The organism is Mesorhizobium sp. M1D.F.Ca.ET.043.01.1.1 (assembly GCF_003952385.1).
GTDB lineage: Bacteria > Pseudomonadota > Alphaproteobacteria > Rhizobiales > Rhizobiaceae > Mesorhizobium.
The window spans coordinates 3393876-3447011 of record NZ_CP034444.1; the positions used below are offsets into that span (position 1 = coordinate 3393876).

At 65.6% G+C, this 53136-nt stretch carries 59 protein-coding genes, 1 tRNA gene and 1 pseudogene (2 of these 61 running past the window's edge); 35 read left to right on the plus strand and 26 right to left on the minus strand.

Annotated elements, in window-relative coordinates:
* The 3 genes from ligD to EJ067_RS16505 form a co-directional block, all read right to left on the minus strand.
* Positions 1–521, minus strand: the 5' end (the start) of a protein-coding gene (gene ligD, locus EJ067_RS16495) for a DNA ligase D (RefSeq protein WP_126086684.1). 1996 nt of this gene lie to the left of the window's left edge; the window shows 521 of its 2517 coding nt (coding positions 1–521); it begins with the start codon at positions 519–521; its stop codon lies beyond the left edge, outside the window.
* A 12-nt stretch (positions 522–533) separates the two neighbouring features.
* Positions 534–1415, minus strand: coding sequence for a Ku protein (locus EJ067_RS16500; protein ID WP_126086685.1), 882 nt, complete (start codon positions 1413–1415; stop codon positions 534–536).
* Positions 1416–1517: 102 nt separating this feature from the next.
* The gene (locus EJ067_RS16505) at positions 1518–2021 is read right to left on the minus strand and encodes a ferritin-like domain-containing protein (RefSeq protein ID WP_126086686.1); all 504 of its coding nucleotides are present in this window, start codon (positions 2019–2021) and stop codon (positions 1518–1520) included.
* 390 nt (positions 2022–2411) lie between these two features.
* On the opposite strand from EJ067_RS16505, the gene EJ067_RS16510 reads away from it, so the two are divergent.
* Together EJ067_RS16510 and EJ067_RS16515 are read left to right on the plus strand one after the other, a co-directional pair.
* On the plus strand, positions 2412–2558 hold the full coding sequence (locus EJ067_RS16510) for a hypothetical protein (RefSeq protein WP_126086687.1): 147 nt from the start codon (positions 2412–2414) through the stop codon (positions 2556–2558).
* Between the two features lie 179 nt (positions 2559–2737).
* On the plus strand, positions 2738–3190 hold the full coding sequence (locus tag EJ067_RS16515; protein ID WP_126086688.1) for a DCC1-like thiol-disulfide oxidoreductase family protein: 453 nt from the start codon (positions 2738–2740) through the stop codon (positions 3188–3190).
* A gap of 118 nt (positions 3191–3308) precedes the next feature.
* Here the strand turns inward: EJ067_RS16515 and EJ067_RS16520 are convergent, their stop codons facing one another.
* The 3 genes from EJ067_RS16520 to EJ067_RS16530 all read right to left on the minus strand — a co-directional run bounded on the left by EJ067_RS16520 (position 3309) and on the right by EJ067_RS16530 (position 6979).
* Positions 3309–3686 carry a DUF1850 domain-containing protein gene (locus EJ067_RS16520; protein ID WP_126086689.1) on the minus strand — a complete coding sequence of 126 codons (378 nt, stop codon included), beginning with the start codon at positions 3684–3686 and terminating at the stop codon, positions 3309–3311.
* 82 nt (positions 3687–3768) lie between these two features.
* On the minus strand, positions 3769–5859 hold the full coding sequence (locus EJ067_RS16525; RefSeq protein ID WP_126086690.1) for a TRAP transporter permease: 2091 nt from the start codon (positions 5857–5859) through the stop codon (positions 3769–3771).
* Positions 5860–6019: 160 nt separating this feature from the next.
* On the minus strand, positions 6020–6979 hold the full coding sequence (locus tag EJ067_RS16530; RefSeq protein WP_126086691.1) for a TAXI family TRAP transporter solute-binding subunit: 960 nt from the start codon (positions 6977–6979) through the stop codon (positions 6020–6022).
* A gap of 258 nt (positions 6980–7237) precedes the next feature.
* On the opposite strand from EJ067_RS16530, the gene EJ067_RS16535 reads away from it, so the two are divergent.
* Positions 7238–7603 carry a YciI family protein gene (locus EJ067_RS16535; protein WP_126086692.1) on the plus strand — a complete coding sequence of 122 codons (366 nt, stop codon included), beginning with the start codon at positions 7238–7240 and terminating at the stop codon, positions 7601–7603.
* Positions 7604–7613: 10 nt separating this feature from the next.
* Entirely contained in the window at positions 7614–8861 is a 1248-nt protein-coding gene (locus tag EJ067_RS16540; protein WP_126086693.1) for a DUF6596 domain-containing protein, read from the plus strand.
* Positions 8862–8974: 113 nt separating this feature from the next.
* On the opposite strand, the gene cysK is transcribed toward EJ067_RS16540, so the two are convergent.
* The 5 genes from cysK to hrcA form a co-directional block, all read right to left on the minus strand.
* Positions 8975–9955, minus strand: coding sequence for a cysteine synthase A (gene cysK, locus EJ067_RS16545; protein WP_126086694.1), 981 nt, complete (start codon positions 9953–9955; stop codon positions 8975–8977).
* Positions 9956–10122: 167 nt separating this feature from the next.
* A complete protein-coding gene (locus EJ067_RS16550) occupies positions 10123–10740 on the minus strand; it encodes a LysE family translocator (protein ID WP_126086695.1) in 618 nt (205 codons plus the stop codon).
* A gap of 121 nt (positions 10741–10861) precedes the next feature.
* On the minus strand, positions 10862–12211 hold the full coding sequence (locus EJ067_RS16555) for a sorbosone dehydrogenase family protein (RefSeq protein ID WP_126086696.1): 1350 nt from the start codon (positions 12209–12211) through the stop codon (positions 10862–10864).
* Between the two features lie 131 nt (positions 12212–12342).
* On the minus strand, positions 12343–12540 hold the full coding sequence (locus tag EJ067_RS16560; protein ID WP_126086697.1) for a hypothetical protein: 198 nt from the start codon (positions 12538–12540) through the stop codon (positions 12343–12345).
* Positions 12541–12577: 37 nt separating this feature from the next.
* Positions 12578–13654 (minus strand): heat-inducible transcriptional repressor HrcA, encoded by a 1077-nt coding sequence (gene hrcA, locus EJ067_RS16565; RefSeq protein ID WP_126086698.1) that lies wholly within the window; start codon positions 13652–13654, stop codon positions 12578–12580.
* 176 nt (positions 13655–13830) lie between these two features.
* Here hrcA and rph point away from each other — a divergent pair, with 176 nt between their 5' ends.
* Genes rph through hemW form a run of 4 tightly spaced genes read left to right on the plus strand, consistent with a single transcriptional unit; the run spans position 13831 to position 16816 of the window.
* Entirely contained in the window at positions 13831–14547 is a 717-nt protein-coding gene (gene rph / locus EJ067_RS16570) for a ribonuclease PH (RefSeq protein WP_126086699.1), read from the plus strand.
* A gap of 6 nt (positions 14548–14553) precedes the next feature.
* Positions 14554–14964: a VOC family protein gene (locus EJ067_RS16575; protein WP_126086700.1), complete on the plus strand. Its 411-nt coding sequence runs from the start codon at positions 14554–14556 to the stop codon at positions 14962–14964.
* Positions 14964–15641, plus strand: coding sequence for an RdgB/HAM1 family non-canonical purine NTP pyrophosphatase (gene rdgB / locus EJ067_RS16580; RefSeq protein ID WP_126086701.1), 678 nt, complete (start codon positions 14964–14966; stop codon positions 15639–15641). Before EJ067_RS16575 ends, rdgB begins: the two co-directional genes overlap by 1 nt.
* Complete coding sequence (gene hemW, locus EJ067_RS16585; RefSeq protein WP_126086702.1) at positions 15638–16816, plus strand: radical SAM family heme chaperone HemW; 1179 nt, start codon at positions 15638–15640, stop codon at positions 16814–16816. The genes rdgB and hemW overlap by 4 nt, the downstream gene beginning before the upstream one ends.
* Positions 16817–16829: 13 nt before the next feature.
* Here the strand turns inward: hemW and EJ067_RS16590 are convergent, their stop codons facing one another.
* Positions 16830–17270, minus strand: a complete 441-nt coding sequence (locus tag EJ067_RS16590) for a hypothetical protein (protein ID WP_126086703.1) — start codon at positions 17268–17270, stop codon at positions 16830–16832.
* A 145-nt stretch (positions 17271–17415) separates the two neighbouring features.
* On the opposite strand from EJ067_RS16590, the gene EJ067_RS16595 reads away from it, so the two are divergent.
* Complete coding sequence (locus EJ067_RS16595) at positions 17416–17736, plus strand: low molecular weight protein tyrosine phosphatase family protein (protein WP_126086704.1); 321 nt, start codon at positions 17416–17418, stop codon at positions 17734–17736.
* A 211-nt stretch (positions 17737–17947) separates the two neighbouring features.
* Here the strand turns inward: EJ067_RS16595 and EJ067_RS16600 are convergent, their stop codons facing one another.
* Entirely contained in the window at positions 17948–18136 is a 189-nt protein-coding gene (locus EJ067_RS16600) for a hypothetical protein (protein WP_126086705.1), read from the minus strand.
* A gap of 212 nt (positions 18137–18348) precedes the next feature.
* On the opposite strand from EJ067_RS16600, the gene rsmI reads away from it, so the two are divergent.
* Both rsmI and EJ067_RS16610 read left to right on the plus strand, forming a co-directional pair.
* The gene (gene rsmI / locus EJ067_RS16605) at positions 18349–19239 is read left to right on the plus strand and encodes a 16S rRNA (cytidine(1402)-2'-O)-methyltransferase (RefSeq protein ID WP_189510650.1); all 891 of its coding nucleotides are present in this window, start codon (positions 18349–18351) and stop codon (positions 19237–19239) included.
* Between the two features lie 102 nt (positions 19240–19341).
* Entirely contained in the window at positions 19342–19719 is a 378-nt protein-coding gene (locus EJ067_RS16610; protein WP_126086707.1) for a YraN family protein, read from the plus strand.
* Between the two features lie 140 nt (positions 19720–19859).
* On the opposite strand, the gene EJ067_RS16615 is transcribed toward EJ067_RS16610, so the two are convergent.
* Positions 19860–20666, minus strand: a complete 807-nt coding sequence (locus tag EJ067_RS16615) for an undecaprenyl-diphosphate phosphatase (RefSeq protein WP_126086708.1) — start codon at positions 20664–20666, stop codon at positions 19860–19862.
* A 161-nt stretch (positions 20667–20827) separates the two neighbouring features.
* Between EJ067_RS16615 and EJ067_RS16620 the strand changes: the two genes are divergently transcribed.
* The 12 genes from EJ067_RS16620 (at position 20828) to EJ067_RS16675 (ending at position 32826) form a co-directional block, all read left to right on the plus strand.
* Complete coding sequence (locus EJ067_RS16620; RefSeq protein ID WP_126086709.1) at positions 20828–21520, plus strand: glutathione S-transferase family protein; 693 nt, start codon at positions 20828–20830, stop codon at positions 21518–21520.
* Positions 21501–22658 (plus strand): tRNA epoxyqueuosine(34) reductase QueG, encoded by a 1158-nt coding sequence (queG, locus tag EJ067_RS16625; RefSeq protein ID WP_126086710.1) that lies wholly within the window; start codon positions 21501–21503, stop codon positions 22656–22658. Before EJ067_RS16620 ends, queG begins: the two co-directional genes overlap by 20 nt.
* A gap of 12 nt (positions 22659–22670) precedes the next feature.
* The gene (locus EJ067_RS16630; protein ID WP_126086711.1) at positions 22671–23576 is read left to right on the plus strand and encodes an SDR family oxidoreductase; all 906 of its coding nucleotides are present in this window, start codon (positions 22671–22673) and stop codon (positions 23574–23576) included.
* An 88-nt stretch (positions 23577–23664) separates the two neighbouring features.
* Complete coding sequence (mepA, locus tag EJ067_RS16635) at positions 23665–24741, plus strand: penicillin-insensitive murein endopeptidase (RefSeq protein WP_126086712.1); 1077 nt, start codon at positions 23665–23667, stop codon at positions 24739–24741.
* 370 nt (positions 24742–25111) lie between these two features.
* Entirely contained in the window at positions 25112–26131 is a 1020-nt protein-coding gene (locus tag EJ067_RS16640) for a glucokinase (protein ID WP_126086713.1), read from the plus strand.
* A gap of 150 nt (positions 26132–26281) precedes the next feature.
* The gene (locus EJ067_RS16645; RefSeq protein ID WP_126086714.1) at positions 26282–28153 is read left to right on the plus strand and encodes an ABC transporter ATP-binding protein; all 1872 of its coding nucleotides are present in this window, start codon (positions 26282–26284) and stop codon (positions 28151–28153) included.
* Positions 28150–28971: a 4-hydroxy-tetrahydrodipicolinate reductase gene (gene dapB / locus EJ067_RS16650; RefSeq protein ID WP_126086715.1), complete on the plus strand. Its 822-nt coding sequence runs from the start codon at positions 28150–28152 to the stop codon at positions 28969–28971. The genes EJ067_RS16645 and dapB overlap by 4 nt, the downstream gene beginning before the upstream one ends.
* 85 nt (positions 28972–29056) lie before the next feature.
* Positions 29057–29677: a 2,3-bisphosphoglycerate-dependent phosphoglycerate mutase gene (locus EJ067_RS16655; RefSeq protein ID WP_126086716.1), complete on the plus strand. Its 621-nt coding sequence runs from the start codon at positions 29057–29059 to the stop codon at positions 29675–29677.
* Positions 29678–29808: 131 nt separating this feature from the next.
* A tRNA-Leu gene (locus EJ067_RS16660) sits at positions 29809–29893 on the plus strand.
* A 123-nt stretch (positions 29894–30016) separates the two neighbouring features.
* Complete coding sequence (locus tag EJ067_RS16665; protein ID WP_126086717.1) at positions 30017–30736, plus strand: hypothetical protein; 720 nt, start codon at positions 30017–30019, stop codon at positions 30734–30736.
* 86 nt (positions 30737–30822) lie between these two features.
* The gene (locus EJ067_RS16670) at positions 30823–32484 is read left to right on the plus strand and encodes an FAD-dependent oxidoreductase (protein WP_126086718.1); all 1662 of its coding nucleotides are present in this window, start codon (positions 30823–30825) and stop codon (positions 32482–32484) included.
* A gap of 36 nt (positions 32485–32520) precedes the next feature.
* Positions 32521–32826 (plus strand): UBP-type zinc finger domain-containing protein, encoded by a 306-nt coding sequence (locus EJ067_RS16675; RefSeq protein ID WP_126086719.1) that lies wholly within the window; start codon positions 32521–32523, stop codon positions 32824–32826.
* A 52-nt stretch (positions 32827–32878) separates the two neighbouring features.
* Here EJ067_RS16675 and EJ067_RS16680 read toward each other — a convergent pair whose 3' ends face one another.
* From EJ067_RS16680 to EJ067_RS16690, 3 genes are all read right to left on the minus strand, one after another.
* Entirely contained in the window at positions 32879–33061 is a 183-nt protein-coding gene (locus tag EJ067_RS16680) for a hypothetical protein (protein ID WP_189510882.1), read from the minus strand.
* Between the two features lie 62 nt (positions 33062–33123).
* On the minus strand, positions 33124–33942 hold the full coding sequence (locus EJ067_RS16685; protein ID WP_126086720.1) for an aspartate/glutamate racemase family protein: 819 nt from the start codon (positions 33940–33942) through the stop codon (positions 33124–33126).
* 53 nt (positions 33943–33995) lie between these two features.
* Entirely contained in the window at positions 33996–35237 is a 1242-nt protein-coding gene (locus tag EJ067_RS16690) for a D-amino acid dehydrogenase (protein ID WP_126086721.1), read from the minus strand.
* A 256-nt stretch (positions 35238–35493) separates the two neighbouring features.
* Between EJ067_RS16690 and EJ067_RS16695 the strand changes: the two genes are divergently transcribed.
* A complete protein-coding gene (locus tag EJ067_RS16695) occupies positions 35494–35781 on the plus strand; it encodes a GIY-YIG nuclease family protein (protein WP_126086722.1) in 288 nt (95 codons plus the stop codon).
* A 152-nt stretch (positions 35782–35933) separates the two neighbouring features.
* Here the strand turns inward: EJ067_RS16695 and EJ067_RS16700 are convergent, their stop codons facing one another.
* Complete coding sequence (locus EJ067_RS16700; RefSeq protein WP_126086723.1) at positions 35934–37103, minus strand: cystathionine gamma-synthase; 1170 nt, start codon at positions 37101–37103, stop codon at positions 35934–35936.
* Entirely contained in the window at positions 37100–38536 is a 1437-nt protein-coding gene (locus tag EJ067_RS16705; protein WP_126086724.1) for a pyridoxal-phosphate dependent enzyme, read from the minus strand. The genes EJ067_RS16700 and EJ067_RS16705 overlap by 4 nt, the downstream gene beginning before the upstream one ends.
* Positions 38537–38873: 337 nt before the next feature.
* Here EJ067_RS16705 and EJ067_RS16710 point away from each other — a divergent pair, with 337 nt between their 5' ends.
* A complete protein-coding gene (locus EJ067_RS16710; RefSeq protein ID WP_126086725.1) occupies positions 38874–39203 on the plus strand; it encodes a hypothetical protein in 330 nt (109 codons plus the stop codon).
* Positions 39200–39847: a cysteine hydrolase gene (locus EJ067_RS16715; RefSeq protein WP_126086726.1), complete on the plus strand. Its 648-nt coding sequence runs from the start codon at positions 39200–39202 to the stop codon at positions 39845–39847. The genes EJ067_RS16710 and EJ067_RS16715 overlap by 4 nt, the downstream gene beginning before the upstream one ends.
* Position 39848: 1 nt before the next feature.
* On the opposite strand, the gene EJ067_RS16720 is transcribed toward EJ067_RS16715, so the two are convergent.
* Positions 39849–40202, minus strand: coding sequence for a helix-turn-helix domain-containing protein (locus EJ067_RS16720; RefSeq protein WP_126086727.1), 354 nt, complete (start codon positions 40200–40202; stop codon positions 39849–39851).
* A gap of 112 nt (positions 40203–40314) precedes the next feature.
* Here EJ067_RS16720 and EJ067_RS16725 point away from each other — a divergent pair, with 112 nt between their 5' ends.
* The gene (locus EJ067_RS16725) at positions 40315–41085 is read left to right on the plus strand and encodes a type 1 glutamine amidotransferase domain-containing protein (protein ID WP_126086728.1); all 771 of its coding nucleotides are present in this window, start codon (positions 40315–40317) and stop codon (positions 41083–41085) included.
* A gap of 102 nt (positions 41086–41187) precedes the next feature.
* On the opposite strand, the gene EJ067_RS16730 is transcribed toward EJ067_RS16725, so the two are convergent.
* Positions 41188–42522, minus strand: coding sequence for an FAD/NAD(P)-binding protein (locus EJ067_RS16730; RefSeq protein ID WP_126086729.1), 1335 nt, complete (start codon positions 42520–42522; stop codon positions 41188–41190).
* A gap of 654 nt (positions 42523–43176) precedes the next feature.
* On the opposite strand from EJ067_RS16730, the gene tauA reads away from it, so the two are divergent.
* The 5 genes and pseudogenes from tauA (at position 43177) to EJ067_RS16755 (ending at position 47177) form a co-directional block, all read left to right on the plus strand.
* Complete coding sequence (gene tauA / locus EJ067_RS16735; protein WP_126086730.1) at positions 43177–44190, plus strand: taurine ABC transporter substrate-binding protein; 1014 nt, start codon at positions 43177–43179, stop codon at positions 44188–44190.
* Positions 44191–44348: 158 nt separating this feature from the next.
* Positions 44349–45121 (plus strand): annotated as a pseudogene (locus EJ067_RS16740) (taurine ABC transporter ATP-binding protein).
* Positions 45118–45978 (plus strand): ABC transporter permease subunit, encoded by an 861-nt coding sequence (locus tag EJ067_RS16745; RefSeq protein ID WP_126086731.1) that lies wholly within the window; start codon positions 45118–45120, stop codon positions 45976–45978. Before EJ067_RS16740 ends, EJ067_RS16745 begins: the two are co-directional and overlap by 4 nt.
* Before the next feature lie 37 nt (positions 45979–46015).
* Entirely contained in the window at positions 46016–46195 is a 180-nt protein-coding gene (locus tag EJ067_RS16750; protein ID WP_126086732.1) for a hypothetical protein, read from the plus strand.
* Between the two features lie 52 nt (positions 46196–46247).
* Positions 46248–47177, plus strand: coding sequence for a TauD/TfdA family dioxygenase (locus EJ067_RS16755; RefSeq protein ID WP_126086733.1), 930 nt, complete (start codon positions 46248–46250; stop codon positions 47175–47177).
* A 66-nt stretch (positions 47178–47243) separates the two neighbouring features.
* Here the strand turns inward: EJ067_RS16755 and EJ067_RS16760 are convergent, their stop codons facing one another.
* Positions 47244–47429, minus strand: coding sequence for a hypothetical protein (locus EJ067_RS16760; protein ID WP_126086734.1), 186 nt, complete (start codon positions 47427–47429; stop codon positions 47244–47246).
* A gap of 307 nt (positions 47430–47736) precedes the next feature.
* Here EJ067_RS16760 and EJ067_RS16765 point away from each other — a divergent pair, with 307 nt between their 5' ends.
* The 3 genes from EJ067_RS16765 to EJ067_RS16775 all read left to right on the plus strand — a co-directional run bounded on the left by EJ067_RS16765 (position 47737) and on the right by EJ067_RS16775 (position 50492).
* A complete protein-coding gene (locus EJ067_RS16765) occupies positions 47737–48099 on the plus strand; it encodes a septal ring lytic transglycosylase RlpA family protein (RefSeq protein ID WP_126086735.1) in 363 nt (120 codons plus the stop codon).
* 235 nt (positions 48100–48334) lie between these two features.
* Positions 48335–49612 carry a polyhydroxyalkanoate depolymerase gene (locus EJ067_RS16770; RefSeq protein WP_126086736.1) on the plus strand — a complete coding sequence of 426 codons (1278 nt, stop codon included), beginning with the start codon at positions 48335–48337 and terminating at the stop codon, positions 49610–49612.
* Between the two features lie 262 nt (positions 49613–49874).
* Entirely contained in the window at positions 49875–50492 is a 618-nt protein-coding gene (locus EJ067_RS16775) for a transglutaminase-like cysteine peptidase (RefSeq protein ID WP_126086737.1), read from the plus strand.
* A gap of 241 nt (positions 50493–50733) precedes the next feature.
* On the opposite strand, the gene EJ067_RS16780 is transcribed toward EJ067_RS16775, so the two are convergent.
* The 4 genes in view from EJ067_RS16780 to EJ067_RS16795 are tightly spaced (at most 21 nt apart) and all read right to left on the minus strand, a layout consistent with a single transcriptional unit that may run on beyond the window.
* Positions 50734–51096, minus strand: coding sequence for a helix-turn-helix transcriptional regulator (locus tag EJ067_RS16780; RefSeq protein ID WP_126086738.1), 363 nt, complete (start codon positions 51094–51096; stop codon positions 50734–50736).
* A gap of 10 nt (positions 51097–51106) precedes the next feature.
* Positions 51107–51631 (minus strand): Smr/MutS family protein, encoded by a 525-nt coding sequence (locus EJ067_RS16785; RefSeq protein ID WP_126086739.1) that lies wholly within the window; start codon positions 51629–51631, stop codon positions 51107–51109.
* Positions 51628–52731 carry a murein transglycosylase A gene (locus tag EJ067_RS16790; RefSeq protein WP_126086740.1) on the minus strand — a complete coding sequence of 368 codons (1104 nt, stop codon included), beginning with the start codon at positions 52729–52731 and terminating at the stop codon, positions 51628–51630. The genes EJ067_RS16785 and EJ067_RS16790 overlap by 4 nt, the downstream gene beginning before the upstream one ends.
* Before the next feature lie 21 nt (positions 52732–52752).
* Positions 52753–53136, minus strand: partial view of a Tim44/TimA family putative adaptor protein gene (locus tag EJ067_RS16795; protein WP_126086741.1) — the 3' portion only. The gene runs 324 nt beyond the window's last position; the window shows 384 of its 708 coding nt (coding positions 325–708); its start codon lies off the right edge, out of view — the gene reads right to left on this strand; the stop codon is at positions 52753–52755.

Below are 53136 nucleotides of genomic sequence, written 5' to 3' on the forward strand. Positions count from 1 at the left end.
TCCTTCAGGATGTCCTCGCCGGGACGGGCGGCCGCGTCGTCGGACTTGATCAGCAGCCAGTTGTCGCGCTTTTCGCCGCGGCGCGGTTTCAGCCTGACCAGATGCCAGCGCCCGTGCAGCTTGTAGCCTTCAAGCTCGAAGCTGATATGGCCCTTCTTCATCCCTTGCGCCGGATCGCCTTCCGGGATCCATCTGCCGTCGTCCCAGACGATGACCGAGCCGCCGCCATACTCGCCCTTCGGAATGGTGCCCTCGAAGGACGCGTAGTCGATCGGGTGGTCCTCGACATGCACGGCCAGCCGCTTCTCGTGCGGATCGAGGCTCGGGCCGCGCGTCACCGCCCAGCTCCACAGCACGCCGTCATGCTCGAGCCGGAAATCGTAGTGGAGGCGCGTGGCGGCGTGCTTCTGGATGACGTAGATGCCGCCGGCCTCGCCTGGTCTGTGCCGCGGCACCTTGCCGGCCGGCTCGGCGGTTTTGCGGAAGTCGCGCTTGGCTTGATACTGCTCGAGGCCGGCCATGGCATCCTGCTCCTATGCGGATTTGCGCCTTTTATGCTTGTTATGACCGGCCGCGGCGGCCTTGGCCTTCGTCCGCGCCGACGCTTTCGATGAAGATTTGCCGGCCTTGCCGCCGCCTTCCGCGTTGAGACTCTTCTTCAGAGCGTCGAACAGGTTGACGACATTGGACGGCTTCGGCGGCGCCTTGGCCTTGGGAGCCTTCTTGCCGGCCTTCTTGGCGCGGATCAATTCGAGCAGCGCGTCCTCATAGCGGTCTTCGAACTTCGAAGCGTCGAACTTCGTCTTCTTGCTGTCGATGATGTGCCGCGCGAGATCGATCATCTCGTCATCGGTCCTGGTTGCCTTGATGTCGTCGAAGACCGTCTCGGGCTGGCGCACGGTGTCGTCGTAGCGCAGCGTCGTCAGCACCATGCCCTTGCCGAGCGGTTCCAAGACGACCGGGCGCTCGCGTTGATAGAGCACGATGCGCGCGAGGCCGGCCATCTTCTTCGCCGCCATGGCGTCGCGGATGACGGCGAACGCCTCTTCCGACACCTCGTCCGCCGGCGAGACATAGTAGGGCGTGTCGAGATAAATCTGCTCGATCGAGGATTTCTCGACGAAGCCGTCGAGGCTCATCGTATGCGAGGACTCGATCTGCACCGCCTCGATCTCGTCCTCCTCGATATGGACGAAGTCGCCGTCGCTGACCTCATAGCCCTTGATCTCGTCGCCTTCCTCCAGCGGCTTGCCGGTTTCGGCATCGACATAGATGCGTTTGACGGTGTTGCCGGTCTTGCGGTTGAGAATGCGGAACGAAACCTTCTCGGCATGGGTGACGACGTTGGTCAGCTCGATGGCGCAAGTGACCAGCGACAGTTTCAGATAACCCTTCCAGGCGGGGCGCGGTGCCATTGCGAGCTCCTGCTGCGAACTCCTGCGCGGTGCGATCTCAATCGCAACGGATGGGGCTCGCTTGGGTTCCGGGGCCCGCGCCTGTCGTTGCGGCATCGCCCATCAGGCCGCCAGCAGGTTGATCCTGTTTTGCGCTATCTCGGTGAGCTTGCGGTCGGTCGCCTGCTCTTCCTTGAGGTTCTTGGCCAGCACGTTGGCGCAGTCGCTGCGGCCGAGCTGCTTGGCCCAGGCGATCAGTGTGCCGTAGCGCGTCATCTCGTAATGCTCGACCGCCTGCGCGGACGCGATCAGCGCGGCGTCGAGAACCTCCTTGTCGTCGATATCGCCGCTCACCTCATCGGCCTCCTCGAGGATGCCGTCGATGGCGGGGCAGCTGACCGCCTTGGCCTTGACGCCGTGCAGCTCGAACACCTGCTCGACCCGGTCGACATGGCCCCTGGTCTGCTCGAGGTGTTTTTCGAAGCCGGCCTTCAGCTGCGGATCGGTCGCCGCGCCGATCATCTTCGGCAGGGCCCGCTCGATCTGCTTCTCGGCATAGTAGATGTCGCGCAGCATATGGATGAAGAGATCGTCCAGCGTCTTGATGTCTTTCGAAAAGAAACCCATGGCTTTGCCTTCCATAGCTTGGTCCGGATCGGGAAATTCAATCGGCGGCGCGGCCGCCCTCGCCGCGCGGGCTCGAAGGAATCAACGTGTCCCTTCCTGGCCGGTTCCTGAACCTTTCTGGATGCGCAAGGAAATTTCCGGGCGGCGGCCGGACGTGAAACAGAACCGCGTCCAAGCGACATCGAGACGAAACATATGTGATGCAAAAGTCACACAAGCCGGAATCACGACAAAAGGCGTGGAAAGACCGCGAATCAGCCGCATTCCAGCCACGAAGCAACGTGTTTCGGACCAGAAATTAACATCGCGTTCACCGACTATTCACGCCTCGACGCTATGTTCTCGGACAATTCGGAAGGGACATCCGAAAACGGGACAGGGACAGGTAAAATGACCTTCTGGAACCACATCGCCGGCTATGCCGCCGCCATCCGCGAATTCGTCGCGCCGACCTATCGGCCCGAGCGCTACTACATGCGCGGTCCCGGTCCGGCCTGCGCGCGGCGCGGCAACTCGCTCGGCATCGGCACGAACTGATCGTCATGCTCGACAGCCGCCACAACAGCCGGATCTGCAAGCCGGCCGCCGACACCCGCGCCACGACCTATCGTGACGAGCGCCCCGCCGTCGCCGACGGCAGACGTGCGACAACGCCGCGACTTTGACGCCGCCGCCGGCTGGCTTAGTGTCTGAAGGCACAAGCAGCCGGGGCCGACATGACCGACCTGCCCGAACCGAAGCGTCCCCTTATCCCAGGCCAGGCCTATGCCGCTGACCAGCCGTTGATCGTCTTCGACGGCGTCTGCGTGTTCTGCTCGGGCTTCGTCCAGACGATCGTCAAGCTCGACCGCGACAAGCGCTTCCGCTTCGCCACGGCGCAATCGCCGTTCGGCGAGGCGCTGTTTCGCAAATACGGCCTGCCGACCGACAATTACGAAACCAATCTCGCCGTCATCGACGGCGAAGCCTTCACGAAGCTCGACAGTTTCGTCGCCGTCATGGCCGCGCTTGGCTGGCCGTGGCGCGCCGCAAGGCTGCTGCTCGTCCTGCCGCGGCCGCTGCGCGACTGGCTTTACGACCGCGTCGCCAAGAACCGCTACGCGCTGTTCGGCAGGAAGGACAGTTGCGACATTCCTTCGGCCGAGTTGCGGGAGCGGTTGATCGGCTAGGGCAATTCCGGGAAAACGCGAAACGGTTTTCCGTCCGGAAGTGCGTAAAAGCAAATACTTAGAGAGCGGTTCGGCGATTCTCTGAATCGCTGAAACGCTCCGGACCGGTTGCCGTACGCTATCGCGGCTGGCTCGCGCCGTTGCAAGGTTCGAGCACCGTCGTCTCTCCCGCTGCCTTGCCCAGCTCGCGACAGCCCTCGGCCGTGCACAGCGTCCAGCCTGCCCCGGTGGCGCCGGACGCTGCGAGCACCAGGCGCGGCTGGGATCCGATCCGCGGCGAATAGATCCACCAGCCGTCGCGCAGCACCGAGCCCTCGGGCGGTTCCATGCCGGCGCCGGAGCCCTTGACCCGCGCCTCGACGAGCCGAAGCCCGGCAGGCGTGACTTTCCAGTCCTCCTGCCAGCGCGTCCGCTCCACCGAATGCGTCCAGGACAAAGTGAAGGCGGCGACGGCGAGCGTCACCGTCTTGCCGGCGGCGAGGATGCACAGGCTCATGCGAAACTATTCATTGCTTGAGCATGATCTTTTTTCGAAAATCGGACGCCTCTTTTTGCGTTCGCTGACCTTCGGTTCGGGGTCATGCTCTGGCGGACGCCTGGCGCGCGCGCCAGCAGTGCCAGCCGATCCAGAGAAGCGCCAGCGCCCAGCCGGCTTCGTCGGTGAGCGGCAGCGCCGCGACCAGGAGCACGCCGGCGGCGAAGGCTGCGAGGCGCTCCCACCAGGCCATGCGCCGGGCGAGGAAGCCGACCGCGGCCGCCCCCCACAGCACAATGCCCATGCAGGCCTTGACGACGATGTAGGCGACCTCGACCGGGTAGCCGAACTGGGCAGCGATCGGGCCGGCATCCTGCAGCATCAGCGCCGGCGTGTAGACGGCCATGAACGGCACGACGAAGCCGGCGATGGCGAGCTTGGTGGCCTGGATGCCGATCTTGAGGCCGCTTTCCCGGGCCATGGGCGCGGCGGCGAAGGCGGCGAGCGCCACCGGCGGGGTGAGGTCGGCCATGATGCCGAAATAGAAGACGAACATGTGGCTGACGATGAGCGGCACGCCGAGCGACAGAAGCGCCGGGCCGGCGAGCGAGGAGGTGATGATGTAATTGGGGATTGTCGGGATGCCCATGCCGAGCACCAGGCAGGTGAGCATGGTCAGCACCAGAGACAGGAACAGGTTGTTCTCGCCGATGGAGATGATCCAGCCGATGAAGGTCGAGGCGATGCCGGTCAGCGTCAGCGTGCCGATGACGATGCCGACGATGGCGCAGGCGATGCCGACCGGCAGCGCGTTCTTGGCCCCTTCGGCAAGCGAATCGACGCAGATGCGCAGCGTCTCGCGGCCGCCCTTGAAGGTGACGCAGGCGACGATGAGCGCCGCGATGACGAGGCTCAGGACGTTGACGCCGAAGCGCATGAAGGAGGCGGCGGCAAGCCCGAGCGCCAGCCAGAAGACGACGCGGAAGGCGAACGGCCCGATCAAGGCCGCCAGCGGCGTGCCGAGGATCAGCACGATTGTCAGCGCCAGGCCCATGGTGCCGGCGAAGATTGGCGTGTAGCCGGCAAAGAGCAGGTAGACCAGCACGGCGAGCGGCAGCACCAGCGGCCAGTGTTTTCGCACCGCCTCCCAGGGATTGGGGAGCTCCGCCTTGGCCATGCCGTGCAGGCCGGCCTTGCCGGCTTCCAGATGCACCTGCCAGAAACAGGCGCCGAAATAGAGCATCGCCGGGATGATCGCCGCCTTCACGACCTCGGCGTAAGGGATGTTCAGCGTCTCGGCCATGATGAAGGCCACCGCGCCCATCACCGGCGGCATGATTTGGCCGCCCATCGATGAGGTCGCCTCGACGGCTCCGGCAAAGGCCGAGCGGAAGCCGAAGCGTTTCATCAGCGGGATGGTGAACTGGCCGCTCGCCACGACATTGGCGACGCCCGAACCGGAGATGGTGCCCATCAGCGCCGAGGAGAGCACGCAGACCTGCGCCGGGCCGCCGCGCCAGGAGCCGACCAGGCCGAGCGCGAAATCGTTGAACAGCGCGATCATGCCGGCGCGTTCGAGAAAGGCGGCGAAGACGACGAAGATGAAGATATAGGCCGCCGAGACATAGACCGGCGTGCCGTATATGCCCTCGGTGCCAAAGGCGAAGGTGTCGACGAGCTGCGCGAAATCATAGCCGCGATGGATGAAGGGCGGCGGCAGGTGATTGCCGACGAAGCAATAGGCGAGAAAGAGGAAGGCGATGACCGCGAGCGGCAGCCCCATCAGCCGCCGAGCCGCCTCGAAGACCAGCACCACGAGCAGGGCGCCGACGATCAGGTCCGGCGTGGTGAGGAAGCCGGAGCGGCGGATGAGGTCGGCGTAGAATATCCAGTTGTAGAGGCCGGTGGCGAAGCCCAGCGCGCCAAGCGTCCAGAACAAGGCCTTCGCCGGCATGCCGGCGGCGCGCAGATTGGCGATCAGGCCGAAGCCGAGCAGCAGCAGGAAGCCGACATGCATGGCGCGCACCACCTGGCTGGGCAGGCTGCCATAGGCGGCGATGTAGATCTGGAAGACGGAAAAGGCGACGGCGATCAGGAAGGCCGCCTTGCCGGCGATGCCTTCGCCGAAGCCCGGCGGAAGGCCTTCAAGAGGCTCTTCGACAGTCGGAGAAAGAACGGTCGGGGTTTCGGTCATTTGACGAGTTCCTGACGTCCCTCTCCCTGGAGGGCCCCTGGAGGGAGGGTACCGAGCGGAGCGAGGCGGAGGGTCGCCGCAACCGCCGCGACCTTCGCCTCAGACGATGGAGCGTGTCGCCGAGGACCCTTCCCGGCCTGGGGCCACCTCAGGGGGAGGGTTACTTGATGAGCCCTTTTTCCTTGTAATATTTCTCCGCGCCGGGGTGCAGCGGCACCGGCATGCCGTTGAGCGCCTTGGCCGGATCGATCGCCTTGGCGGCGGCGTGGGCGGCGGCGAGCTGGTCGAGATGCTCGAACATCAGCTTGGTCATCTGATAGGCGGTCTCGTCGGAGACATCGGCCCTGGTGACGAGGAAATTGCCGACCGCGGCGGTCGCGACATCCTCCGCCTGGCCCTCATAGGTCCCCTTGGGAATGACGACCGAAAGATAGGGCGAGCCGATCTTGGCGACGTCCTCGGCCGGCACGGCGACGACGTTGATCGGCACCGAGGTGGCAAGGTCCCGGATCGAGGCGACGCCGAGACCCGCCGATTGCAGCGTGGCGTCGAGCTGGCGGTTCTTGATCAGCTCGACCGATTCGGCGAAGGGCAGATATTCGACGCGTCCGAGATCCTCGTATCTCAGCCCGGCGGCGGCGAAGATGGCGCGGGCGTTGAGCTCGGTGCCGGAAGCGGGCGCGCCGACCGACAGGCTCTTGCCCTTGAGATCGGCGAGCGTCTTGATGCCGGACTCCTTGCTGGCGACGATCTGGATGTAGTTGGGATAGATGGCGGCGATGCCGCGCAATTTGTCGAGCTTGCCGGGAAAGCCGGCCTCGGTGTTGCCTTCGGCGGCAAGCTTCACGGAATCGCCGAGCGCGAAGGCGATCTCGCCCTTGCCCTGCTGCAGCAGGTTGAGGTTCTCGACCGATGCCTTGGTTGCCTGCACCTGGGTGCGGGCGCCTTCGATGCCCTTGCCGTAGATCTCGGACAGCGCGACGCCGAGCGGATAGTAGACGCCCGACGTGCCGCCGGTCAGCACGTTGATGAATTCCTGCGCCCCGGCCGACATGGCGCCGAGGCCAAGCGACAGCGCCAGAGCGCCGACGGCAACGAATTTCGTCCTGAAATCGCGCATATGGTTTCCTCCTCCTGAAACAGTCGCGCCGCACCGCCTCCCAGCACGAAGCTTGGAGTTTAGACAGGAGGCGCCAAATTCCAACCCGCAATTGCAAGCGTTAGACCAATGGTTGAGAGTGCGCGAGGCGAGCCGCAGGTCCCAGCCGTGCGGCAGCGCCCGCGAAAAGATTTTTGTGGCTGCTGTCGAAATCGGCCGCGCCCACGCGACATAGGTCGGCTGCGACGATGCGGCCTTCAACGAAACGGGAGTAGACCCATGCGTTACATGCTTTTGATCTACAATGACGAAGCCGCGATGGCGAAAGCGCCGAAGGAGCAGACCCAGCAGGTGCTTGCCGCCTATGGCGCCTATACGGAAGCGTTGCACAAATCGGGTGCGTGGCTGGCCGGCGAGCGGCTGCGGCCGACCCAGGCGGCCACGCAGGTGCGGCTGGCCAGCGGCAAGACCAATGTGCTCGACGGGCCCTACGCCGATACCAAGGAGCAACTGGCCGGCTTCTACATGATCGAGGCGGCCGACATCGATACCGCCATCGAATGGGCGGCGCGCTGCCCCGCCGCCAGCACCGGAACGGTCGAGGTACGGCCGATCTGGGAGATGGCCGAATACATAGCCGCGTAATGGTCCGGTGATGGACGATCGCTCGGAGATCGCGCGGGCGGCGGCCGAAGCGGCCGCCCGGCAAAGCTACGGCAAGCTGGTCGCATGGCTGGCGGCCCGCACGCGCGACGTCGCCGGCGCCGAGGACGCGTTGGCCGACGCCTTCGCCGCCGCGCTCGAACGCTGGCCGCGAACCGGCGTGCCGGCGCAGCCGGAAGCGTGGCTGCTGGCGGTGGCGCGCCGGCGCGACGTGGACGCCGTGCGACGTCGGCTGACCGGCGAGGCTGCCCGCGATCATCTGAAGCTGATCGCCGAGGAAATGGAGGCGCGCATGAACGGCGAGGAGCTGCCGGACGAAAGGTTGCGGCTGATGTTTGCCTGCGCCCATCCGGCGATCGAATCGAGCGTACGCGCGCCGCTGATCCTGCAGACGGTCCTCGGTTTCGACGCCGCGACAATCGCCTCGGCCTTCCTGGTTTCGCCGGCGACGATGGGCCAGCGTCTGGTGCGGGCCAAGGCGCGCATCCGCGAGACCGGGATTCCGTTTCGGGTGCCGGAGCAGGCGGAGCTGAGCGACCGGCTGGATGCCGTGCTCGAAGCGATCTACGCCACTTTCGCCGAGGGCTGGTCGGATCCGACCGGTACCGACAGCCGGCGGCGCAACCTGGCCAGCGAAGGCATCTGGCTCGGCCGGCTGGTCGCCTCGCTGATCCCGGACGAACCGGAAGCGCTCGGGCTGCTGGCGCTGATGCTTTTCGCCGAGGCGCGCCGCTCGGCGAGGCGCGGCCCGCAAGGCGGTTTCGTGCCGCTGGCAGAGCAGGACATCGCGCTTTGGGACGACATGCTGATCGACGAGGCGGAAGCCCTGCTCAGGCGGGCCGCGCAAAGGGCAATCATCGGCCGCTACCAGCTGGAGGCCGCCGTGCAGTCCGCCCATACGGCACGCCGGCGCGGCCACGGCACCGACTGGGCGGCGATCCGCCAGCTTTATGACGCGCTGCTCTCCATCGCCGGCTCGCCGGTGGTGGCGATCAACCGCGCGGTTGCGATCGCCGAAACCGAGGGCGCCGCGGCCGGACTGGCGGCGCTTTACGTGCTGGGCGACGACAACCGGCTGCAGGACTACCAGCCCTATTGGGCCGCGCGCGCCGGACTCCTGGCCAGGCTCGGCAACACGAAGCACGCGGCCCAGTCCTACGACCGGGCGATCGGCCTCGAGCGCGACCCGGCGCTGCGGCGTTTCCTGCAGGCCGAACGGGGAAAGCTCGTTCAGCACTGAGGGCGAAGCTCGCCTCAAGGGTCCTCGCGGGAAATCAGACCACAGCGGTTCCAACTATTTGTTTTTACGCAATTCCGGACGGAAAACCGTTACACACTTTTCCTGGAATTGCTCTAAGCGCCCAGCCCGTCGAACAGGATCGTCGAGAGATAGCGTTCGGCGAAGGACGGGATCACCACGACGAGGTTCTTGCCCTTGTTTTCCGGCCGCGAGCCGACGACGATCGCCGCCTGCAGCGCGGCGCCCGACGAGATGCCGACCGGCACGCCTTCGAGGCGGGCGACGAGGCGGGCATTGGCGACCGAATCCTCGTTCGAGACCCTGACGATCTCGTCGTAAATCGAGGTGTCGAGGATCTTGGGCGCGAAGCCGGCGCCGATTCCTTGAATCTTGTGCGGACCGGGCTGGCCGCCGGAAAGCACCGGCGAGGCTTCCGGCTCGACCGCCACGACATGCAGCGAGGGCTTGCGCTTCTTCAGCACCTGGCCGACGCCGGTGATTGTGCCGCCGGTGCCGATGCCGGCGACGAAGATGTCGACCTCGCCATTGGTGTCGTTCCAGATCTCCTCCGCCGTGGTGCGGCGGTGGATCTCCGGATTGGCCGGGTTCTCGAACTGCTGCGGGATGATGGCGTTGGGAAGCGTGGCGGCAAGCTCGTCGGCCTTGGCGATGGCGCCCTTCATGCCCTTCGGCCCTTCGGTCAGCACCAATTCGGCGCCGAGCAGCGCCAGCATCTTGCGGCGCTCGACCGACATGGTCTCCGGCATGGTGAGGATCAGCTTGTAGCCCTTGGCGGCGGCGGCGAAGGCCAGCGCGATGCCGGTGTTGCCCGAGGTCGGCTCGATCAGCGTGGTCTTGCCGGGCGCGATCTTGCCGGCTTCTTCCAGCGCCTCGATCATGGCGACGCCGATGCGGTCCTTGACCGAGGCGATCGGATTGAAGAATTCGAGCTTGGCCAGCACATTGGCGACGATGCCCTTCTCCCTGGCGAACTTGTCCAGCCGCACCAGCGGCGTGTCTCCGATCGTCTCGGTGATCGAGTTGAAGATGCGGCCGCGGCCGGGGACGCGCGCGGAGGTGACGGGCTTGTTCATTGGTTTCGCTCCCAAGGCAGTGGCATAGGCAAGACAGAATAGGACTTTCAGCCGCGCAAGATAGGCTGCCAGCCGACAATATCCGAGTGGGGCGGTTGCTGAAAACCACCCCACGATGGAAAACTCTCACCGGGTCCCGAAGGTCGCGATATAGCCGAAGCCTCGGCTTACTGACGAGCAGCGATCGCCGCCGCGGCCCCCATCATGAAGCCGGCGGCGGTGCGGTTGAGAATCTTCAGCGCGCGCGGCGATTTCAGGAACCAGCGCGCCTTGGCGGCCAGCGCCAGATAGGGCACCAGCACGACGAACAGAACGACGACGGTAAGCGCCACCAGGATGCCGTAGTCGGCCGGGGTGATCGTCTTCAGGTCGACAATGGTCGGCGTGATGGCAAGATAGAAGATCATCGTCTTCGGGTTGCCGAGCGTCACCGTCAGCCCGGCGATGAAGCTGGACACCAGACCACCCTTGCCCTTGCGGGCCTCGACCGTTTCGGGCGAGATGCCGCTGGTCCAGAAGCGCCAGGCGAGGAATGCAAGATAGGCGACGCCCGCCCATTTGATCGCAAGGAACACCATGCCGAAGGTCTGCGCGACGAAGGCGAGCCCGAGCACCACGGCGGTGAGGTAGGTGATGTCGCCGAGCATGAGGCCGAACGACATCGCCAGCGACGAACGGAAGCCGGAGCCGAGCGCGCGGGCGACAAGCGCCGTCACGCCGGGGCCCGGAATGGCAGCGGCGACGCCGAGGGCGGCGCTGTAAGCGAGAAATCCAGTCAGCGTCATGTTTCGAGACCTAGCGCGCGATCCCTCCGCCGGGATCGATCCTGAAGCGGCGGCTCAATATCACAAACCTCGCGCCCGGTTAATTCCCTTGCGGCAGGATTCGATTACACCAGCGGGCCGATCAGGACCGGCCGTCGCCGTATGTCACGCGCCAGATGGTGCCGTTGCCGTCCTCGGTCAGGATCAGCGCGCCGTCCTTAGCCACGGCCACGCCAACCGGCCGGCCCCAGACGGCGTCGTCCGCGATGACGAAGCCGGTGGCGAAATCCTCATATTCGCCGGTCGGCCTGCCGTCCTTGAACTTCAGCCGCACCACCTTGTAGCCGGTGCGGATATTGCGGTTCCAGGAGCCGTGCAAGGTGACGAAGGCATCGCCCTTGTAGTCGGCCGGCAAGCTGTCGCCTTCGTAGAAGGCGATGTTGAGCGGCGCCGAATGGGCCTGGATCAGCACGTCCGGAACCGTGACCTTGCCGGCGAGATCGGGCCGCGCGCCCTTGTGGCGCGGATCCTCGTTGCCGCCGATATAGTACCAGGGCCAGCCGTAGAAGGCGCCGTCCTTGACGGTGGTCGCATATTCGAACGGCACGTCGTCGCCGAGCTCGTCGCGCTCGTTGACGACGCACCAGAGCGCGCCCGTCGCCGGCTGCACGGTCATGCCCGAGCAGTTGCGCAGGCCGGTGGCGACCATCCTGCGGTTCTTGCCGTCGGGATCGAAGGCGAGCACGTCGGCGCGGCCTTCCTCCGCGCCCCAGGCGGCGCCGAGCGGCTGCGCTTTCGCCCAGTCCTCGAGGCCGCCCTTCGGCCTGGCGCCCATATCCTCGGCGATGTTGGAGCCGGAGCCGACCGACAGATAGAGCGTCTTGCCGTCGGGCGAGAACGCGATGTCGCGCGTCCAGTGGTGGCTCGACGGGATATTGGAGACGATCGTTTCGGGCCGGCCGGAAGCCTCGAGGTCGCCGTCGCGATAGGCAAAGCGAACGACGCTGTTGCTGTTGGCGACATAGACCCATTGCGGCTTGTCGCCCGGCGGATAGAAGGCGATGCCGTAGGGCCGCGTCAGACCCTTGGCGAAGACCGATTTCTCGGCTGGCTTCGCGCTGCCCTCTGCCAGGCGGAAGACGCGGATCTGGTTCGCCCTGCTGTCGGCGACGAAGAGATCGCCGTTCGGCGCCACGCGCACGACACGCGGACTGTCGAGGCCGGACGCGACGAGCCCGGCCGTAAAGCCGGGCGGGAGAGCCGGCTTCGCGCCCTCGGGGCGATCGGTGACACCGCCGCCGTTCGAGGCGGATTCGGCGACATTCGGCTGCTGGAGATCGTCCGGCCTGATGAGACGCCGGACGCCTGGCCGGTCGGCCTTCCAATCGCCGAAGGCCTTTTCGCCGGTGAGCAAGGGCTGGCCGGCCTGCTGCGCCAAGGCGCCGGGGGCCAGGAGCAGGGCAAGGGCGGCGAGGCCGGCGATCCGTATCATGCTGTTCTCCGTCAACGGCCGACGCGCCCAGTCGTGATCAGCTCACGATCGGCGCAACCAGACAGCAGATATCGGGCAGGCGTCCCAAAAGAGAAGCGCAGGCACGCAGATTTGACGGAAATTACCGCAGCTCAGCTGTCTTCGACGTCGAGATCGTCGTCGAGCTGCTTTTCCAGCGCGACCAGGTCGGCCGGCAGCGGCAGGCCCATGGCGCGCATTTCCCTGAGCTTCTCGCGCAGCTGCTCCTGCACCTCGTGCTCGTCCTTGGGCTGGTTCACCATTTCCTCGAGCAGCAGGCTGATCTGGGCCTTGAACGATTCCAGCGCCATTTCCACCCTCCTTGCGGCGATCCCCGCCCGCTCCCGGTCAGCTCAGCATGCGCGAAATCAATTGGGCAGTATAGTCGACCATCGGCACGATGCGGGCATAATTCAACCGCGTCGGGCCGATGACGCCGAGCGCGCCGACGACGCGCGCGTCCTTGTCGCGATAGGGCGCGACCACGAGCGACGAGCCGGACAGCGAGAACAGCTTGTTCTCCGAGCCGATGAAGATGCGCACGCCGGACCCTTGCTCGGCAAGGTCGAGAAGCTGCAGCAGCCCGTCCTGTGTTTCCAGGTCCTCGAACAGATGGCGCAGCAATTCGAGGTCGGCCTGGGCGGTGACGTTCTCCAGGAGATTGGCGCGGCCGCGCACGATGAGGCGCGCCGGCAGGCCGCTTTCGGCCCCAGCCCAGACCGCGAGGCCCTTCTCGACCAGATCCTGCGACAGCGTGTCGAGGGCCGCCCTGGTCTCGTCCTTGATGCGGGCGATCTCGATGCGGGCCTCCGCGAGCGTTCGGCCGCGGATATGGGCGTTGAGGAAGTTCGAGGCCTCGTGCAGCTGCGAAACGGTGATGCCGGCCGGCAGGTCGATCACCCGGTTCTCGACATCGCCGCCCTGCGACACCAGGACGGCGAGCGCCTTGGTGGGTTCGAGCTGGATGAACTCGATGTGCTTGAGCGCCACCTCGTTCTTGGCGGCGAGCACCAGGCCGGCGCCGCGCGACATGCCCGACAGCATCTGGCTGGCCTCGGTCAGCACATGCTCCAGCGTCGCGCCCGAGCCCGAGGCGCGCACCTGCGCCTCGATGCCGCGGCGCTCGTCGTCGGACAGATCGCCGAGCTCCATGAAGGCGTCGACGAAGAAGCGCAGCCCGGTCTGGGTCGGCAGGCGGCCAGCCGAGATGTGCGGCGCGTAGATCAGGCCGAGATGCTCGAGATCGCTCATCACATTGCGGATAGTGGCCGGCGACAGCGACGAGGGCAGGATGCGCGACAGGCTGCGCGAGCCGACCGGCTCGCCGTCGCGCAGATAGGAATCGACGATCCGCCGGAAAATGTCGCGCGAGCGCATGTCGAGCGACTGCAGCACGGGCGAAGCGGGATCGACTGCCTTGTTCATTCCGGCGAGGAACCTCCTGTTGAAAGATATAGACTTAAGCCCACCCGGCGCAACCCGGTGCCCCGTTTGCGGTTACCCGGCCCGTTTTCCCCGGCGCCGCCCCTTTTCCTTTGCGCCATGCGCCGCATGCGTCTACAAGCCGGCCACGATTCCAAAACCATAGGAAAGAAGGCCGAATGCGCCCCTCCAAACGCCAGCCCGACGAAATGCGCGCCATCTCCTTCGAGCGCGGCGTCTCCAAGCACGCCGAAGGCTCCTGCCTGGTGAAGTTCGGCGACACGCATGTCTTGTGCACGGCAAGTCTGGAGGAAAAGGTGCCGGCCTGGATGCGCAATTCCGGCAAGGGCTGGGTGACGGCCGAATACGGCATGCTGCCGCGCTCGACCGGCGAGCGCATGCGGCGCGAGGCCTCGACCGGCAAGCAGGGCGGCCGCACGCTGGAGATCCAGCGGCTGATCGGCCGCTCCTTGCGCGCTGTTGTCGACCTGCAAGCGCTGGGCGAGCAGCAGATCACCGTCGACTGCGATGTCATCCAGGCCGACGGCGGCACCCGCACCGCCTCGATCACCGGCGGCTGGGTGGCGCTCTACGATTGCCTGCGCTGGATGGAAGCGCGCCAGATGGCCAGCGTCTCCAAGGTGCTGAGGGACCATGTCGCCGCGATCTCCTGCGGCATCCATGACGGCCAGCCGGTCATCGACCTCGACTATCTGGAGGATTCCTCGGCCGGCACCGACGCCAATTTCGTCATGACCGGCAAGGGCGGCATCGTCGAGATCCAGGGCACGGCCGAGGGCGAGCCTTTCTCGGAAGAGCAGTTTTCGGCGCTGATGGCGCTCGCCAAGAAGGGCATTTCGCGGCTGGTGAGCTTGCAGCAGATGGCTGTCGCATAGGTATTCATGAAACCTTCCGCCATCCTCGAATCGGCCCTCTACGTCACCGATCTGACCGCGGCGGAAGCATTTTATCGCGACGTCATCGGCCTCGAGGCGTTGGGCAAGGTCGAAGGCCGCCACGTCTTCTTCCGCTGCGGCAGCGGCGTGCTGCTCATCTTCAACGCCGAGGCGACGAAAATTCCGCCGGCGCCCGACGCCAGACTAAAGGTGCCGCCGCACGGCACGGTCGGTGAAGGCCATCTCTGCTTCACGGCGAGCGCCGAGGAGATCGCCCGGTGGCGCAAGCATCTGGCGGCAAGAAACATCGCCATCGAAAGCGATTTCGAATGGCCGCAGGGCGGCCATTCGATCTATATCCGCGACCCATCGGGCAATTCGATCGAGTTCGCCGAGCCAAGGATCTGGGGCCTGTGATGCATTCCTTGAACGGACAAAAGATCGTCGTCGCCAGCCACAATGAGGGCAAGCTGCGCGAATTCGCCGACCTGATGGCGCCGTTCGGCTTCGAGGCGAAATCGGCCAAGGACTACGGCCTGCCGGAGCCCGACGAGACCGGCACGACCTTCGAGGAGAACGCCTATATCAAGGCATACTCCGCCGCCAAGGCGACCGGCCTGCCGGCGCTGTCGGACGATTCCGGGCTCTGCGTCGACGCGCTTGACGGCGCGCCTGGCGTCTACACCGCCAACTGGGCCGAGACGGCGGACGGCGCACGCGATTTCGGCATGGCCATGCAGCGCACCGAGGTGGCGCTTCAGGAAGTCGGCGCGACCGAGCCGGCGCAGCGCACTGGCCGCTTCGTCGCCGTCATCTGCCTCGCCTTCCCTGACGGCGAGGCCGAATATTACCGCGGCGAGGCCGAAGGCACGCTGGTGTGGCCGCCGCGCGGCACACTCGGCTTCGGCTACGATCCGGTGTTCCTGCCCAACGGCTTCGACAAGACGTTCGGCGAGATGAGCGCGGAGCAGAAGCATGGCTGGAAGCCCGGCCAGGCGACGGCGCTTTCGCACCGCGCCTGCGCCTTCCAGAAGTTCGCGCAAGCCCGATTGGATTTGGCCCGCCTGGACCTGGCGCGGCTCGACGCAAGATGATCGGCACCGGCCAGACCATGCCGCTCGACCGCAGCCCCGGCTTCGGCGTCTATATCCATTGGCCGTTCTGCGCGGCCAAATGCCCTTATTGCGACTTCAACAGCCATGTCCGCCACCAGCCGGTCGACCAGGAGCGTTTTGCGCGCGCCTTCGAGACGGAGCTTGCGACCATGCGCGCCCGCACCGGGCCGCGCGAGGTGACCAGCATTTTTCTGGGCGGCGGCACGCCGTCGCTGATGAAGCCGGAAACCGTCGCCGCGGTGCTGGAGGCCGTGGCGAGGAACTGGACGGTGCCGGCCGGCATCGAGGTGACGCTGGAGGCGAACCCTTCCTCGGTCGAGGCCGGGCGCTTCCGCGGCTATCGCGCCGCCGGCGTCGACCGCGTGTCGCTCGGCGTGCAGGCGCTGAACGACAAGGACCTGCGCTTTCTCGGCCGGCTGCACAATGTCGAGGAGGCGCTGCACGCGATCGGCCTGGCGCGCGAAATCTTTCCGCGGCTCTCCTTTGATCTCATCTATGCGCGGCCGGGCCAGACGCCCGAGGCCTGGGCTTCGGAGCTCGAAGAGGCGATCGGCCACGCCGCCGACCACCTGTCGCTTTACCAGCTCACCATCGAGGAAGGCACGCCCTTCCATGCGCTGCACGCGGCGCGGAAGTTCGTCATCCCGAACAATGACCAGGCCGCCGACCTCTATGCGCTGACGCAGGAAGTGACGGCGGCGCATGGCCTGCCGGCCTATGAGATCTCCAACCACGCGCGGCCGGGCGCGGAGAGCCGGCACAATCTGACCTACTGGCGCTACGGCGAATATGTCGGCGTCGGGCCGGGCGCGCATGGCCGCTTCGTCGATAACGGCCGCCGTACCGTGACGATCGTGGAAAAGATGCCGGAAACCTGGCTCAACCTGGTCGAGGCCAAGGGCCACGGCGTCACCGGTGGTGAAGTTCTCACCCGCGCGGAAGAGGCCGACGAGTTCCTGCTGATGGGGCTGAGACTTGCCGAGGGCATCGACCTTGCCCGCTACGAGACGTTTGCAGGGCGCAGCCTGTCGAGCGACAGGCTTTCGGTGCTGCAGGAGGAAGGGCTGGTGGCGCCGGTCGGCAATGCACGGCTGCGCGCCACTACGGCCGGCATGATCGTTCTGGATGCGGTGGTGGCGGATTTGGCCAGGTAGAACCGACCTGGCGCTACTGAACAACGAACCAATGGAGAGCGTTCCCGGCCATCAAGGCCGTGACGCACAGGTCTCCTATGATCTGGACAAGAACTGTGACCCAGATGGGGTTCCAATTGCGGGTGGCCGACGCGAGAGCCGAACGGTATGGGGCAATATTGTTGTCTTCCACACTGTCCAGTCGGTGTGCAACAGCAACTCGCATTTCGTTAATGAGTGACATGCTCCGCCGCAAAAGAGCCAGTTCTCCCAGGGCAAACGCCCAAAATCCGGCCAAGAATATCGGTGCGGAAATTTCCGTCATCTGATGCGATAGAGCCAATGCCAACGAGCCAAGTACTGTCGCAGTGTAGAAGGCCCAAAGCTGATATGTTCCTGCCGTTTGACTATTCAGATGCGCAATCGCATCGGACAGCTTGAACTCGCTCGCTGCAATGGGCGCTTGCGGCAGCATCGAAATTCTCCCGGGGCAAGACTTATGATAAGCGCGCTCCGATCATAGCTTGAGCGATTCCGGTTTCAAGATCGAAGCTAGAGGACAACTAGACCGCTTTGCGCAATTCTTGCACGCTCCCGAAAATAAGAATGGCCACCATATCTTGAAGAACGTCCTCTTCGTTTGCAGCCAGAACCGCCTGCGCAGCCCGACCGCCGAACAGGTGTTTTCCAGGCGTCGCGACATCGAGGTCGAATCTGCCGGCACCAATCACGATGCAGACAACCCGCTGACGCATGAGCTGGTGGCCTGGGCCGACATCATCTTCGTGATGGAAAAGGCGCATCGCGCCAAGCTGCAGAAGAAATTCCGGGCGAGCCTGAAAGGGGCCCGGGTCATCTGCCTCGATATCCCGGACGACTATGCGTTCATGGACCCCGAGTTGGTGCGGCTGCTGGAGGCGAAGGTGCCGCGATATCTCTGAAGGCTGTGGCGATCCCCAGCGCGTTCGTCATTCTCGGGCTTGACCCGAGAATCCATGCCGCGACCTGTGTGAAGGGCGTGGCGGTGCAGGATCTGCACCGCTGGCAGAACGTCGATGTAACGGCATGGATTCCAGGGTCCGCGCGCGTCGCTTCGCTCCTTGCTCCGCCCTGGAATGACGAAGCGCGAGATGGCGAAGGTTGCTGGTTATTCTAAGCGTCGTGCTTCTGGCGGTGCTTGCCGCGGTGCTTCTCGCCATGCGCCTCGCCGTTGCGGACCGGCTTCTGGTCGGTCTTGTCGCGGCGGCTGCCTTGCTGGGCGGCGATCGGATGTGGGGGAATGCCCTCGCGGGCGGTTTTGCTTTCAAGTCGGCTGATAAAAATATCGAAGCGATTGGGCATCGTCCGGTCCTGCCTCCTCCGGGGAATCAGGGATTAAATCGACCGCCGCCGGTTTCGTTCCTCACTGTGGCGAAGGCATGGCGATTTCCTTGCCCCGACTTCACGTTTTGCAACCGGCCGTGAGCCATGCCAAACAGACTTTGTTTTTTCGCAATTCCGGACGGAAAACCGCTACGCACTTTTCCTGGAATTGCTTGGGCGGAGGGTTATTCTTGACCGGCGACAAACGCAGCTACGTGATCGGGCAGACCGAGATTCCGGCCCGGCCTCTCGCGCCTGCGCTCTATCTGGTGGCGACGCCGATCGGCAATCTGGCCGATATCACGCTGCGCGCGCTGGAGACGCTGGCCAGCGCCGACATCGTCGCCTGCGAGGACACGCGCGTCTCGCGCGTGCTGCTCGAACGCTACGGCATCCGCCGCCGGACCACGGCCTATCACGAGCACAATGCCGCCGAGGCCGGACCGAAGCTGATCGAGGCGTTGGCGGCCGGGCAGAGCGTGGCGCTGATCTCGGATGCCGGCACGCCTTTGGTCTCCGATCCCGGCTACCGGCTGGTCGGCGAAGCGCTGGAGCGCGGCATTCGCGTCGTGCCGGTGCCGGGGCCGTCGGCCGCGCTCGCGGCGCTGACCGCCTCCGGCCTGCCTTCGGACGCCTTCCTGTTCGCCGGTTTCTTACCTGCGAAAGCTGGCCAGCGGCTGACGAAGCTCGAAAGCTTCAGGCAGGTACCGGCGACGCTGATCTTCTTCGAGTCGCCGCGGCGCCTGGCCGAAACGCTCGGCGCCATGGTCGAGGCGCTCGGCGGCGCGCGCAAGGCTGCGATCGGCCGCGAACTGACCAAGGCCTTCGAGGAGATGCGGACGGGCACGCTCGGCGCGCTCGCCGATCACTACGCGGCCGCAGACACGCCGAAGGGCGAGATCGTCATCTGCGTCGGCCCGGCAGAGGCCACGGCGGACCAGCCGGCCGATATCGACCGGTTGCTGTTGTCTTTAGCCGCCGAAATGCCTGCCTCCAAGGCGGCGGCGGAAGCGGCGAAAATGACCGGCGGCCAGAAGCAGGCGCTTTACCGGCGGCTGCTCGAGCTCAAGGACAGACCATGATCCCGAACCGCAGGTCCGCGTCAGCGAAAAGTGGAAGCCGGTTTTTGCATTCGCTGACCTTCGGTTCGGAAAAGATCATGGTCAAACAAAGAGAAGACGGCGATGGCTGAACGCACCGTCGGCCACCGGCGAAAAGCCTATCGGCGCGGCCATCGCGGCGAATGGCTGGCGGCGCTGGCGCTGATGCTGAAGGGCTACCGCATCCTTGCCCGCCGTCACCGCACCAAGCTCGGCGAGATCGACCTGATCGTCCGGCGCGGCGACCTCGTGCTGTTCGTCGAGGTCAAGGCGCGCCGCACGCTGATGGAGGCGATGGAGGCGATCGCCCACGCCTCGGAACGACGTATCGAAGGCGCGGCCGACCTCTGGCTGTCGCGCCAGCCGGATTACGGCCGGCTTTCAATACGTTTCGACATGGTGGCGGTGCTGCCCTGGCGCTGGCCGGTGCATGTCGAGAATGCGTTTTATGGAAGGAACTGAGGGGTTTTACCCTCCCCTTGCGGGGAGGGTCGGCGAGCAACCGACGCGAAGCGTCGGTGGCTAACCGGGGCGGGGGTATGGCGCCGCCCCACCCGATCCGCTCTGCGGATCGACCCTCCCCACAAGGGGGAGGGTAAGGCTCAGCCCCAGATCATCAGCGCCACCAATCCGAGCCCGCCGACCACAAGCCGCCACCAGCCAAACAGCGAGTAGCCCTTGCGCGAGACATAATCGAGCAGGAAGCGCACCACGATCAGGGCGCTGACGAAGGCGGCGACGAAGCCGACGGCGATGATCGGCAGGTCGGCCGAGGTCAGCACGTTGCGGTTCTTGAAGAGGTCGTAGGCGAAGGCGCCGACCATGGTCGGCATGGCGAGGAAGAAGGAAAACTCCGCCGCCGCGCGCTTGTCGACGCCCAAAAGCAGCGCGCCGACGATGGTCGAGCCGGAGCGCGAAGTGCCGGGGATCAGCGACAGGCACTGGAACAGGCCGATCTGCAGGTAGAGCCTGGTCGGGAAACGCTCGACGTCGCGGTAGACCGGCTTCAAATTCATGCGGTCGACAGCGAGCAGCACGACGCCGCCGATGATCAGCATGATGCAGATCAGGCGCGGCGATTCGAACAGGAAGGTCTTGATGAAATCATGCGCCAGCGCGCCGATGACCGCCGCCGGCAGGAAGGCGATCAGGATGCCGATGACGAAATGCCGGGTCAGCCGGTCATGCGGCAGCTCGAGCAGCATTTTCCAGAGGCGGCGGAAATAGACGCTGAGGATCGCCAGGATCGCGCCGAGCTGGATCAGGATCTCGAAAGCCTTGCCGGTGGAATGGAAGCCGAGGAAGTGGCCGGCGAGCAGGATATGGCCGGTCGAGGAGACCGGGATGAATTCGGTCAGGCCCTCCAGCAGCCCAAGCAGCAGCGCTTCGACGATGGTCTGGCTTTCCATTGGCAACCTCTGCTTTCGTGTGACGGCTACGGGAAGGGCTTGCTTGTCATGGCGCGGAAGTGCCCCTATAGGTCGCAACACATGACATCCCCTGGAATCGGGCGGCCAAGACTTACCGGCGCCGGAAACGATTCGCCAGTGCGCCCTATCATCGCGGAACCATGCTGACGCTTTTCCACCATCCGATGTTCGCCACCTGCCGGTTCGTGCGCCTCGCCTTCGGCGAGTATGGCGAGGAACTGGCGCTGATCGAAGAGAAGCCCTGGACGCGGCGCAAGGAGTTCCTGGCGCTGAACCCGGCCGGCACGCTGCCGATCCTGCTGGCCGAAGGCGACGTGCCGATCGTCGGCGCCATGGTGATCGCCGAATATCTCGACGAGACTCGCGGGGTGCTCAAGCGCGACAAGCGGCTGTTCGCCGAAGACCCGATGCAGCGCGCCGAGATCCGCCGGCTGACCGACTGGTATCTCAGCAAGGCCGAAAGCGAGGTCACCCGCCACCTGGTGCGCGAGCGGGTGCTGAAGCCGGTCATGCCGGAGACGGCGGGCGGCGGCTCGCCCGATTCGGCGGCGATCCGCGCCGCGCGCGCCAACATCCGCCAGCACATGAAATACACCAACTGGCTGGCCGGCACGCGCCATTGGCTGGCCGGCAACAAGGTGACCTATGCCGACCTCGCCGCGGCGGCGACGCTTTCGGTGCTCGACTATCTCGGCGAGATCGACTGGCGCGAGCATGCCGCCGCGCGCGAATGGTATACTCGCGTCAAATCACGGCCGTCGTTCCGGCCGCTGCTCACCGACCGGGTGCGCGGCCTGTCGCCGGTATCGCACTATGCGGACCTCGACTTCTGATAGAACCCGACTGCGCGCGCTGATCGACGCGGAGGCGCGCCGCGCCGGCTTCGAGGCGATCGCGGTGACCAGGCCGGACGCGATCCCGCTGGCGCCGGCGCGCCTGGCGGAATTCGTCGCCGACGGTTTTCATGGCTCGATGGACTGGATCGCCGAGACGGTTCTGCGCCGCGCCCAGCCCTCGACGCTGTGGCCTGAGGTGCGCTCGATCATCGTCCTGGCCATGAACTACGGTCCCGACCGCGACCCGCGCGATGTCCTCGAAAAACGCGATCGCGGCGCGATCTCGGTCTATGCGCAAAACCGCGACTATCACGACGTGATGAAGGGCCGGCTGAAGGAGATCGCCGGCAAGATCGTGGCGCGGGCGGGAGGCGACGTCAAAGTCTTCGTCGATACGGCGCCGGTGATGGAAAAGCCGCTTGCCGAAGCCGCCGGGCTCGGCTGGCAGGGCAAGCACACCAATCTGGTGAGCCGCGCGCATGGCTCGTGGCTGTTCCTCGGCACCATCTTCACGACGGCCGAGCTCGAGCCGGACAAGGCGGAAATCGACCATTGCGGCTCCTGCCGCGCCTGCCTCGACGTCTGCCCGACCGATGCCTTCCCGGCGCCTTACCGGCTCGATGCGCGGCGCTGCATTTCCTACCTGACCATCGAGAACAAGGGGCCGATCCCAGTCGAATTCCGCGAGAAGATCGGCAATCGCATCTATGGCTGCGACGATTGCCTCGCCGTCTGTCCCTGGAACAAATTTGCGAGCGCCGCTGCTGAGGCGAAGCTTGCCGCGCGCGACGACCTGCGCGAGCCGCCGCTGTCGAAGCTTTTGCTCCTCGACGGCGCGGCGTTCCGCGCCTTCTTCTCCGGCTCGCCCATCAAGCGCATCGGCCGCGACCGCTTTGTCCGCAACGTGCTCATCGCCGCCGGCAACTCCGGCGATGCTTCGCTGACGCCGATCGTGCGCGGCCTGCTCGACGATAGCTCGCCGCTGGTGCGGGGTGCGGCAGTATGGGCGCTATCGCGACTGATGCCCGCGCGCGATTTTGCGGCGCGCGCCGCAGCGGCCTTGCAGACCGAAGGCGACGCAACGGTGCGCGACGAATGGTTCTTGGTGCTGTCTGATCCCACAAAGGATCATTGAAAGAGTTCATCGATGGGCGAAAGACGCTTCTTCATCTTCGGCGCCGGCTATTCCGGCAAGGCCTTTGCGCGCGCCAACGAGCTCGGCGCGCCGATCGCTGGAACGACACGCTCGCCGGACAAGTTCGAGGCGCTGCGGCAGACGGGCACCGAGCCGCTGCGCTTCGACGGTTCGCTGACGCCCGAGATCAGCGATGCGCTCCGGCAGACCACGCATCTCATCGTCTCGGTCGCGCCTGACGAAGCGGGCGATCCGGTGCTCGCCGCCGCGGGCGGGACGATCCGGGCAAACATGCCGGCGCTGGAATGGATCGGCTACCTTTCCACCGTCGGCGTCTATGGCGACCATGACGGCGCCTGGGTGGATGAGAGCGCCGACTGCAAACCGGTGTCGAAGCGCTCGGTGATGCGGGTGGCGGCCGAACAGGAATGGCTGGCTCTTGGCCGGGAAATCGGAAAACCGGTGGCAATCCTGCGGCTTTCCGGTATTTACGGCCCGGGCCGCAACGCCCTGGTCAATCTCGAAGACGGCACCGCGCGGCGGCTGGTCAAGCAGGATCAGGTCTTCAACCGCATCCATTGCGACGACATCGCGGGCGCGCTCTGGCACCTGGCCGGGAAAAATCTCGGCGGCATCTTCAACGTCACCGACGACGAGCCGGCGCCGCCGCAGGATGTCGTCGCCTATGCCGCCGAACTGATGGGCGTCGAGCCGCCGCCGGAAATTCCTTTCGAGACCGCCCAACTTTCGCCCATGGCGCGTTCCTTCTATGGCGAGAACAAGCGCGTCGCCAACAAAGCGATCAAGACGGCCGGCTACAGCTTCCGCTTCCCGACCTATCGGGTGGCGCTGGAGCGGATGTGGGCCGACGGCAACTGGCGGGACGGAGAGCCGCGCAGCCCGATGAAACGCTCGTGATCGAAGCGAGGCGCGCGACATGGTATGATTCGCGCCTGAAGCATATCGCCGATGTTGCGTCGCGCCGCTGGAGAGGGGACCCGACCTGATGATGTTGCGATCGCTGCCCGACAGGAAGCCGTTCCTGACCGCCGCGCTTGCGCTGGTGACGTTGGCCGCGCTGGCCGCGGCCGCAATCTCGGCCGAACCGCGCGCAAAAGACCTGTTCGGCGCCAAGAAGCTGCCGGCGGTGGCGCCGGCGCAATCCTTCGGCTTCTACTCCAAGGGCTGCTTCACCGGCGGCGTCGCCCTGCCGATGGACGGCCCGGCCTGGGAGGTGATGCGCCCGTCGCGCAACCGCCGCTGGGGCCATCCGGCTATGGTCGCGCTGATCGAGAAGCTCGCAAGAGATGCCCAGGCGGACGGCTGGCCGGGGCTTCTGGTCGGCGACGTCTCGCAGCCGCGCGGCGGGCCGATGATGATCGGCCATGCCTCGCATCAGATCGGCCTCGACGCCGACATCTGGCTGACGCCGATGCCGAGGCGGCCGCTGACGTTTGCCGAACGCGAGACCATGAGCGCGACGCTGATGGTCGACGAGAAGACGCATCTGGTGAAGGAGGCGTTGTGGACGCCGGCGCATACGCGGCTGCTGAAGCGCGCGGCAAGCTATCCGGAGGTCGAGCGCATCCTGGTCAATCCGGGCATCAAGAAGAGGCTTTGCGACACCGTCACCGGCGACCGCTCCTGGCTGCGCAAGATCCGCCCGTTCTGGGGCCACGACTATCATTTCCACATGCGCATCGGCTGCCAGCCGGGCTCGCCCGGCTGCAAGGCGCAGGAGGCGACGCCGGACGACGACGGCTGCGGCAAGCCGCTGGCCTGGTGGTTCACCGAGGAGCCGTGGCGCCCGAACAAGAACCCGGATGCGCCGAAGGCCCGCGACCTGATGACGATGGCCAATTTGCCGAGGGAATGCCAGGCGGTGCTCGCCGCGGCGGACGCGCCTTCGCTGGAGGCCGTGACCTATCATGGCGGCAGCGCGGCGGCGGTCGCGGTGGCCGAACCGCCTGCGGCCGAACCGGCCGAGACGATTTCCGACGCCGCGCTTCCCGCGGCGGCAAGCGCCTTCGCACCGACACCGAAAATCGGCATTCCGCTGCCGCGGCCGAGACCGGGGAACTGAGGCCAGGGCGTTCGTCGGCCCGGCCAATTGTCGAAGTTGGCGCCGCCCCTCATTGCCATGCCGGCATTTCTCCCCGCAAACGGCAGGGCAATTGCATATGGCGCGCCCCCTCTCCGTCTCGGCTTCGCCGAGCCGCCTCTTCCCCGCTTCGTGGGGGCGAGGAACCCAAGCGTTTCAAGGCCGCGCCCTCGGCGATTGGCTTTCCTCGCCCCCGCGAAACGGGGGAGAGGTGGCCGCGAAGCGGCCGGAGAGGGGGCTGGCGCCGACATATGCGATTGCCCTGGAACTGGCGCCAACCGGCTTTCCCTTTGCAAGCCCATGCGCTAGTTCAACCAACAGACAGGCGGCCGGAACGGGACGAGCAAAGAGCATGGCAGGCGAAGACGACACAGCGCTGCGGTTTCCGGTCCTGATCGGCGACATCGGCGGCACCAATGCACGCTTCTCGATCGTGCTCGACGCCAATTCGGAAGCGACCGAGCCGCAGATCGTCCAGACGGCCAATTTCAGGACCATCGATGAGGCGATCCAGGCGGCGGTGCTCGACCGCTCGTCGGTCCAGCCGCATTCGGCGGTGCTGGCGGTGGCCGGGCCGGTCGACGGCGACGAGATCCGGCTCACCAACTGCCCCTGGGTGGTCAAGCCGCACCAGATGTTTGCCAATCTGGGCTTGAGCGAGATCGTCGTGCTCAACGATTTCGAGGCGCAGGCGCTTGCCGTCGTGGCGCTCGGCGAGGAGCATATGGAAAAGATCGGCGGCGGCACGCCCGAACCGAGCGCGGGGCGGGTCGTGCTCGGCCCCGGAACCGGGCTCGGCGTCGCCGGGCTGATCTACGCGCTTCGCCACTGGATACCGGTGCCGGGCGAGGGCGGGCATATGGACATCGGCCCGCGCACGCCGCGCGACTTCGAGGTGTTCCCGCATATCGAGAAGCTCGAAGGCCGCATCTCCGGCGAGCAGATCCTGTGCGGCCGCGGGCTGGTCAACCTCTATCGCGCTGTCGCCAAGGCCGACGCCAAGGCGGCACCCTTCACCACGCCGGCCGAGATCACCGCGACCGCGCTCGCCAAATCCGATCCGGTGGCTGAGGAAGCCCTGGAACTGTTCGTCACCTGCCTTGGCCGCACCGCCGGCGACCTGGCGCTGGTGTTCATGAGCCGCGGCGGCGTGTTCTTGACCGGCGGCATCGCGCAGAAGATCGTGCCGGCGCTGAAAGCCGGCAATTTCCGCGCCGCCTTCGAGGACAAGGCGCCGCACAGCGCGCTGATGCGGGCCATGCCGGTCTATGTGATCACCCACCCGCTGGCCGCGCTTCTCGGGCTGGCCGCCTATGCCAGGACCCCGTCGCTGTTCGGCGTCCAGACCGCGGGACGGCACTGGCGGGCGTGATCTTTCACGTCTTTCGGACCGCAACCGGGGGACACGTCGTGAACCGCGACGAAGTTTCGCCATAGGCAAGCTGCGACGAGGACGCTAAGAGGGGTGCCGAGTTGCAGCCATGCTGCGAAGCCGAACGAAAATCACGGAACAAATCCCGATTTGAACCAGTCGCTTCAACATCAAGCGAAGCCCTCGCCGGGCGAAACCTGGGCGATCCTGCGCCGCATCATCGCCGAGAACGGCCGCGAATACCGCTGGTCCTATGTCGTCGCCATCTCCTGCTCGCTGGTCGTTTCGGCCACGACGGCCTTCGCCGCCTGGATCATGAGCCCGGTGGTCAACCAGATCTTCTACGATCGGCGCGGCGATCTGATCTTTGCGATCTGCGCCGGCATCATGGCATCCTTCGTGCTGCGCGGGCTTGCCACCTATGGCCAGGCGGTGACGCTGTCCAAGATCGGCAACAATCTGGTGGCCCGCTACCAGCGCCGCATCTTCGACCATCTGATGAGGCTCGGCGTCGGCTTCTTCACCGACACGCGTTCCGGGCAGCTCGCGGCGCGGGTCAACGAGAACATCAACGGCATCCGTGACCTGCTGTCGATGACGCTGACCTCGATCGCGCGCGATGCGGTGTCGCTGGTCGGCCTGATCGGCGTCATGATCTATCAGGATCCGCTGCTGTCGCTTTCCTCGCTGCTGATCGGACCGCCGCTGATCTGGGCCGTCGTCTATCTGCAGCGCCGCGTGCGCCGCATCTCGCGCGAATCCGTGCAGATCAACTCGCGGCTGATCGGCGCCATGCAGGAAGCGACGCAGGGCATCGCCATCGTGAAGGCCTTCACGATGGAGGAGGAGCTGTCGCGCCGCATCGGCAAGCTTTCCGAAAGCGCCGAGCAGCGGGGCAACAAGATCGCGCGCGTGTCGGAGCGGCTGACGCCGATTTCCGATTTGCTGGCCGGCCTCGCCGTTACTGGCGTGATCGCCTATTCCGGCTACCGGGCGCTGGTGCTCGGGCAGCCGCCGGGAGCGGTCTTTTCCTTCATCACCGCGCTGATCCTTGCCTACGATCCGGCAAGGCGCCTGGCGCGCACGCAGGTCGGCATGGAGCGTTCGCTGGTCAACGCGCGCATGATCTACGAGCTGCTCGACCTCGAGCCGCAGCAGGGCGACGCGCCCGGCGCGGTCGAAGCCAGGATCACCAGCGGCGAAGTGCGCTTCGACAATGTCACCTTCGGCTACGCCGAGGACATGCCGGTGCTGAGGAACCTGAGCTTCACCGCCGCCGCCGGCAAGGTGACGGCGATCGTCGGCGCCTCCGGCGCCGGCAAGTCGACGCTGGTGGCGCTGCTGCAGCGCTTCTACGATGTCGATAGCGGCAGCATCGAAGTCGACGGCCAGGACATTGCCAAGGTGACCAAGCAGTCGCTGCGCGGCTCGATCGCCTATGTCTCGCAGGCGCCCTATCTGTTCGAAGGCACGATCCGCGACAACATCCGCTATGGCCGGCTGTCGGCCAGCGACGCCGAGATCGAGCAAGCGGCCAGCCAGGCCGCCGCCGACGAATTCATCCGCCAGCAGCCGCAAGGCTACGACACGCCGGTCGGCGAGAACGGCGTGACGCTGTCCGGCGGCCAGCGCCAGCGCGTCTCGATCGCCCGGGCCATCGTGCGCCAGGCGCCGATCCTTCTGCTCGACGAGGCGACCTCGGCGCTCGACAACGAGGCGGAAGCCCGCGTCCAGGAAGCGCTGACCCATGTCATGCAAGGGCGCACCACCATCGTGATCGCGCACCGGCTGTCGACGGTGGTCAATGCCGACCACATCATCGTGCTGGAAGAAGGCCGGCTGGTCGAGGAAGGTACGCATGCCTCGCTGATGGCCGACCCGCACAGCGTCTATGCCCGCTTCCACCGGGTGCAGGGCAAGAAGGGGCTGGGGCTTGTCGATGACGCCAAGGCAAGCCAGACTTCGGGCCAAACTCCGTTGCCGCGCACACGCGCAAAGAAGGCCGTCGGGAGAAGCGCATGAGCGAAACGGGCGATATGGGCCTGGTGGTGGTCGGCGCCGCCGGCCGGATGGGCCAGACGCTGATCCGCGCCATCCACACGATCCCCGGCGCGCGCGTCGCCGGTGCTGTCGAGCGGCCGGGTTCGCCGTATCTCGGCAAGGATGCCGGCGAGCTCGCCGGCATCGGCATCATCAACGTGCCGATCGTCGACGACCCGCTGCCGGCCTTCGCCAAGGCGGACGGCGTGCTCGACTTCACCGCGCCCAGGGCGAGCGTTGAATTCGCCGGCTACGCCGCGCAGGCGCGCATCGTCCATATCATCGGCACGACCGGCTGCTCGGCCGACGACGACGCGAAGATCGCGGCGGCGGCCCGCCATGCGACAATCGTCAAATCCGGCAATATGAGCCTCGGCGTCAATCTTCTGGCGGTGCTGGTGGAACAGGCGGCACGCGCGCTCGAGCCGCAAGATTTCGACATCGAGATCCTGGAGATGCATCACAAGCACAAGGTCGACGCCCCCTCCGGCACGGCGCTGCTGCTCGGCGAGGCGGCGGCGAAGGGCAGGGAGATCGCGCTCGAGGACAACAGCGTGCGGGTGCGCGACGGCCACACCGGCGTGCGCAAGCCCGGCACGATCGGTTTCGCAACGTTGCGCGGCGGTTCGGTGGTCGGCGAGCACAGCGTCATCATCGCCGGCACCGGCGAGCGCATCACGCTCTCGCACCAGGCCGAAGACCGGGCGATCTTTGCCCGCGGCGCGGTCAAGGCGGCGCTCTGGGCGCGCGGCAGGAAACCCGGACTTTATTCCATGCGGGACGTGCTCGGCCTGAGCTGAGCACCCCAAAATCTTGACTTTACGCAATTCCGGACGGAAAACCGCAACACGCTTTTCCCGGAATTGCTTCAACGAAGGAGCAAACATGTCGGGAACTCTCGTGCTCGTGCGCCACGGCCAGAGCGAATGGAACCTGAAGAACCTGTTCACCGGCTGGCGCGATGTCGGGCTGACCGAGCAGGGCACCGCGGAAGCGCTTGCCGCAGGCGAAAAACTCAAGGCGCGCGGCCTGAAGTTCGATATCGCCTTCACCTCGGCGCTGAAGCGGGCGCAGACGACTTGCCAGCACATCCTCGACGTGGTCGGCCAGAGCGACCTCGATACGATCCGCGACCAGGCGCTCAACGAGCGCGACTATGGCGACCTCTCCGGCCTCAACAAGGACGACGCGCGCAAGAAGTGGGGTGAGGAGCAGGTGCATATCTGGCGCCGCTCCTATGACGTCGCGCCGCCCGGCGGCGAGAGCCTGAAGGACACCGGCGCGCGCGTGTGGCCCTATTACCTGCACGACGTGCAGCCGCATGTGCTGCGCGGCGAGACGGTGCTGGTGGCCGCGCACGGCAATTCGCTGCGCGCGCTGATCATGGCGCTGGACGGCAAGTCGGGCGAGGAGATCGTCAAGCTCGAGCTCGGCACCGGCGTGCCGGTCATCTACAAGCTCAACGCCGATTCGACCGTGGCCAAGAAGGAAGTGCTGGAGGGGTGAGGGCTATTCGCAACTCGCTCCGCCGAAGCGGGGAGCGAGTTGTAACGCCAAGCCCGCCCGGCAAGCATTGTCGGGTCTCGAAAAAAGCGCGTTGACACATATCGTTTGCCCGCTTACATGAGCGCCCACCAGCCCAGATGGCGGAATTGGTAGACGCGCACGGTTCAGGTCCGTGTTCCGCAAGGAGTGGAGGTTCGAGTCCTCTTCTGGGCACCAAATTCCCGCTTCAGACGATCTGACGCGATGAGCAAAAAGCCCGGATTTTCCGGGCTTTTTTGTGCCTTGCAACTCGTCTCGAGTTGAACCGTTCCTAACTTGTCGGTTAACCGAGGTTAGGTGATGCCCAAGCCGTTCAAGGAGTGGAAGGTTCTGCCGCATGGCAGGCTCACCCCTGTCGATGACAATATTCTGACGGTGACCGGCGACATACCGATGCCAGTCGGCAACATGACACGGCGCATGACTGTGGTGCGATTGCGCGACCAACGGCTCGTCATCTTCAGCGCCATTGCGCTCGACGACCAGCAGATGCGCGCGATCGAGGCCTTTGGCCAGCCGGCCTTCCTGATCGTCCCCAATGATCATCACCGGCTCGATGCAAAGCCATGGAAGAATCGTTATCCCGCCCTTCAGGTGATTGCACCGCCGGGCGCGCTCAACAGCGTCGGGAAGGCGGTACATGTCGATGCGACACACGGCGACTTTGGCGATCCCGACGTCAAGCTCATCGCCGTCCCCGGAACCCGCGATCGCGAGGCGGCGCTGCAAGTTGACGGACCAAACGGCACGACGCTCGTTCTCAACGATATCGTCGGCAACATCCGCGATGCATCAGGCTTTGCAGGCTGGGCATTGCGCATGATGGGATTTGCCGGTGATGAGCCGCATATACCCTTGCCGGTCAAGCTCACGATGGTGACCGACAAGGCGGCACTCGCAGCGCAGTTCAGACGATGGGCGGAACAACCGGCGCTCAAGCGCATCCTTGTCTCGCATGGCTCCGTCATCACCGATGATCCGCAAGGGGCGCTGCGCAAGCTGGCGACGTCGCTCGGATAGCGAAAGCATAGCGACCAACCTCCCCTTCCGGCCAGTCTCCGAACAAACCGCTTCAAAGCCGGCGACCATGACGCTACGGTCGGTCCATGGCCCCTGCCGTCAGCCCGACCATCGCCGCCCGTCGCGACCAGATGTTTCCCGCCCTCGCCGACGCGGATATCGAACACATGCGCCGCTTCGGCGAAGCGCGAACCTATGCCGCCGGCGAGCATATCGTCACCGCCGGCACGGTTTCGCCCGGGCTGATCGTCATCCTGTCGGGCAAGGTCGAGATCACACAGGCCGGGCTCGGCCCGCGCGAAGCGATCGTCACCCACGGACCGGGCAACTTCATCGGCGAGCTGGCGCAGCTTTCGAGCCGTCCGTCGCTGGTCAATGCCGAAGCAGCCTCGCCGGTCGAGGCCATCGTCATCCCCTCGCAGCGGCTGCGCGACCTGATGGTGCAGGAGGCGAACCTCGGCGAGCGCGTCATGCGGGCATTGATCCTGCGCCGCGTCGGCCTGCTTGAAAGCGGCGTCAGCGGGCCGGTGATCATCGGCCCGCCCGGCAATGGCGACGTGCTGCGGCTTGAGGGGTTTCTGCGCCGCAGCGGGCTACCCCACCGCGCGCTCGACTCCGAAACCGATCCTTGCGCCAAGACTCTGATCGAGCGTTTCCGTGTCGATCCGCACCATCTGCCGATCGTGCTCTGCCCGAACGGCAAGCTGCTGCACAATCCGGGCGAAAGCGACCTCGCCCGCTGCGTCGGGCTGCTGCGGCCGGTCGATGCCGACAAAGTCTACGACGTGGCGATTGTCGGCGCCGGCCCCGCGGGGCTGGCGGCCGCGGTCTATGCCGCCTCCGAGGGGCTGTCGACGATCGTGCTCGACTGCCGCGCCTTCGGCGGGCAGGCGGGCGCTTCCGCTCGTATCGAGAACTATCTCGGCTTCCCGACCGGCATCACGGGCATGGCGCTGATGGCGCGCGCCTACAACCAGGCGCAAAAATTCGGTGTCGAGATGGTGATCCCCGACGAGGTGAAGCTGCTCGGCGCCGACGACGACGTGTCCGGCTACAGGCTCGATGTCGGCGACGGCGAGACGGTGCGCACGCGCACGGTGGTGATCGCCAGCGGGGCGCGCTACCGCCGCCTCGATGTCGCCAACCTTGCAGAGTTCGAGGGCACGTCCGTGCATTATTGGGCCTCGCCCATCGAAGCGCGGCTTTGCCGGGACCAGGAAGTGGCGCTTGTCGGCGCCGGCAATTCGGCCGGCCAGGCGGCGGTCTATCTGGCGAGCCAGGTGCGCAAGGTGACGCTTCTGGCGCGCCGCGACAGCCTCAATGCCACCATGTCGCGCTACCTGGTCGAGCGCATCGAGGCGCAGCCGAACATCGAGGTGCAGCCCGAGACCGAGATCGTGGCGCTCGACGGCCACGACGGCAATCTCGACCATGTACGCTGGCGGAACCGGGCAGCCGGCGTCGAGACGACGCGCCCCATACGCCACCTCTTCCTGTTCATCGGCGCCGATCCGAACACCGACTGGCTGGCGAAATGCAATGTGGCGCTCGACGCCAAGGGTTTCATTCGCACCGGACCGGACGTGGCGCCGGGACACGGCCTGATGGAAACGAGCCGCGGCGGCGTGTTCGCCATCGGCGACGTGCGCTGCGGCTCGACCAAGCGGGTCGCCGCCGCCGTCGGCGAAGGCGCCCAGGTGGTGGCGGCATTGCATGCCTATCTTGCGCGGAACGGCCGCGCGGCTTGAATCGACTGACCGTGACGAACCGGCGAGGAGATCGTGATGGACGAATGCAGGCATACGGACGGCATCAAGGACGTGACGCCGAGCGCGCTCGGCTGCGAGGAATGCCTGAAGAGCGGATCGTGGTGGGTGCATCTCAGGCTCTGCCGCACCTGCGGCCATGTCGGCTGCTGCGACGACTCGCCCAACCGCCACGCCACCAAGCATTTCCACGCCACAAGCCACCCGGTCATCGAGGGCTACGATCCGCCGGAGGGCTGGGGCTGGTGCTTCATCGACGAGGTGTTCATCGACCTCGGCGAGCGGACGACGCCGCAGAACGGCCCGATCCCGCGCTTTGTATAGTTCGCGCGGAATACCAACGGGCGGCATCTGCGAAAGCCGGTTGCCAAGCCGCCTATTTCACCGAACTGGTAACGGTCCGGTCGATGGCGGCGGGATCGCGGTCGTTGCCGGCAAGCGCGCCGATGATCAGCAGGCTTACGATGATCGGGACGAACAGAATGGCGACGCGCGCCTGCACGTAAAAAATGGCGCGCCATTCATTGCGCTTTTCGGGGCTGTCGTTCATCGCGCTCACTCTGTCCTGCCTCCCGGGGCGGGACATAGTAGCCAAGCGTTAAGCAACCTTTTCCAGAACCGTTAACCGGCGGCCGGCAGCGCAAACAATCTGCCGCCGGCCGGCACGACGTCGTCGATGCCGGCGAGCCGCAGGCAGTGCCAGGCCATGGCGTGGTTGGAGGAGGTGACGGGAATGCCGATCCTGCGTTCCAGCCCGGCCACCGCCTCGGCGACGCGCAGGCTGGTGCAGGAGATGAAGATCGCGTCCACACCCGGCGCCGCCGCCATGCGCTCTGCCGCGGCTTCGATCGAATCCAGCGAGATGCGCGCCGCCTCGCGGTCGTCGCGGCGGTCGAAGGTGGCGACGGCGGCGATGCCGAGGCCGCGCCCGGTGAAATAGCGGACAAGGCCCTGGTTGATCTCGGGGGCATAGGGTGTCAGCAGCCCGATGCCCCTGGCACCGAGCGCCCTGAAGGCGGCAAGCGCGCCGGTGACCGGTGTGGTGCAGGCGACACCCGGCCGCGCCTTCCTGATCTCGGCGAAGACGGCCTCCTCGCCGAGCGTCATGGTCGCCGAGGTGCAGCCGAAGCCGACGACGTCGAGCGGAATGCTGGGCAGGATCAGGTCGACGGTCGGCGCGATCCGCGGGCCGATGGCGCGCAGCGTGTCCGGCGTGATGTCGTTGTCGTTGAAGAGCCGGGCCTCGTAGAAGGCGACGCCCGGAATGCGCACCAGCGCGCGGAACTCGTGCTCCAGCGTCTGGTCGGTGGCGAGGATCGCCAGCCCGATCGCCGCGCGCGAGGCAAGCCCGCCATCGAGCTCGGATGGCAATATGCCCAGATCGACCGGCTTGGGATCGACTGGTCCCGAAGAGTGAAGGCGGGCTGCGCTGACGGACATGGCATTCCCTTTCTGGTCGATCTCGGTTCGGATCCCATCCGGGACCCGAGGGTTCAGTTCAAAAGTCCATCCATGGATATGGCCGGCGGGCGGCCGGCGATCAGGTCGGCGGTGATGCGGGCCGAGCCATGCGACATGGTCCAGCCGATATGGCCGTGCCCGGTGTTGAGATAGAGGTTGCCGAGGCGCCGCCGGCCGAATTCGGGCAGGTTGTTCGGCGTCATCGGCCGCAGGCCCGCCCACATCTCGGCGCGGTCGTAGTCGGCGCCCTCGGGATAAAGCTCCTGCGTCACACCCTTCATGAAGGCGAAATCGGCCGGCTTGTGGCTGGTGTCGTAGCCGGCAAATTCCGCCGTGGCGGTGACGCGGATGCGGTCGCCGAAGCGCGAGACGGCGACCAGATTGTGCTCGTCTATCGCGGCGATGGTCGGCGGATGCGGCCGGTTGCCGATCGGAATGGTCAGCGAATAGCCCTTGATCGGATAGATCGGCAGGCTGATGCCGATCGTTTTTGCAATCAACGGGCTGTAGGAGCCAAGCGCCAGCACATAGGCATCGCCCTTGACCGCGCCCTTGTCGGTCCGCACCTGGGTCACGCCGTCGCCCGAGGTCTCGATGCCGGTGATGGTGGTGCCGGTTTGGATCTCGCCGCCGCGCCCGGCGATCTTCGCCGCCAGTGCCCGGGTGAACTTCGCCGGGTCGCCGGTCTCGTCGGTCGGGCAATAGATGCCGCCGGCGATCTTTTCCCGCGCCGAGGCCAGCGACGGATCGAGTGCCACGACGCCCTCGCGATCCAGCAACCTGATCTCCTGCCCGTCCGTTTCCAGGAGCTTCATGTGCTCGACACCCTTGTCGAGCGCCTGCTGGCTGCGATGGAAATACAGGATGCCGCGGTCGTTGCGGTCGTAGTCGATCGCCTCGTCGGCAATCACCTCGCGCAGCACGCTCTGCGAATAGGCGGCAAGGCGATGCTTGAGCAGCGTGTTGCGCCTGGCCTTCTCGGCCGTGCATTCCATCAGGAAGAGCCACGACCAGCTGTAGAGCCTGGGATCGGCCGAGAGCCTGAAGCGCAGCGCCTGATCCTTCAGCATCAGCGATTTCAACAGGATCATCGGCGCGCTGGGCGACGACCAGACGAAGGAATGTCCGGGCGCGATCATGCCGGCATTGCCCCAGCTGGTCTCGGCGGCGACCTGAGGCTGACGCTCGAGGATGACCACCTTGTGCCCATCCTTCTGCAGCTGGTAGGCAGTGGTGACGCCGACAACGCCGCCACCCAACACGATCACGCGCATGACGCCTCCGGAGATCGCAAGCGGAGGCAGTTTAGAATGTGGATTGCGGTGTGCAATGGCACACATACCCGGATGTCAGCGGGACAGCGCCTCCCTCGTGGGCAGGACGATCACAAATGGCGTATCCTTCGTCATTCTAGGGCGGAGCAAGGAGCGAAGCGACGCGCGCAGACCCTAGAATCCATGCCGTGACATTGGCCGTAAAATGCAACTGTCCAGAATAGCGGTTGGCGATAGTGCCAACTAAGGTGGCCACATGACAGGCTACGTCTACATGACCGCAAGCCAGAAAGGCGGCACGATCTACATCGGTGTCACCAATGACCTTGCGCGTCGCATGCCCGAGCACAAGACCGGCCAAGGCTCCAGCTTCACCAGCCGCTACGGGGTGCAGCGTTTGGTCTGGTACGAGGAGTATTTCGACATCTCCGATGCGATTCAGCATGAGACGTCATTGAAGCGCTGGCCACGCCAATGGAAGGTTGAATTGATCGAGAAGACCAATCCGGAATGGTTCGAGCTCTTTCGCGGAATTGGCTGGTAAGTGTTCTGCGCCGTTGCGGCGCTCAGGCGTCACGGCATGGATTCTAGGGTCTGCGCGCGTCGCTTCGCTCCTTGCTCCGCCCTAGAATGACGAAGGATAGGCTGGCAGGACAGAAGGGCCGCGAAGGATCGTGACGACTGCCCCCAAGACCCTCACCCCCGCAAAGCCTGCTCCAGATCCGCGATCAAATCATCGCCATCCTCGATGCCGGCCGACAGCCGTACCAGCGAATCGGAAATGCCGATCGCGCCGCGCTTCTCCGCCGGGATCGAGCCGTGCGTCATCAGTGCGGGATGCTCGATCAGGCTTTCGACGCCGCCGAGACTTTCGGCCAGCGTGAAGAGTTGGGTGCGTTCGAGGAAGCGCTTTGTGCCGGCGAGGTCGCGGTCGAGATCGACCGAGATCATGCCGCCGAAGGCGTGCATCTGGCGTTTGGCGATCTCGTGCTGCGGGTGGCTGGCAAGGCCGGGATAGATGACGCGGCGCACGTCCTTCCGGCCTTCCAGCCATTGCGCGATCTTAAGGCCGTTCGCCGAATGCCGCTCCATCCGAAGCGCCAGCGTCTTGATGCCGCGCAGGGCGAGAAAACTGTCGAACGGGCCGGAGATGCCACCGATGGCATTCTGCAGGAATTTCAGCCGGTCGGCCAAATCCTGGTTGTCGCCGACCACGGCCACGCCGCCGACCATGTCGGAATGGCCATTCAGGTATTTCGTCGTCGAATGGACGACGATGTCGATGCCGAGCTCCAGCGGCCGCTGGATATAGGGGCTGGCAAAGGTGTTGTCGGCGACGGTGAGCAGACCCTTGCTTTTGGCGAGCGAAGCGAGGCCTTCGAGATCGACGATGCGCAGCAGCGGGTTGGTCGGCGTCTCGACCCAGAGCAGTTTCGTCTCGGGGCGGATCGCGGCTTCGACGGCGGCGAGGTCGGTGAAGTCGGCGAAGCTGACCTGCAAGCCCGCCGAGCGCTTGCGTACCCGCTCCATCAGCCGGAACGAGCCGCCATAGATGTCGTCGGTGGCGACGATGTGGGCGCCGGCATCGAGCAATTCCAGGACCGTTCCGATCGCCGCCAGGCCGGAGGCGAAGGCAAAGGCCTTCGTGCCGCTCTCGAGATCGGCGACGGCGCGCTCGAAGGCGAAGCGCGTCGGGTTCTGGCTGCGGGCGTATTCAAAGCCCTTGTGCACGCCGGGCGACTGCTGGCCGTAGGTGGAGGTGGCGTAGATCGGCACCATCACCGCGCCCGTGGTCGGGTCGTGGCTCTGGCCGCCATGGATGGTGCGGGTGGAAAAGGCCAGGCGGTTCTTGCCAGTCGTCGTCATCTTGCGCGGCGCCTCAGATGGTTGATCAGGTCGATACGGGTTATCAGGCCGATGAACTCCTCGCCATCGAAGACGATGGCGACCTCGTTGCGGTCGAAGACCGGCAGCAGCGCGTCGAGCGTCTGGCTGGCCTGCAGCGTGTGCAGGCTGGACGTCATGGCCGTGCGCACCGGCGCGTTGAAACGGTCCCAGCGGCCGTCATAGGGACCGTCGACCTTGGCCAGGATGTCGCTCTCGTCGACGATGCCGACCAGCTTGCCGTCATCGAGAACCGGCAGCTGCGAGACATCGGAGCGGCGCATGCGGCCATAGGCGTTGAGCAGGGTTTCCCCGGGGCCGACGGTCACGATGTCACCAGTGCGCGGCGAGCGCATGACAAGGTCGCGCAGGTCGCCATGCTGCTCATGCTCGTCGAGGCCCTGCTCGGCCAGCCAGATGTCGTCGAACACCTTCGACAGATATTTGTTGCCGCTGTCGCAGACCAGCGTGACGACACGTTTCGGCGATGTCTGCTCGCGGCAATAGCGGAGCGCCGCCGACAAAAGCGTGCCGGAGGACGAGCCGGCCAGGATGCCTTCCTTCGACAGAAGGTCGCGCACCGCCAGCATGCTCTGCTTGTCGGTGATCGAATAGGCTTTCTTGACCAGCGAGAGATCAGCGTTGGGCGGCACGAAATCCTCGCCGATGCCTTCGACGGTCCAGCTACCGGCCTCTATCATCTTGCCGGTCTTGATCAGTGGCGCCAGCACCGAGCCGACCGGATCGGCAAGCACCATCTCGGTCTTCGGCGAATGTTTTGCGAAAAAGCGGCCGACACCGGTGAGGGTGCCGCCGGAGCCGACGCCGACCACCACCGCGTCGACATCGCCGTCGAGCTGGGCAAGGATCTCCGGACCGGTCGTGGTCTCATGCGCCAGCGGGTTGGCCGGATTGGCGAACTGGTTGGCATAGAAGGCGCCGGGCAATTCGGCGGCGATCTTCTCGGCCATGTCCTGGTAATATTCCGGGTGGCCCTTGCCGACGTCGGAGCGGGTCATGCGCACCTCGGCGCCGAGCGCGCGCAGATGCTGGATCTTCTCGCGCGACATCTTGTCGGGCACGACGAGGATGATGCGGTAGCCCTTGGGGATGCCGACCTGGGCAAGGCCGAGGCCGGTGTTGCCGGCGGTGGCCTCGACGATGGTGCCGCCGGGCTTCAGTTGGCCCGCCTTCTCGGCGGCCGCGATCATCGACAGCGCGATGCGGTCCTTGATCGAGCCGCCGGGGTTCTGGCTTTCAAGCTTGACGAACAGCCGGCACTTGCCGGTGTCGAATTTGGTGAGCTCGACGACCGGCGTCTGGCCGATCAGATCGAGCACCGAGGCGTAAGGCGGCCGCAACCGCGCCAAATTATTTTCCGCGGCCTCCGGCGCCGCTTTCCCGTGCACGCTCATGCCCGCTGCTCCATGGGTCGAAACTAGCGTCTTTTCCAGCCGATCGCCGCTGGAAAGAAGATAGATCGTGCCAATCCGGGGGCGAGTAGGGGAATGGAATTTCAGGCAGGAAGAGGACCATCCCTCAATCGAGGCGTCGGCGGGACAGCGCCCCCTCGCGCTGGGCCGATCCTCCACGGCGTTGCGGAATGCGGACGGCCGACCCGGCACCCGATTGGGACTTTGCGGCACGAAAGGCAAATCGACCGTCCCCTTCAACGAACCATGTCGTTCGTTGCCGGCACCGATTTCGCCATGCTAGCCGAGCGCTGCGCGGGGCCAACGCAAGGAACAGCCGATGAAGATTCTTGCCTATGACAATTTCAAGCCCGGCGTCACGCTCGACGACCTCCGGCCCTATCTGCGCGACGAGGTCTCGAATGTCTGGCGGCTTTGGAAGACAGGCATCGTGCGCGAGAACTATGCGCGTGCCGATGTCGGCGGCGTCATCATCGTCTTCGAGCTCGACAGCGTCGAGGAAGCCAGGCGCTACACCGACGATTTCCCGCTGTCCAAGGCCGGCCTGCTGGAATGGCATTTCATCGCCTTCGATGCCCCGCTGCCGCTGGAATATTTGTTCGATCCGACCGTCGACGTCGCAAAACCTTGGGATCGGACGGCAGCATGATCCGCTCCAGCGACGGGATCGAGATCCCGACCAGCCTGGCGGAATGGTGCGATCCGCGCCGCATGGCGCTGGTGGTCTACGACATGCAGGTCGGCATCTGCCGCCAGGTCGAGGGCGCCGCGGCAATCGTCGAGCGCACCGGCATCGTACTGGAAGCGGCCCGCTCGGCCGGCATGCGCGTGGCCTTCACGCGCCATCTGTCGCTGCCGAAGACATGGATGGGCGCCACGCAATTGCGCACCGCCATGGCCTGGCAGCGGCGCGATGACCCCGACGCGGTCGAGCCCTGGTTCCTGCGCGACGCCGACGCGACGCAGATCGTGCCAGAACTCGCGCCGCGCGCGGACGAAGCGATATTCGACAAGCTCACGATGTCGGCTTTCGATTCCACCGCGCTCGGCTTTGCGCTACGTGACTGCGGCGTGCGCGCGATCGCCCTTGCCGGCATCGCCATGGAGATCGGCATCGAACCGACGGTGCGGCAGGCGGCCGACAACGGTTTCGTGGCCGTGGTCATCGAGGATGCCTGCGGCTTCGGCAACAAGGAGGCTAGCGGCCGCTCGATGGCGACGCTGCGCTTCCTTGGCGAAGCCATCGTCACCGATGTCGCCGGCTTTCGCGGCGCGCTTGCCGATGCTCTTTGAGTTAGGCGGCCGCCTCGATGTCGGTGCGGAAGCGCACACCCTCGGCGCGGCCATGTACGTCGCCCCAGTCGTAGAGCGCCTGAAGCGCGGCGGCGAGATCGCGGCCGCGCTCCGTCAGCGTGTAGCGTCCCTTGCCATCGGGCGAGGACTCCAGCGTGACGAAACCGATCTCGACGAGATCGGCCAGGCGCTGCGTCAGCATCTTGTCGGAAAGCGATGGGGTCATCCGGCGCAATTCGGAGTAGCGCAACGGTTGTTCCTTGATCCGCGCCAGGATCACCGTCTTCCACTTGCCGCCCAAAGCGTCGAGGGCGAACTCGACCGGGCAGCCATAAAGTCTACCACGTTGTGTCATGCGACGATCCTAGGCAAGGCCCGGCCGATCGGGAAGCGGAAATCGCCCCGCCATCTGGCGGGGTTGAAGAGCCCGACCTTGTCGGGCAGCGTTTCACAGGAGGAGAGCGACGATGAGTGTGAGGGATCCCAATCCGGTCAATGCGCGAAAGCCGAAGCGCGTGGCGATCGTCATCGCCAATCCGGCCGTCTCGACCACGACCGGGTGGCCGGTGGGCTTCTGGTGGAGCGAGCTTACGCATCCCTGGTTCGCCTTCACCGAACGCGGCTATCAGGTGGAGATCTTTTCGCCTGACGGCGGCAAGTGCGAGGCCGATGCGCTGAGCGACCCGCGCGATCCGTCGGGCTATTCGGAGACCGACCTCATCTCGCTCGGCTTCATTTCGAGCCCGAAACTCTCGGCCATGGTCGACAACACGCGGACGGTGGCCGAGATCGATGTCGAGCAGTTTGACGCAATCGTCGTCGCCGGCGGCCAGTCGCCGATGTTCACCTACGAGCGCGCGACCGATTTGCAGCGGACATTCGTCGCCTTCCATGAAGCCGGCAAGGTGGCGGCCGCGCTCTGCCACGGCACCGCGATACTGCGCTATGCCAGGCGCGCCGACGGATCGCTGCTTGCCGCCGGCAAGACCGTCACCGGCTTTGCCAATGTCGAGGAGGACTTTGCCGACAACGCCACCTGGGCGATGGGCGCGCTCGAACGCGGCAAGCATCTGATGCCATGGCGGATCGAGGACGAGCTGAAGGCGATCGGCGCAAACTATGTCCAGGCCGGGCTGTGGCGCGGCTTTGCCGTGCGCGACGGCAACCTCGTCACCGGCCAGCAGAATTTCTCCGGTGCCGAGACCGCGCGGGTCGTCTGCGAAGCGCTTGGCGGCTGAAGCCAAACCGGACCCTAGATCGTTCAGCTTCGCTCCATGCGCTTTAGGTTTTGATTTTAGGCATGATCCCGAAACCGGTTCCCACTTTCGGGAGACATGCCTTTAACCCAGCAACAGCTTGCTCAGCTTCGCGCATTGGACGCGGATATCCGGAATGGCGTCGATCTCGAAGAAGGTGCCGCGCGTCAGCGGGCCGACGGCGAGGAGCTTCGACGACACCGTGCCGTCGGCCGCGATCAGCTCGCATCCGCCGGTGACGTCGAGGCCGAGGCGCAGCGGATCGGGGCGCGCCAGGGCGCGCTCGACCAGCGAGCGCACGACGCCGTTCGACGTCCTCGAGATGTCGCGGGCGATGCCCATGCAGTCATAGATGCGGGCAACTTCGAGCGTCTCGAGCGCCTGCGTGGCGCGCTGCTGGATCGTGACGGTGAAGCCCGGCTCGATGTCCACGACCCGGCCGGCGACGAGGCGGATGCGGCCCGAGCCGACCGCTTCGGTGACGCGCTCATAGACTTCCGGCGCCATGCGATGGCGATGGATGTCCCACCAGGCCTTGGTGTGCTCGACGAAACGGCGTTTGGCCGAGGACGGCCAGTTCTGCCAGATCTTCTGGTTGAAGGGTCTGAGGCCGTCGACCACGTCGCGCCAGTCGCCGCCGGCCTTCTGGTTCTCGCGAATCAGGTTGCGGAACCAGCCGACGAAATAGGAAAGCTCGGTGCCGAGCGGGATGTCGGCGACGTCGAGCTTGATCGGGTTGCCCTTGCGGTGCGGCGAGGGCAGCAGGCCACGCCGCGACACGGCGACGATCTCGCCACGATGGCCGCGCTGCTCCAGCGACAGGAAGGCGTCGACCATGCTCAAGCCCGTGCCCAGCACCAGGACCGTGGCTTCGGGGTCGAGCGCGGTGTCGGCCTCCGAACCCATGCGGATGGCGCGGCCCTGGAAGGCGCCAGGCTGCTCGTCATGGCCGGTGGCCAGAACGGCGAGATGGCCGACGACGCTGGTGCCGTTGGCCAGGGCCACCTCGACGCCCGACGGGGTCGGCGAGATCGACAGGCTCTCCTCGCGGATCAGGCGTAGCCTTCCCGTCTCGCGCTCGCGCTCCTCGAGATCGTCGAGCAGTTCCTTCAGGTAACGGGCATAGAGGCTTCGAGGCGCGTAGAACGGTCCCTGGTCCGCCTTTGCGAAGCCGCGCTCCAGCACCCAGCGCGCGAAATCACCCGGATCGTCGGCATGGGCGCTCATGCCGGAAGCGTTGACATTGAGCACATGCGCGGAGAGCAGCGTCGAATAGGCCATGCCCTGGCCGAAATGCGGACGCTTCTCGATCAGCGTGACGCGCAGATCGGGGTTTGGCGATTTCAAAAGATGCGCCGCCAGCACGACGCCGCTGGCCCCGCCGCCGACAATGATGATGGAGTTGCCGCGTCCAACCATGGCTGAAATTCAGGTACTGTCGAGGAGCCGCGACCGAGTCTAGGCGGCCGGCGCCGGCCGCCGCGAGGCAGCCCTCAGACCGGTGCCGCGAACGACTGGCCGTATGCGGTTCAGGTGGTCGCGCATCGTTCTTTCTCCCTAATGTCGATAAGGTTACTATACTAACCTGATCGCACACGGAACCTCGTTTCAATTCCGCCGCTATCTGGGGCACGGATTTACCCGGGGAAGGTGACAGGAGGATTTTCGTTCGCTGGAGCGACCACCCTCGGCGATTGGCTGAGCCATCTCTTCTGTTGTCATTCCAGGGCGGAGCAAGGAGCGCAGCGACGCGCGCAGACCCTAGAATGCCGCCGCGGTGCAAAACGACCCCCTGTAGCCACGGGTCTCCGTTCTGCATCGTAGCACCTGTCATGGATGTAACGGCATGGATCCTAGGCTCTCCGCTTCGCTTCGCCCTAGGATGACGAAGGCGCGGTTCGCGCCCACCCCACCATCCCATACCGCGACCGTCCTTTGCGCTTCCGCCGCCGGGACCTGGCGACACTTTTCCAACAAAGCCCCGTTCCTTGGAAGGATTTAACTCTACAAACCCGATAGAATTAACCAACGATAGAAAGGCAATCCGGTTTTGTCAGGATTAGGGAGCCTTTCATGTCAACCATTTCACGACGCATTCTGCTTCTGTCGTCCGCCGCGCTCGCGGGCGTTGCCTATCTCGGCCCGGCCGCGGCGGAGGATCTCAAGATCACCATCGGCTACCAGACTGTGGTCGAGCCTTCGAAAGTGCCGCAGGCCGACGGCGTCTACGAGAAAGCGACCAAGGCGGCGATCGACTGGCGCAAATTCGATTCCGGCGCCGACGTCATCGCGGCGGTCGCGTCCGGATCGGTCGATATCGGCTATGTCGGCTCGAGCCCGCTGGCCGCGGCCGCCAGCCGCGAGCTGCCGATCCAGACCATTTTCGTCGTCGGGCTGATCGGCCCGTCGGAGGCGCTGGTCGCGCGCAACGGCGCCGGCATCGAGAAGGTCGCCGACCTTGCCGGCAAGAAGGTGGCGGTGCCGTTCGTGTCGACCACGCATTACAGCCTGCTCGCGGCGCTGAAGCATGAGGGCGTCGATCCGAAGTCGGTCGAGATCCTCAACCTCAGGCCGCCGGAAATCGCCGCCGCCTTCGCGCGCGGTGACATCGACGCGGCCTATGTCTGGGATCCGGCGCTCGGCCAGATCAAGACATCCGGCAAGGTGGTGCTTGATTCTGCGCAGGTGGCGGCCTGGGGCGCGCCGACCTTCGACGCCTGGATCGTGCGCACCGACTTCGCCGACAAGCACCCGGAAGCGGTGCGCGACTTCGTCAAGGTGACCGGCGAGGCCTATGCCAAATTCCTGGCCAAGCCCGAGGCCTGGTCGGTGTCCTCGCCGGAAGCCGGCAAGATCGCCAAGCTCACCGGCGCCAAGCTGGAAGAGGTGCCGGAACTGCTCAAGGGCTATGTCTTCCCGACGCTCGACGAGCAGGCCTCGGACAAGTTCCTCGGCGGCGCTACGGTCAAGGCGATCGCGGCGACGTCCGCCTTCCTCAAGGAGCAGGGCAAGATCGACGCCGTGCTGCCCGACTACTCGAAATACGTGACGACCAAATATGCCAGCGAGGCGCTCGCCTCGAACTGAGCGTTTCTCCCGGCAATTCCGGAAGGGAGACCGCCTTTCCTGGAATTGCTCAACAAGCGCGGCCCCTCTTCCCTGGCCTTGCGCTTGCCTGCCCCGGGACCGCTTACGAGGAGCGGCCACGGGGCGGGACCCCTCGTTTGACGGAGGCCTGGATCCCGATGCCGCATCTCGCCCTCGACAAGGTCAGCGTCCACTATGACGGCCAGCCGGAACCAGCGGTCGAGCGCGTCTCGCTCGACATCGGCAAGGGCGACTTCGTCGTGCTGGTCGGCCGCTCGGGCTGCGGCAAGACCTCGCTGCTCAACGTCGCCGCCGGGCTGGTCGAGCCGGAGCGCGCCGGGCCACGATCGCCGGCCAAGTCATCACCGCGCCCGGACCGGACCGCGCCGTCGTCTTCCAGAACGATGCGCTGTTTCCGTGGCTGACCGCGCGCGAGAACGTCGCCTTCGCGCTCCGGCTGCGGGGCGTGCCTGCGGACAAGCGGGCGCGGCGCGCCGACGAATTGCTGTCGCTGGTCAAGCTCAACGGCGCCGGCGACAAGCGCATCTGGGAGCTTTCCGGCGGCATGCGGCAACGTGTCGGCCTGGCACGCGCATTGGCTGCCGAACCCGAATTCCTGCTTCTCGACGAGCCGCTCGGCGCCCTCGACGCACTGACGCGCGAACGCATGCAGGCGACGCTGCTCGATCTGTGGTCGGCGGCCCAAGTCGGCGTGCTGATGGTGACGCACGGCATCGAGGAAGCGCTGGTGCTCGCCACCAGGATCGTGGTGCTGGCGCCGGGACCCGGCCATGTGGTGCGCAGTTTCGAGACCCATTTCGGCCGGCGCTATGCCGCGGGCGAGCCGATCCGCGCGATCAAAGCCGATCCGGCCTTTGCCGCCGCCCGCGCGGAGCTGACGGATGTGATCTTCCAGGGAGAAGCGGCATGAGCATCGGCAGCTACACGGTGCGGCCCGGAGCAAAGGTCGGTGAGAATGACGGTCTGTCGGTGCCGTGGTCGCGGCCGCGTCGCAAGCGGACGGGCGTTTCGGCCCGCCTGATTAGCGCCCTCACCATTCTAGCGCTGTTGGCGGCATGGACGGTGTCGGCCAAACTGCAGCTGGTGTCACCGGTCTTCCTGCCCTCGGCCGCCGCCGTCTGGGCGAAGTTCGTCGTGGTCGCCCGCGACGGGTTCGTCGATGCGACGCTGCTGCAGCACGTCACCGCCAGCCTAGGCCGTGTGTTCGCGGCGCTGATCGTGGCGATCGTCGTCGGCGTTCCCGTGGGGCTCGCCATCGGCATCAGCCGGATCGGGCGCGGCGTCTTCGATCCGCTGCTCGAATTCCTGAGGCCGATCCCGCCGCTCGCATATTTGCCGCTGATCGTCATCTGGTTCGGCATCGGCGAGCCGTCGAAGATCCTGGTGATCGCCATTGCCATGCTGGCGCCGGTGGCGCTGTCGACCGCCGCCGGCGTGCGCGGCGTCTCGCGCGAGCGCATCGACGCGGCGCGTTCGCTGGGTGCGACGCGCAGGCAGGTCGTGCGCCATGTCGTTTTGCCCAGCGCCTTGCCCTCGATCCTCACCGGCCTGCGCATAGCGCTCGGCGCCGGCTGGTCGACGCTGGTCGCGGCCGAACTGGTGGCGGCGACGCGCGGGCTCGGCTTCATGATCCAGTCGGCGGCGCAGTTCCTGGTCACCGACGTCGTGGTGATGGGCATTCTGGTGATCGCGACCATCGCCTTCGCGCTGGAATTCGTCATCCGCCGGATCGAGCGCGCGCTGGTTCCCTGGGCGGGCAGGGATTGAGCGAAACAAGGATTGGGCGAAAACAGGGAGAATGACGATGACGCATTCCACCGCGGTGCTTTTCGCCCAGGTCGGCAACTGGCTGCTTGTGAGACCACCGGAGCAGTCGCAAGGCGAACCAAAATCGCCCGCGCCGGTGCGGCTGGACGCCGACCGCGACCGCCTGCCGCCGCGCGACGAGAGTTTCTATTGGGCCTGGCAGTACTGGTCGCAGTGATCAGCCCCCAATAGACCGGTCCTTTCCCTAATCAGCAAACGAGGAGATGCCCATGAGCAACCTAGCCGCCGTCGACCAGATCATTCCGCTAACCGATGTCATTCCGCTCACCGCCCGTGTGGGGGCGGAAATCAGGGGCATCCGCCTTGGCGGAAGCTTGCCTGACGCCACCATCGCTGCAGTCAATCAGCTGCTTCTGAAGCACAAGGTGGTCTTCTTCCGCGGTCAGGACCATCTCGACGATTCCGAGCATGAACTGTTCGCGCGGCGCCTGGGCGATCTCGTGCCGCATCCCACGCAGGGTCCGGTGGCGGGCACGGCCTCGATCCTCAACCTGGATTCGAGCCGCGGCGGAGGCCGCGCCGACCAATGGCACACGGACGTGACCTTCGTGGATGCCTATCCGAAATTCTCCGTCCTTCGCGGCGTCGTCATCCCCGCGGCCGGCGGCGATACCATCTGGTCCAACACGCATGCCGCCTATCAAAGCCTGCCGGCACCGCTCAAACTGTTGGCGGACAATCTCTGGGCCATCCACAGCAATGCCTACGACTATGCCGCGGTGCGGCCGCGCGCCACCGCCGAGGAAAGGAGGCATTTCGAGGAGGTCTTCACCTCGACGGTCTACGAAACCGAACACCCCGTGGTACGCGTGCATCCGGAAACCGGGGAGCGGTCGCTGCTTTTGGGCAACTTCGTGCAGCGCTTCGTCGGCCTGTCGAAGAGCGACTCGGCAAAGCTCTACGAGTTGTTCCAGAGCTATGTGACCACGCCGGAGAACACCGTGCGGTGGCGCTGGCAGGCCGGCGACGTCGCGATCTGGGACAATCGGGCCACCCAGCATTATGCGGTGAACGACTATGGCGACCAGCAGCGGATCGTGCGCCGCGCCACCGTCGACGGCGACGTGCCGGTGAGCGTCGACGGACGCCGCAGCGTCACGCACGTCAAGACGACCAAGCCGGCGGCGAAGGCCGCCTGAAGGTGCCAGGGCTGCAACCTCTTCTCCCCTTCCTGTGGGAGAAGGGGGTGCAGTTCCGTCGGCCGGTCAGAGGCGCGAGCGGTTCGCCCATCTGAGGCCGAGCAGGCCGACCAGCACGGTGACGAGCCCGATATAGAGCCATTGCCTCTGGCCGGTCATGAAGCTGCCGTGGACCAGCCCAAGGCCCTGCAGCGACCACAGCACGCCGATCGCCAGCACGAGCAGCGCCAGCAAATTCCTGATCAGTCGCATCAGCGAGATCCCCCCGGAAAGTCGATCCTCCACCCGAATGCATGCGCAACAAAGGAACCGAAGGAAGCGAAGCTATCGCTCCCTCTTCTACTTGCGGACTGACGGCCGATCCTATTCGGCACTTCCTGCAAACCGGCGCGGTCTTCACAAAGAATACGCCCGGGCACACCGGAAATGTCATGACAAACTGTTTCGCGGCGACTCCAAACGTGTGCATTTGCCATGGAACCGCCAGACGGTCGCCGCATTTCCTGCCTCAATCGACACATACGGCGGGTTGTCTATCAACGGAGCCCACCCCTAAAAGATGAAGAAAACCAACCGCACCGCGCTTGTCGCGGTAACGGTCGCGGCTGGCCTGATGGCTGGCGCCTCGACCGCCTCCTCCGCTGCCGCGCAATGCGGCCGCGCCTCCTGGTACGCGCTGCATTCCAGAACCGCTTCCGGCGAGCGCATGAACCCCGCCGCGCTGACCGCCGCGCACCGCTCGTTGCCGTTCGGCACCAAGCTCAGGGTCACCAACAAGAACAACGGCCGCAGCGTCGTCGTGCGCATCAACGATCGCGGACCTTTCGTCCGGGGCCGTGTGCTCGACCTCTCCCGCGGCGCCGCCACCCAGCTCGGCTTCATCGGCTCGGGCCACACAGCCGTATGCATGGCGCGCGTCTGATATGTCTGACATGTCCGGCAAGACGGCCGGACACATTTCCGACAAAGTTCGGCAACGCACATTGAGCCGGCTCGGCCGTTCGAGGCGGATTTCCAACGCTTTGGACGAAAGAAGCATTGATCACGCGACGTGACGTATTGCATCGCAACAATATCTTGTTAACCTCGCTGCGAGACATTCAAGGCTCGGCGCTGCTCGTCGGCCCTTTGGTCGCCAGGCAGCAGCGGGGTTCCCGATGTTCTACCAGCTCTACGAATTGAACCATGCGGCGCTGCAGCCCGCCCGCCTCTATGCCGATGCGGTGCGGCTTTTCTACTCCAACCCGCTCAATCCGATCTCGCACACGCCGCTCGGCCGCTCGGTGGCGGCGACCGCGGAACTCTTCGAGCGCACGACGCGCCGCTACGGCAAGCCGCAATTCGGCCTGACCCAGACAGTGGTCGACTGGAAGACCGTCGACGTGACGGAAAAAAACGTCTGGTCGAAGCCGTTCTGCAACCTCGTCCGCTTCGAGCGCTCGCTGCCGGCCGGCCGCAAGGCCGATCCGAAGCTGCTGATCGTGGCGCCGATGTCCGGCCACTACGCGACGCTGCTGCGCGGCACGGTCGAGGCCATGCTTCCCCACGCCGACGTGCACATCACCGACTGGGTCGATGCCCGCGTGGTGCCGCTGTCGCAGGGCAGCTTCGATCTCGACGACTATATCGACTACGTCATCGAGATGTTCCATGCGCTGGGTCCCGATACCCATGTGATGGGGGTCTGCCAGCCGTCGGTGCCGGTGCTGGCGGCGGTGGCGCTGATGGAAAAGCGCGGCGATCCCTTCGTGCCGGCGACCATGACGCTGATGGGCGGCCCGATCGACACCCGCCGCAACCCGACCGCGGTCAACCTGCTGGCCGAGGAAAAGGGCATCGACTGGTTCCGCGACAACGTCATCATGCAGGCGCCCTGGCCGGTGCCGGGCTTCGGCCGCGAGGTCTATCCCGGCTTCCTGCAGCTTTCGGGTTTCATGAGCATGAACCTCGACCGCCACATCATCGCCCACAAGGATTTCTTCATGCACCTTGTGAAAAACGACGGCGACAACGCCGAGAAGCACCGCGACTTCTATGACGAATATCTGGCGGTGATGGACCTGACGGCGGAATTCTATCTGCAGACGGTCGACACGGTGTTTGTGCGCCATGCCTTGCCGAAAGGCGAGATGACGCATCGCGGCGAGACCGTCGATCCCAAGGCGATCCGCAACGTCGCCCTGTTCACCGTCGAGGGCGAGAACGACGACATTTCCGGCCTCGGCCAGACCCAGGCCGCGCACGACCTTTGCGTGAACATCCCGTCCGACCGGCAAGCCCACTACATGCAGCCGGCCGTCGGTCATTACGGCGTCTTCAACGGCTCGCGATTCCGCTCCGAGATCGTGCCGCGCATCGTCGACTTCATCACCAGCTATGGCCGCCAGACCCGCGTGGCCGCGAAGCCGAGGCTGGTCCGTTCTGCCAAGAGCTGAGCGAGCGGCGCGCCCGACCCGGGCCGGCGCCGGAATGCTTGGCGCTTTTTGTCCGGAAATTTTAGTAAAACCAAATATTTAGCGCGGCGCGGCGCGGCGGCAGGCGGCTTCCGGCATTCGCCGACGCCGCTGTTGCCAAAGTGCCGCTGTCGGGACCGCGCGGGTAACCATGCCGCCAAACTAGCCGTTGTCTCTAATTGACACGGACTGTAAATCGCCTTTAACGTTTCGTTAATAAAAGAACAGGGCGGACCGGGGGACAATGACTTCCTCACCGATGGCGCGGATGCTGCGTTTGTGTGCAGTCGCAGGGCTGGCGATCTCGGCCCATTGGGCGGTGCCGGCATGGGCGGCGGGCGCCATGACCACCGGCGGCCTGACCTCGCAGCCGATCGGACACTATGATTTCTGCAAGGCGCATCCGGGCGAATGCAACATCCGCCCGGCCAATCTCGCGCCGGTCAAGCTGACCGACGGGCTCTGGCGCAGGCTGACCAGCGTCACCGCCAGGGTCAACGCCGCCGTCAAGCCGCTGAGCGATCTCGACAATTACGGCAAGGACGAGGTCTGGACCTATCCGGACAACGGCTTTGGCGACTGCGAGGACTATGTGCTGGAGAAGCGGCGCCAGCTCTACCGCATGGGCGTGTCGCTCGCCGATCTGTTGATCACCGTCGTGCGCAAGCCCGACGGCGAAGGCCATTCGGTGCTGACGGTGCGCACCGACCGGGGCGACTACGTCCTCGACAATCTGACCGACAAGGTCAAAGCCTGGGACGAGACCGGCTATCGCTATCTGAAGCGGCAGGCGATCGACAACACCGGCCGCTGGGTCTCGATCCGCGACGGCCAGCAGGTGCTGGTCGGCTCGGTGCAGTAGGCAGAGCTGGCGGCGCCAACCTCAGTTTCGTCATTCTAGGGCGAAGCAAGGAGCGCAGCGACGCAGCGTAGACCCTAGAATCCATTCCGTGACCTTCGAGCGTCTCCACGGTGCAGAATTCTGCGCCGTTGCACTCTTCTGCGGAGGTCACGGAATGGATCCTCGGGTCAAGCCCGAGGATGACGAAGAGAGCTTCGCCGCTAATCCAAAACCGCGAACGTTGTCATGAGCAACGCGCCGACTATCCCCTCAACGCGGCCCGGACCGATGCAGTGATCTTCCGCAGCTCCGCCTCGTCCAGCTTCTCGATGCTCTCGGCCAGCAGGTTCGCCAGCTCGGTCGCGGCGGGCGACAGGCCCGACGTGTCGATCCTGACCCTCGGATGCGAGGTTTCGGCGAGGCGGGCGAGGTCCTCGGCGTCGTCCCAGATGATGTTGAAATAGCCGATGATCTTCTGGATCAACGTCCAGGTCGGGGTGCCGCGCCGGCCGTGCTCGAGCGCCGACAGATAGGCGGCGCTGACGCCGATTGCCTCGGCCATCGCCTTCTGGCTGACGCCGCGCTCGGCGCGCAGCGCGCGCAGCCTTTCGCCGAAAGGGGTCATGACCGCATCCTCATGCGCGGGTCCGCCTCAGCCGGACATAGAGCGCGCCCGAACCGCCATGGTTGCGGGCAGCATGGTCGTGGCTGGAGACCAGGTGCCGGAAAGCCGGCGTCGACAGCCAGTGCGGCACCGAGCGCCGCAGGATCCCGTCGCCGCCGGAGGATGAGCCCTTGCCGGTGATGACCAGCACATAGCGGATGCCGCCGGCATGCGCGCGATGCAGGAAGGTTAGCAGCAGCGAATAGGCCTCGTCCTGCGTCATGCCATGCAGGTCGACGCGGCCCTCGATCGGCAGCCGGCCTTTTTTCAGCTTCTCGTGCGTCTGGTCGTCGAGCGCATGCGAGACAGGGTGCGGCTTTGGCTTCGCGGCTGTGGCCGCAACACCGTTGACCGGCGCGGGCATAGGTGCCGGCTTCGGCTCGATAATTTCGGGAATCTCGACCGCGGCCTTGCCTTTCAGCGGCCGCGTCGTCTTCGCCACCAGATTCCAGAGGATGCGGTCGTCCTCGCTGAGCGTGTCGTCGCGGCGGGTCACGCGCCCCTCCTCTCGACCAGCCCGCGCGGGACAAGCGCATAGAAATCGGCGGCGTTGCGCACCACACCGGCGATCTCGCCGGCGGCGTCGCCGGAGCCGGCGAAGAGGTCGCCGCGCGCCGGACCGGTGATGGCCGAGCCGGTGTCCTGCGCGATCATCAGCCGCCGGAACGGATTTCCATCAAAAGCCGTGAGCGTCGGCGCGTCGATGTAGAACGGCGTGCCGAATGTGTGCAGCAGCCGGTCGACGGCGACGGAGCGGCCGGGCGTCAGCGGCACCTTGGCGGCGGCGATCGGGCCGAGCGCCGGATCGTCGACCGGCGCCTCGCGGAAGAAGATAAAGGAGCGGTTCTGCCAGAGGATCTCGTCGACACGGTCGGGATGCGCCTTGAACCAGGCGCGGATCGACTGCATCGTCACCTTTTCCAGCGGGATTTCGCCGAGCTCGCTCAAGATCTTGCCCGGGCCGGTGAAGCGCTGGCCGGATTTCGCGGCATAGGTGACGCGGCAGAGCCTGCCGTCGGTCATCCTCAGCCGCGCCGCGCCCTGCACATGGATGAAGAATGCGTCGACCTTGTCGGCCAGCCAGGCGATCTCGAGATTCCGGCCGGCGAGCGCGCCGCGCTCGATCTCGCCGCGGTCGAAATATTCGACGGGGTCTGCCGCCGTGTCGCGCGCGAAGGCGAGATAGGGGTCCATGCCGGCAGGGCGGTTGTTATCGTCGATGTCGATCAGGTCGGCGGGGCGGGAAAGCAACGGCACGGTGAACCGCGCCGTCCCGGCCGGCGAAGCCTCAACTTCCGGCTCGTAGAAGCCGGTGACGAGCCCGGCGCCGTTCTCCGCCGCCACCGAAGCGGGAACGAAATGGCGCTCGAAGAAGGACCGCGCCTCGGACCGATTCGCCGGCGAAACGCTGCGCGCCTCGGCATAGGCCGCGGCGAAAGCGTCGAACGCGACGCCGAGCGAACCGGTGCGATAAGGCTTGGTCGGCACGTAGAGAGCGCAGCGTTTGAACGCGGCGAAAGCGTCGAGGTGGTCGTCCTCGCCCCAGCCGGGCAGGTCGGTGAAGGATTTTCCGTTGAATGTAGGAGAGAGCGGCATGACTGGCCCCGCCGCTTTATCTCAGTCTTCTTCTTCCGTTGCGACCAGCTTCCAGTTCGGATCCCGCGAGCGGGTATCGCGGAAGAAAGTCCAGACGTCCTTGACCTCGGCAACCTTCTCGGGATCGCCGTCGATGACGGCGCCGACCTTGTCCCGGGTCGCCGAGATCAGCTCGCTGACGATGCGCAGCGTGATATGCGCCTCGGTGCCCTTCATCTCGGCGGCGACGGCGTCGACCTTGTCGATGCCAACGAAGGAAGACTGGATCTTTTCCGCTTTCGCCTCGCGCTCGCCGATCGCGGCGGCGAAGCTGTCGTAGACCTCACGCGACAACAGGTTCTTCAGCGTCTTGCGGTCGCCGTCGGCAAAGGCCATGACGATCATCTCGTAGGCCATCTTGGCGCC

What these genes read in the sequence shown, in the direction of transcription:
- EJ067_RS16670 (WP_126086718.1), top strand. Translation starts at nt 30,823, where the DNA reads ATGGCCCCTGCCGTCAGCCCGACCATCGCCGCCCGTCGCGACCAGATG.
- EJ067_RS16525 (WP_126086690.1), bottom strand. Translation starts at nt 5,859, where the DNA reads ATGACCGAAACCCCGACCGTTCTTTCTCCGACTGTCGAAGAGCCTCTT.
- EJ067_RS16520 (WP_126086689.1), bottom strand. Translation starts at nt 3,686, where the DNA reads ATGAGCCTGTGCATCCTCGCCGCCGGCAAGACGGTGACGCTCGCCGTC.
- EJ067_RS16550 (WP_126086695.1), bottom strand. Translation starts at nt 10,740, where the DNA reads ATGACGCTGACTGGATTTCTCGCTTACAGCGCCGCCCTCGGCGTCGCC.
- EJ067_RS16760 (WP_126086734.1), bottom strand. Translation starts at nt 47,429, where the DNA reads ATGCGACTGATCAGGAATTTGCTGGCGCTGCTCGTGCTGGCGATCGGC.
- EJ067_RS16790 (WP_126086740.1), bottom strand. Translation starts at nt 52,731, where the DNA reads ATGCCGCTCTCTCCTACATTCAACGGAAAATCCTTCACCGACCTGCCC.
- dapB (WP_126086715.1), top strand. Translation starts at nt 28,150, where the DNA reads ATGAGCGAAACGGGCGATATGGGCCTGGTGGTGGTCGGCGCCGCCGGC.
- EJ067_RS16705 (WP_126086724.1), bottom strand. Translation starts at nt 38,536, where the DNA reads ATGAGCGTGCACGGGAAAGCGGCGCCGGAGGCCGCGGAAAATAATTTG.
- EJ067_RS16535 (WP_126086692.1), top strand. Translation starts at nt 7,238, where the DNA reads ATGCGTTACATGCTTTTGATCTACAATGACGAAGCCGCGATGGCGAAA.
- EJ067_RS16590 (WP_126086703.1), bottom strand. Translation starts at nt 17,270, where the DNA reads ATGCTGCCGCAAGCGCCCATTGCAGCGAGCGAGTTCAAGCTGTCCGAT.
- mepA (WP_126086712.1), top strand. Translation starts at nt 23,665, where the DNA reads ATGATGTTGCGATCGCTGCCCGACAGGAAGCCGTTCCTGACCGCCGCG.
- EJ067_RS16755 (WP_126086733.1), top strand. Translation starts at nt 46,248, where the DNA reads ATGAGCAACCTAGCCGCCGTCGACCAGATCATTCCGCTAACCGATGTC.
- EJ067_RS16730 (WP_126086729.1), bottom strand. Translation starts at nt 42,522, where the DNA reads ATGGTTGGACGCGGCAACTCCATCATCATTGTCGGCGGCGGGGCCAGC.
- EJ067_RS16540 (WP_126086693.1), top strand. Translation starts at nt 7,614, where the DNA reads ATGGACGATCGCTCGGAGATCGCGCGGGCGGCGGCCGAAGCGGCCGCC.
- EJ067_RS16750 (WP_126086732.1), top strand. Translation starts at nt 46,016, where the DNA reads ATGACGCATTCCACCGCGGTGCTTTTCGCCCAGGTCGGCAACTGGCTG.
- cysK (WP_126086694.1), bottom strand. Translation starts at nt 9,955, where the DNA reads ATGAACAAGCCCGTCACCTCCGCGCGCGTCCCCGGCCGCGGCCGCATC.
- EJ067_RS16655 (WP_126086716.1), top strand. Translation starts at nt 29,057, where the DNA reads ATGTCGGGAACTCTCGTGCTCGTGCGCCACGGCCAGAGCGAATGGAAC.
- rph (WP_126086699.1), top strand. Translation starts at nt 13,831, where the DNA reads ATGCGCCCCTCCAAACGCCAGCCCGACGAAATGCGCGCCATCTCCTTC.
- EJ067_RS16720 (WP_126086727.1), bottom strand. Translation starts at nt 40,202, where the DNA reads ATGACACAACGTGGTAGACTTTATGGCTGCCCGGTCGAGTTCGCCCTC.
- queG (WP_126086710.1), top strand. Translation starts at nt 21,501, where the DNA reads ATGCGGACCTCGACTTCTGATAGAACCCGACTGCGCGCGCTGATCGAC.
- EJ067_RS16560 (WP_126086697.1), bottom strand. Translation starts at nt 12,540, where the DNA reads ATGGCGCTGGAATCGTTCAAGGCCCAGATCAGCCTGCTGCTCGAGGAA.
- EJ067_RS16600 (WP_126086705.1), bottom strand. Translation starts at nt 18,136, where the DNA reads ATGCCCAATCGCTTCGATATTTTTATCAGCCGACTTGAAAGCAAAACC.
- EJ067_RS16615 (WP_126086708.1), bottom strand. Translation starts at nt 20,666, where the DNA reads ATGGAAAGCCAGACCATCGTCGAAGCGCTGCTGCTTGGGCTGCTGGAG.
- EJ067_RS16770 (WP_126086736.1), top strand. Translation starts at nt 48,335, where the DNA reads ATGTTCTACCAGCTCTACGAATTGAACCATGCGGCGCTGCAGCCCGCC.
- EJ067_RS16555 (WP_126086696.1), bottom strand. Translation starts at nt 12,211, where the DNA reads ATGATACGGATCGCCGGCCTCGCCGCCCTTGCCCTGCTCCTGGCCCCC.
- rdgB (WP_126086701.1), top strand. Translation starts at nt 14,964, where the DNA reads ATGCATTCCTTGAACGGACAAAAGATCGTCGTCGCCAGCCACAATGAG.
- EJ067_RS16620 (WP_126086709.1), top strand. Translation starts at nt 20,828, where the DNA reads ATGCTGACGCTTTTCCACCATCCGATGTTCGCCACCTGCCGGTTCGTG.
- tauA (WP_126086730.1), top strand. Translation starts at nt 43,177, where the DNA reads ATGTCAACCATTTCACGACGCATTCTGCTTCTGTCGTCCGCCGCGCTC.
- EJ067_RS16725 (WP_126086728.1), top strand. Translation starts at nt 40,315, where the DNA reads ATGAGTGTGAGGGATCCCAATCCGGTCAATGCGCGAAAGCCGAAGCGC.
- EJ067_RS16700 (WP_126086723.1), bottom strand. Translation starts at nt 37,103, where the DNA reads ATGACGACGACTGGCAAGAACCGCCTGGCCTTTTCCACCCGCACCATC.
- EJ067_RS16710 (WP_126086725.1), top strand. Translation starts at nt 38,874, where the DNA reads ATGAAGATTCTTGCCTATGACAATTTCAAGCCCGGCGTCACGCTCGAC.
- EJ067_RS16765 (WP_126086735.1), top strand. Translation starts at nt 47,737, where the DNA reads ATGAAGAAAACCAACCGCACCGCGCTTGTCGCGGTAACGGTCGCGGCT.
- EJ067_RS16530 (WP_126086691.1), bottom strand. Translation starts at nt 6,979, where the DNA reads ATGCGCGATTTCAGGACGAAATTCGTTGCCGTCGGCGCTCTGGCGCTG.
- EJ067_RS16690 (WP_126086721.1), bottom strand. Translation starts at nt 35,237, where the DNA reads ATGCGCGTGATCGTGTTGGGTGGCGGCGTTGTCGGCGTCACCACTGCC.
- EJ067_RS16640 (WP_126086713.1), top strand. Translation starts at nt 25,112, where the DNA reads ATGGCAGGCGAAGACGACACAGCGCTGCGGTTTCCGGTCCTGATCGGC.
- EJ067_RS16745 (WP_126086731.1), top strand. Translation starts at nt 45,118, where the DNA reads ATGAGCATCGGCAGCTACACGGTGCGGCCCGGAGCAAAGGTCGGTGAG.
- hemW (WP_126086702.1), top strand. Translation starts at nt 15,638, where the DNA reads ATGATCGGCACCGGCCAGACCATGCCGCTCGACCGCAGCCCCGGCTTC.
- EJ067_RS16510 (WP_126086687.1), top strand. Translation starts at nt 2,412, where the DNA reads ATGACCTTCTGGAACCACATCGCCGGCTATGCCGCCGCCATCCGCGAA.
- EJ067_RS16685 (WP_126086720.1), bottom strand. Translation starts at nt 33,942, where the DNA reads ATGTCCGTCAGCGCAGCCCGCCTTCACTCTTCGGGACCAGTCGATCCC.
- EJ067_RS16775 (WP_126086737.1), top strand. Translation starts at nt 49,875, where the DNA reads ATGACTTCCTCACCGATGGCGCGGATGCTGCGTTTGTGTGCAGTCGCA.
- EJ067_RS16515 (WP_126086688.1), top strand. Translation starts at nt 2,738, where the DNA reads ATGACCGACCTGCCCGAACCGAAGCGTCCCCTTATCCCAGGCCAGGCC.
- EJ067_RS16505 (WP_126086686.1), bottom strand. Translation starts at nt 2,021, where the DNA reads ATGGGTTTCTTTTCGAAAGACATCAAGACGCTGGACGATCTCTTCATC.
- EJ067_RS16675 (WP_126086719.1), top strand. Translation starts at nt 32,521, where the DNA reads ATGGACGAATGCAGGCATACGGACGGCATCAAGGACGTGACGCCGAGC.
- EJ067_RS16610 (WP_126086707.1), top strand. Translation starts at nt 19,342, where the DNA reads ATGGCTGAACGCACCGTCGGCCACCGGCGAAAAGCCTATCGGCGCGGC.
- EJ067_RS16500 (WP_126086685.1), bottom strand. Translation starts at nt 1,415, where the DNA reads ATGGCACCGCGCCCCGCCTGGAAGGGTTATCTGAAACTGTCGCTGGTC.
- EJ067_RS16630 (WP_126086711.1), top strand. Translation starts at nt 22,671, where the DNA reads ATGGGCGAAAGACGCTTCTTCATCTTCGGCGCCGGCTATTCCGGCAAG.
- EJ067_RS16715 (WP_126086726.1), top strand. Translation starts at nt 39,200, where the DNA reads ATGATCCGCTCCAGCGACGGGATCGAGATCCCGACCAGCCTGGCGGAA.
- hrcA (WP_126086698.1), bottom strand. Translation starts at nt 13,654, where the DNA reads ATGAACAAGGCAGTCGATCCCGCTTCGCCCGTGCTGCAGTCGCTCGAC.
- EJ067_RS16575 (WP_126086700.1), top strand. Translation starts at nt 14,554, where the DNA reads ATGAAACCTTCCGCCATCCTCGAATCGGCCCTCTACGTCACCGATCTG.
- EJ067_RS16780 (WP_126086738.1), bottom strand. Translation starts at nt 51,096, where the DNA reads ATGACCCCTTTCGGCGAAAGGCTGCGCGCGCTGCGCGCCGAGCGCGGC.
- EJ067_RS16665 (WP_126086717.1), top strand. Translation starts at nt 30,017, where the DNA reads ATGCCCAAGCCGTTCAAGGAGTGGAAGGTTCTGCCGCATGGCAGGCTC.
- EJ067_RS16695 (WP_126086722.1), top strand. Translation starts at nt 35,494, where the DNA reads ATGACAGGCTACGTCTACATGACCGCAAGCCAGAAAGGCGGCACGATC.